This is a genomic window from Streptococcus sp. 9.1(2021) (assembly GCF_030466425.1).
Taxonomy (GTDB): Bacteria; Bacillota; Bacilli; order Lactobacillales; family Streptococcaceae; genus Streptococcus; species Streptococcus wuxiensis.
The window spans coordinates 57672-113715 of the sequence record NZ_JAGQFU010000003.1; the positions used below are offsets into that span (position 1 = coordinate 57672).

At 40.9% G+C, this 56044-nt stretch carries 68 protein-coding genes and 1 pseudogene (1 of these 69 running past the window's edge); 59 read left to right on the forward strand and 10 right to left on the reverse strand.

Annotation, left to right across the window (positions count from 1 at the left end; translation table 11 throughout):
- Window positions 1-1609, reverse strand: the 5' portion of a protein-coding gene (locus KBU52_RS08060; RefSeq protein ID WP_254724782.1) for a GH92 family glycosyl hydrolase. It extends 476 nt beyond the left edge of the window; 1609 of the gene's 2085 nt are visible here — the first part of the coding sequence; its start codon is at window positions 1607-1609; the stop codon falls past the left edge of the window.
- A 172-nt stretch (window positions 1610-1781) separates the two neighbouring features.
- Here KBU52_RS08060 and KBU52_RS08065 point away from each other — a divergent pair, with 172 nt between their 5' ends.
- The 10 genes from KBU52_RS08065 (at window position 1782) to KBU52_RS08110 (ending at window position 15314) form a co-directional block, all read left to right on the forward strand.
- Complete coding sequence (locus tag KBU52_RS08065) at window positions 1782-3062, forward strand: glycoside hydrolase family 125 protein (RefSeq protein ID WP_004251001.1); 1281 nt, start codon at window positions 1782-1784, stop codon at window positions 3060-3062.
- Between the two features lie 250 nt (window positions 3063-3312).
- The gene (locus KBU52_RS08070; protein WP_074324775.1) at window positions 3313-5958 is read left to right on the forward strand and encodes an alpha-mannosidase; all 2646 of its coding nucleotides are present in this window, start codon (window positions 3313-3315) and stop codon (window positions 5956-5958) included.
- A gap of 84 nt (window positions 5959-6042) precedes the next feature.
- Window positions 6043-6912: an ROK family protein gene (locus tag KBU52_RS08075; protein ID WP_254724781.1), complete on the forward strand. Its 870-nt coding sequence runs from the start codon at window positions 6043-6045 to the stop codon at window positions 6910-6912.
- Window positions 6906-8786 (forward strand): beta-N-acetylhexosaminidase, encoded by a 1881-nt coding sequence (locus tag KBU52_RS08080; RefSeq protein ID WP_254724780.1) that lies wholly within the window; start codon window positions 6906-6908, stop codon window positions 8784-8786. Before KBU52_RS08075 ends, KBU52_RS08080 begins: the two co-directional genes overlap by 7 nt.
- Before the next feature lie 203 nt (window positions 8787-8989).
- Window positions 8990-9919 (forward strand): sugar ABC transporter permease, encoded by a 930-nt coding sequence (locus KBU52_RS08085; protein ID WP_254724779.1) that lies wholly within the window; start codon window positions 8990-8992, stop codon window positions 9917-9919.
- Window positions 9920-9932: 13 nt separating this feature from the next.
- A complete protein-coding gene (locus KBU52_RS08090) occupies window positions 9933-10853 on the forward strand; it encodes a carbohydrate ABC transporter permease (protein WP_254724778.1) in 921 nt (306 codons plus the stop codon).
- Between the two features lie 106 nt (window positions 10854-10959).
- Window positions 10960-12444: an ABC transporter substrate-binding protein gene (locus KBU52_RS08095; protein ID WP_254724777.1), complete on the forward strand. Its 1485-nt coding sequence runs from the start codon at window positions 10960-10962 to the stop codon at window positions 12442-12444.
- 158 nt (window positions 12445-12602) lie between these two features.
- Window positions 12603-13217, forward strand: coding sequence for a CPBP family intramembrane glutamic endopeptidase (locus KBU52_RS08100; RefSeq protein WP_254724776.1), 615 nt, complete (start codon window positions 12603-12605; stop codon window positions 13215-13217).
- Window positions 13218-13343: 126 nt separating this feature from the next.
- On the forward strand, window positions 13344-14330 hold the full coding sequence (locus tag KBU52_RS08105; RefSeq protein WP_254724775.1) for a rhodanese-related sulfurtransferase: 987 nt from the start codon (window positions 13344-13346) through the stop codon (window positions 14328-14330).
- 123 nt (window positions 14331-14453) lie between these two features.
- Window positions 14454-15314, forward strand: a complete 861-nt coding sequence (locus KBU52_RS08110; RefSeq protein ID WP_254724774.1) for a DUF4299 family protein — start codon at window positions 14454-14456, stop codon at window positions 15312-15314.
- A gap of 105 nt (window positions 15315-15419) precedes the next feature.
- Here the strand turns inward: KBU52_RS08110 and KBU52_RS08115 are convergent, their stop codons facing one another.
- From KBU52_RS08115 to KBU52_RS08135, 5 genes are all read right to left on the reverse strand, one after another.
- On the reverse strand, window positions 15420-16433 hold the full coding sequence (locus tag KBU52_RS08115; RefSeq protein ID WP_254724773.1) for a DUF6574 domain-containing protein: 1014 nt from the start codon (window positions 16431-16433) through the stop codon (window positions 15420-15422).
- 48 nt (window positions 16434-16481) lie between these two features.
- Complete coding sequence (locus KBU52_RS08120; protein ID WP_254724772.1) at window positions 16482-17435, reverse strand: DUF4097 family beta strand repeat-containing protein; 954 nt, start codon at window positions 17433-17435, stop codon at window positions 16482-16484.
- On the reverse strand, window positions 17428-18021 hold the full coding sequence (locus tag KBU52_RS08125; protein WP_254724771.1) for a DUF1700 domain-containing protein: 594 nt from the start codon (window positions 18019-18021) through the stop codon (window positions 17428-17430). Before KBU52_RS08125 ends, KBU52_RS08120 begins: the two co-directional genes overlap by 8 nt.
- On the reverse strand, window positions 18008-18334 hold the full coding sequence (locus tag KBU52_RS08130) for a PadR family transcriptional regulator (protein ID WP_006149048.1): 327 nt from the start codon (window positions 18332-18334) through the stop codon (window positions 18008-18010). The genes KBU52_RS08125 and KBU52_RS08130 overlap by 14 nt, the downstream gene beginning before the upstream one ends.
- Window positions 18335-18472: 138 nt before the next feature.
- A complete protein-coding gene (locus tag KBU52_RS08135; RefSeq protein ID WP_254724770.1) occupies window positions 18473-19639 on the reverse strand; it encodes an MFS transporter in 1167 nt (388 codons plus the stop codon).
- A 217-nt stretch (window positions 19640-19856) separates the two neighbouring features.
- On the opposite strand from KBU52_RS08135, the gene KBU52_RS08140 reads away from it, so the two are divergent.
- From KBU52_RS08140 to KBU52_RS08160, 5 genes are all read left to right on the forward strand, one after another.
- Window positions 19857-20687, forward strand: a complete 831-nt coding sequence (locus KBU52_RS08140) for a glycosyltransferase (protein ID WP_254724769.1) — start codon at window positions 19857-19859, stop codon at window positions 20685-20687.
- Window positions 20688-20764: 77 nt separating this feature from the next.
- Window positions 20765-22615: a nucleoside-diphosphate sugar epimerase/dehydratase gene (locus tag KBU52_RS08145; RefSeq protein ID WP_254724768.1), complete on the forward strand. Its 1851-nt coding sequence runs from the start codon at window positions 20765-20767 to the stop codon at window positions 22613-22615.
- 155 nt (window positions 22616-22770) lie between these two features.
- Window positions 22771-23124: a DUF805 domain-containing protein gene (locus KBU52_RS08150; RefSeq protein ID WP_024053577.1), complete on the forward strand. Its 354-nt coding sequence runs from the start codon at window positions 22771-22773 to the stop codon at window positions 23122-23124.
- 178 nt (window positions 23125-23302) lie between these two features.
- Window positions 23303-23767, forward strand: coding sequence for a DUF805 domain-containing protein (locus KBU52_RS08155; RefSeq protein ID WP_024053578.1), 465 nt, complete (start codon window positions 23303-23305; stop codon window positions 23765-23767).
- A gap of 74 nt (window positions 23768-23841) precedes the next feature.
- Complete coding sequence (locus KBU52_RS08160; RefSeq protein ID WP_024053579.1) at window positions 23842-24201, forward strand: DUF805 domain-containing protein; 360 nt, start codon at window positions 23842-23844, stop codon at window positions 24199-24201.
- A 76-nt stretch (window positions 24202-24277) separates the two neighbouring features.
- On the opposite strand, the gene KBU52_RS08165 is transcribed toward KBU52_RS08160, so the two are convergent.
- The 3 genes from KBU52_RS08165 to sdaAB are packed head-to-tail and all read right to left on the reverse strand — an operon-like array spanning window position 24278 to window position 26483.
- The gene (locus KBU52_RS08165; RefSeq protein WP_254724767.1) at window positions 24278-24907 is read right to left on the reverse strand and encodes an HAD hydrolase-like protein; all 630 of its coding nucleotides are present in this window, start codon (window positions 24905-24907) and stop codon (window positions 24278-24280) included.
- 23 nt (window positions 24908-24930) lie between these two features.
- Window positions 24931-25803, reverse strand: a complete 873-nt coding sequence (gene sdaAA / locus KBU52_RS08170; RefSeq protein WP_254724766.1) for an L-serine ammonia-lyase, iron-sulfur-dependent, subunit alpha — start codon at window positions 25801-25803, stop codon at window positions 24931-24933.
- 8 nt (window positions 25804-25811) lie between these two features.
- A complete protein-coding gene (gene sdaAB, locus KBU52_RS08175; RefSeq protein ID WP_254724765.1) occupies window positions 25812-26483 on the reverse strand; it encodes an L-serine ammonia-lyase, iron-sulfur-dependent subunit beta in 672 nt (223 codons plus the stop codon).
- A 240-nt stretch (window positions 26484-26723) separates the two neighbouring features.
- On the opposite strand from sdaAB, the gene KBU52_RS08180 reads away from it, so the two are divergent.
- Window positions 26724-27350, forward strand: coding sequence for a LysM peptidoglycan-binding domain-containing protein (locus KBU52_RS08180; RefSeq protein WP_254724764.1), 627 nt, complete (start codon window positions 26724-26726; stop codon window positions 27348-27350).
- Between the two features lie 276 nt (window positions 27351-27626).
- Window positions 27627-27825 (forward strand): annotated as a pseudogene (locus tag KBU52_RS08185) (hypothetical protein).
- Between the two features lie 178 nt (window positions 27826-28003).
- Here the strand turns inward: KBU52_RS08185 and KBU52_RS08190 are convergent.
- Entirely contained in the window at window positions 28004-28807 is an 804-nt protein-coding gene (locus KBU52_RS08190) for a hypothetical protein (protein ID WP_006149033.1), read from the reverse strand.
- 305 nt (window positions 28808-29112) lie between these two features.
- Here KBU52_RS08190 and mnmA point away from each other — a divergent pair, with 305 nt between their 5' ends.
- The 42 genes from mnmA to KBU52_RS08400 all read left to right on the forward strand — a co-directional run bounded on the left by mnmA (window position 29113) and on the right by KBU52_RS08400 (window position 55943).
- Complete coding sequence (mnmA, locus tag KBU52_RS08195) at window positions 29113-30234, forward strand: tRNA 2-thiouridine(34) synthase MnmA (protein WP_254724763.1); 1122 nt, start codon at window positions 29113-29115, stop codon at window positions 30232-30234.
- A gap of 141 nt (window positions 30235-30375) precedes the next feature.
- Window positions 30376-30831, forward strand: coding sequence for an NUDIX hydrolase (locus KBU52_RS08200; protein WP_036756280.1), 456 nt, complete (start codon window positions 30376-30378; stop codon window positions 30829-30831).
- Between the two features lie 8 nt (window positions 30832-30839).
- Window positions 30840-32756, forward strand: a complete 1917-nt coding sequence (mnmG, locus tag KBU52_RS08205) for a tRNA uridine-5-carboxymethylaminomethyl(34) synthesis enzyme MnmG (RefSeq protein WP_254724762.1) — start codon at window positions 30840-30842, stop codon at window positions 32754-32756.
- 87 nt (window positions 32757-32843) lie between these two features.
- Entirely contained in the window at window positions 32844-32978 is a 135-nt protein-coding gene (locus tag KBU52_RS08210) for a hypothetical protein (protein ID WP_301798525.1), read from the forward strand.
- 44 nt (window positions 32979-33022) lie between these two features.
- A complete protein-coding gene (locus KBU52_RS08215; RefSeq protein ID WP_254724761.1) occupies window positions 33023-34576 on the forward strand; it encodes a damage-inducible protein CinA in 1554 nt (517 codons plus the stop codon).
- 125 nt (window positions 34577-34701) lie between these two features.
- Window positions 34702-36909, forward strand: a complete 2208-nt coding sequence (gene nrdD / locus KBU52_RS08220) for an anaerobic ribonucleoside-triphosphate reductase (RefSeq protein ID WP_254724818.1) — start codon at window positions 34702-34704, stop codon at window positions 36907-36909.
- Between the two features lie 11 nt (window positions 36910-36920).
- Window positions 36921-37061, forward strand: a complete 141-nt coding sequence (locus KBU52_RS08225; protein WP_000521611.1) for a hypothetical protein — start codon at window positions 36921-36923, stop codon at window positions 37059-37061.
- Between the two features lie 38 nt (window positions 37062-37099).
- Window positions 37100-37600, forward strand: coding sequence for a GNAT family N-acetyltransferase (locus tag KBU52_RS08230; protein ID WP_254724760.1), 501 nt, complete (start codon window positions 37100-37102; stop codon window positions 37598-37600).
- A 9-nt stretch (window positions 37601-37609) separates the two neighbouring features.
- Window positions 37610-38116: a GNAT family N-acetyltransferase gene (locus KBU52_RS08235; protein ID WP_254724759.1), complete on the forward strand. Its 507-nt coding sequence runs from the start codon at window positions 37610-37612 to the stop codon at window positions 38114-38116.
- A 4-nt stretch (window positions 38117-38120) separates the two neighbouring features.
- Window positions 38121-38717 (forward strand): anaerobic ribonucleoside-triphosphate reductase activating protein, encoded by a 597-nt coding sequence (nrdG, locus tag KBU52_RS08240; protein ID WP_254724758.1) that lies wholly within the window; start codon window positions 38121-38123, stop codon window positions 38715-38717.
- A complete protein-coding gene (locus KBU52_RS08245; RefSeq protein WP_254724757.1) occupies window positions 38714-39337 on the forward strand; it encodes a uridine kinase in 624 nt (207 codons plus the stop codon). The genes nrdG and KBU52_RS08245 overlap by 4 nt, the downstream gene beginning before the upstream one ends.
- Before the next feature lie 265 nt (window positions 39338-39602).
- Entirely contained in the window at window positions 39603-39911 is a 309-nt protein-coding gene (gene rpsJ, locus KBU52_RS08250) for a 30S ribosomal protein S10 (RefSeq protein ID WP_001284511.1), read from the forward strand.
- An 82-nt stretch (window positions 39912-39993) separates the two neighbouring features.
- Window positions 39994-40620, forward strand: a complete 627-nt coding sequence (rplC, locus tag KBU52_RS08255) for a 50S ribosomal protein L3 (RefSeq protein ID WP_004251088.1) — start codon at window positions 39994-39996, stop codon at window positions 40618-40620.
- Window positions 40621-40644: 24 nt separating this feature from the next.
- Window positions 40645-41268: a 50S ribosomal protein L4 gene (rplD, locus tag KBU52_RS08260; RefSeq protein WP_000024549.1), complete on the forward strand. Its 624-nt coding sequence runs from the start codon at window positions 40645-40647 to the stop codon at window positions 41266-41268.
- Window positions 41268-41564, forward strand: a complete 297-nt coding sequence (locus tag KBU52_RS08265) for a 50S ribosomal protein L23 (protein WP_001055347.1) — start codon at window positions 41268-41270, stop codon at window positions 41562-41564. The genes rplD and KBU52_RS08265 overlap by 1 nt, the downstream gene beginning before the upstream one ends.
- A 17-nt stretch (window positions 41565-41581) precedes the next feature.
- A complete protein-coding gene (rplB, locus tag KBU52_RS08270) occupies window positions 41582-42415 on the forward strand; it encodes a 50S ribosomal protein L2 (protein ID WP_000512910.1) in 834 nt (277 codons plus the stop codon).
- Between the two features lie 102 nt (window positions 42416-42517).
- Complete coding sequence (rpsS, locus tag KBU52_RS08275; RefSeq protein ID WP_000533766.1) at window positions 42518-42799, forward strand: 30S ribosomal protein S19; 282 nt, start codon at window positions 42518-42520, stop codon at window positions 42797-42799.
- Between the two features lie 11 nt (window positions 42800-42810).
- On the forward strand, window positions 42811-43155 hold the full coding sequence (gene rplV, locus KBU52_RS08280) for a 50S ribosomal protein L22 (protein ID WP_000818137.1): 345 nt from the start codon (window positions 42811-42813) through the stop codon (window positions 43153-43155).
- A 12-nt stretch (window positions 43156-43167) separates the two neighbouring features.
- The gene (rpsC, locus tag KBU52_RS08285) at window positions 43168-43821 is read left to right on the forward strand and encodes a 30S ribosomal protein S3 (protein WP_000529936.1); all 654 of its coding nucleotides are present in this window, start codon (window positions 43168-43170) and stop codon (window positions 43819-43821) included.
- 3 nt (window positions 43822-43824) lie between these two features.
- Window positions 43825-44238, forward strand: a complete 414-nt coding sequence (gene rplP, locus KBU52_RS08290; protein WP_002928793.1) for a 50S ribosomal protein L16 — start codon at window positions 43825-43827, stop codon at window positions 44236-44238.
- A 9-nt stretch (window positions 44239-44247) separates the two neighbouring features.
- Window positions 44248-44454, forward strand: a complete 207-nt coding sequence (gene rpmC / locus KBU52_RS08295) for a 50S ribosomal protein L29 (protein ID WP_000772918.1) — start codon at window positions 44248-44250, stop codon at window positions 44452-44454.
- 24 nt (window positions 44455-44478) lie between these two features.
- Window positions 44479-44739: a 30S ribosomal protein S17 gene (gene rpsQ / locus KBU52_RS08300; RefSeq protein WP_000440801.1), complete on the forward strand. Its 261-nt coding sequence runs from the start codon at window positions 44479-44481 to the stop codon at window positions 44737-44739.
- A gap of 25 nt (window positions 44740-44764) precedes the next feature.
- A complete protein-coding gene (rplN, locus tag KBU52_RS08305; protein WP_002928796.1) occupies window positions 44765-45133 on the forward strand; it encodes a 50S ribosomal protein L14 in 369 nt (122 codons plus the stop codon).
- 72 nt (window positions 45134-45205) lie between these two features.
- Complete coding sequence (gene rplX / locus KBU52_RS08310; RefSeq protein ID WP_000497691.1) at window positions 45206-45511, forward strand: 50S ribosomal protein L24; 306 nt, start codon at window positions 45206-45208, stop codon at window positions 45509-45511.
- Window positions 45512-45534: 23 nt separating this feature from the next.
- Window positions 45535-46077 carry a 50S ribosomal protein L5 gene (rplE, locus tag KBU52_RS08315; protein WP_000013542.1) on the forward strand — a complete coding sequence of 181 codons (543 nt, stop codon included), beginning with the start codon at window positions 45535-45537 and terminating at the stop codon, window positions 46075-46077.
- A 17-nt stretch (window positions 46078-46094) separates the two neighbouring features.
- On the forward strand, window positions 46095-46280 hold the full coding sequence (locus tag KBU52_RS08320; protein ID WP_001085699.1) for a type Z 30S ribosomal protein S14: 186 nt from the start codon (window positions 46095-46097) through the stop codon (window positions 46278-46280).
- Window positions 46281-46454: 174 nt separating this feature from the next.
- Entirely contained in the window at window positions 46455-46853 is a 399-nt protein-coding gene (gene rpsH, locus KBU52_RS08325; RefSeq protein ID WP_004251095.1) for a 30S ribosomal protein S8, read from the forward strand.
- A 187-nt stretch (window positions 46854-47040) separates the two neighbouring features.
- Complete coding sequence (gene rplF / locus KBU52_RS08330) at window positions 47041-47577, forward strand: 50S ribosomal protein L6 (RefSeq protein WP_016466460.1); 537 nt, start codon at window positions 47041-47043, stop codon at window positions 47575-47577.
- 83 nt (window positions 47578-47660) lie between these two features.
- The gene (rplR, locus tag KBU52_RS08335; RefSeq protein ID WP_004251098.1) at window positions 47661-48017 is read left to right on the forward strand and encodes a 50S ribosomal protein L18; all 357 of its coding nucleotides are present in this window, start codon (window positions 47661-47663) and stop codon (window positions 48015-48017) included.
- Between the two features lie 17 nt (window positions 48018-48034).
- Window positions 48035-48529 carry a 30S ribosomal protein S5 gene (gene rpsE, locus KBU52_RS08340; RefSeq protein ID WP_004251100.1) on the forward strand — a complete coding sequence of 165 codons (495 nt, stop codon included), beginning with the start codon at window positions 48035-48037 and terminating at the stop codon, window positions 48527-48529.
- Between the two features lie 13 nt (window positions 48530-48542).
- On the forward strand, window positions 48543-48725 hold the full coding sequence (rpmD, locus tag KBU52_RS08345; protein ID WP_000057241.1) for a 50S ribosomal protein L30: 183 nt from the start codon (window positions 48543-48545) through the stop codon (window positions 48723-48725).
- Between the two features lie 145 nt (window positions 48726-48870).
- Entirely contained in the window at window positions 48871-49311 is a 441-nt protein-coding gene (rplO, locus tag KBU52_RS08350) for a 50S ribosomal protein L15 (RefSeq protein ID WP_004251104.1), read from the forward strand.
- Window positions 49312-49323: 12 nt separating this feature from the next.
- Entirely contained in the window at window positions 49324-50634 is a 1311-nt protein-coding gene (gene secY / locus KBU52_RS08355; RefSeq protein WP_254724756.1) for a preprotein translocase subunit SecY, read from the forward strand.
- 155 nt (window positions 50635-50789) lie between these two features.
- Complete coding sequence (locus KBU52_RS08360; protein WP_004251114.1) at window positions 50790-51428, forward strand: adenylate kinase; 639 nt, start codon at window positions 50790-50792, stop codon at window positions 51426-51428.
- Window positions 51429-51545: 117 nt separating this feature from the next.
- A complete protein-coding gene (infA, locus tag KBU52_RS08365) occupies window positions 51546-51764 on the forward strand; it encodes a translation initiation factor IF-1 (protein ID WP_001029883.1) in 219 nt (72 codons plus the stop codon).
- A 24-nt stretch (window positions 51765-51788) separates the two neighbouring features.
- Entirely contained in the window at window positions 51789-51905 is a 117-nt protein-coding gene (gene rpmJ, locus KBU52_RS08370) for a 50S ribosomal protein L36 (protein ID WP_001808836.1), read from the forward strand.
- 17 nt (window positions 51906-51922) lie between these two features.
- Window positions 51923-52288 carry a 30S ribosomal protein S13 gene (gene rpsM, locus KBU52_RS08375; protein WP_004251117.1) on the forward strand — a complete coding sequence of 122 codons (366 nt, stop codon included), beginning with the start codon at window positions 51923-51925 and terminating at the stop codon, window positions 52286-52288.
- 17 nt (window positions 52289-52305) lie between these two features.
- Complete coding sequence (gene rpsK, locus KBU52_RS08380; protein ID WP_001118385.1) at window positions 52306-52689, forward strand: 30S ribosomal protein S11; 384 nt, start codon at window positions 52306-52308, stop codon at window positions 52687-52689.
- 43 nt (window positions 52690-52732) lie between these two features.
- The gene (locus KBU52_RS08385; protein WP_254724755.1) at window positions 52733-53668 is read left to right on the forward strand and encodes a DNA-directed RNA polymerase subunit alpha; all 936 of its coding nucleotides are present in this window, start codon (window positions 52733-52735) and stop codon (window positions 53666-53668) included.
- Between the two features lie 11 nt (window positions 53669-53679).
- Window positions 53680-54066, forward strand: a complete 387-nt coding sequence (gene rplQ, locus KBU52_RS08390) for a 50S ribosomal protein L17 (protein ID WP_000331493.1) — start codon at window positions 53680-53682, stop codon at window positions 54064-54066.
- A 263-nt stretch (window positions 54067-54329) separates the two neighbouring features.
- Window positions 54330-54596: an ACT domain-containing protein gene (locus KBU52_RS08395; protein WP_006149010.1), complete on the forward strand. Its 267-nt coding sequence runs from the start codon at window positions 54330-54332 to the stop codon at window positions 54594-54596.
- Between the two features lie 9 nt (window positions 54597-54605).
- Entirely contained in the window at window positions 54606-55943 is a 1338-nt protein-coding gene (locus tag KBU52_RS08400) for a PFL family protein (protein WP_254724754.1), read from the forward strand.
- Window positions 55944-56044 lie beyond the last annotated feature (101 nt).

The following is a 56044-nucleotide window of genomic DNA, read 5'->3' on the forward strand; positions in this document are numbered from 1 at the left end:
ATCCATAGCCCGTCGTTTCAAAAAGTGGGAGACTTTGACAAGCTTTCAAAAGATAGTTGCTAAAGGCTTCTTTTCCACCCATTAGTTGGCTAAGTCCAGAAATGTCATGTAAGACACCCAGACTGGCTTGAATAGCTGAGCACTCAGCGTAGTCACGACCCCAACTATAGGGAGAAAAGTCAGGACGGAAGTTGCCATCTACATCACGCGCCCTCATGTAACCCGTCTCAGAGTCAAATAGATTCTGATAGTTTTTAGAATATTGAGCATAGGTTTGAGCCAGCTTTTCTTGACCTAATTTTTCTGCACAAGTAGAGATACAAAAATCGCTGTAAGCATAATCTAGCGTATGACTGACACTTTCGTGGTAGTCTGTGGATAAATAGCCCAGTTCTTGGTATTGGCTTAGACCGTGCCGCCCGTTGATAGCTTTTGGATCTGCCTTGGTCGCAGTTTCAATCATGGCTTTGAGAAATTCTTCTTCAAACTCAGGTGTCATATCTTTGCAAGCACTATCTGCAAGAAGGCCATCAATCAAAGTCCCAGGCATCATTCCTCTTTCGTCAGGAGCCAGCCACTTAGGGAGATACCCGGTATCTCTATAGCTATTGAGGAAGCCTTCAAGAAACTGACGATAGTGCTCTGGAATAATCAAGGCAAAGAGTGGGAATGAAGTGCGGAAGGTATCCCAAAAACCATTGTTGGTATAGAGTAGACCAGACTTGATCGTTCCTGAAGCAAGGTCTATATGAATAGTCTCGCCTTGCTCATTTACCTCATAGAAGGTTTGTGGGAAAAGCAAGAGTCTATAAAGACAGTGATCAAAAAATGTTCGGTCTACAGAGCCAGTTTCCACGACATCAAAACGGCCTAGAAGGTCTTCCCAACTTGCTTTAGCCTCTGACTTCGTTTCTTCAAAGTCTTTTCTAGGCAGATTAAAGAGGGCCTGTTCTTTAGAAATAAAAGAAGTAGCTAGTTGAACTAGAGCTTCTGCTCCAGCCAAGTCAATACGCCAGTCTTGCCCCACTTGATTGATAGATAGAATATCCGTAGAGAATGCGAGAGCAGTAAACATGACGAGGGGACTTTTGTTGGTTTCGGTTAATCCGCTTTGACCAAGGCTGACAGTACGCTCATTTACTTGCTCTAATGATAAATCATCAGTTGCATGCAGATAGAGTGAGAGCTTCTTGCCTTGTATCTGTCTTAGTTGAATAGAAGCCCCATAGCAAGTAGGTGTGAGTTGGGTTTCAATCTGATAACGCTCAGAAAAAATTCTGAGATAATGGGGATTGAAAATAGCACGATCAAGGTTATAAGAAGACTGACGATGGAAGAGGGTGTCGCCACTGATTTCTCCTGTAACAGGCGTCAGTAGTAACCAAGAATAATCGCCAATCCAAGGACTAGGCTGGTGGGTTAGTCGAACACCCTGAAATATGGGAAGATGGGGATCAAAAAACCAAGACCCTTCCTGGTCACTAGTTTGCGGAACAAAGTAATTCATCCCAAAAGGCACTCCAGCGTAAGGTAGGGTATTTCCTCGAGAAAAGGCATGCTTGCTCGCGGTGCCAAAGCGGGTATCAATGGTTTCAAGTATCGGTTCCATAGCGATTTCCTTCTGTAGTTTTCTACATTATATCAGAAAAAGGATACTTTTAGAAAATGACTTCTAAATATAACAATTTTGTAGAATAATGACTAACATTTGTGTATATATTTTCTGGACTAAAAGCTATATACTGAAAATGAAAATTTGTTTGAAAGAGGTAAAATAGTTTATGGTTTATTCTAAAGAAATCGTCAGAGAGTGGCTAGATGAGGTAGCGGAGAGTGCCAAGGAACATCCTGAATGGGTCGATGTTTTTGAGCGTTGCTATACAGACACTTTAGACAATACAGTTGAAATCTTAGAAGATGGCTCGACCTTTGTACTAACTGGGGATATCCCAGCTATGTGGCTTCGGGATTCAACTGCTCAGCTTAGACCATACCTTCATGTGGCAAAAAGAGACCCTCGTTTGCGCCAGACCATTGCTGGTTTGGTTAAACGCCAGATGACTTTGATTCTCAAGGATCCCTATGCCAACTCTTTCAATATTGAGGAGAACTGGAAGGGCCATCACGAGACAGACCATACAGACCTCAATGGCTGGATTTGGGAACGCAAGTATGAAGTAGATTCGCTTTGCTATCCCTTGCAATTGGCTTACCTTCTTTGGAAGGAAACTGGTGAGACTAGCCAGTTTGATGAGACTTTTGTTACAGCGACCAAGGAGATTCTTCATCTTTGGACGGTGGAGCAAGATCACAAGAACTCACCATACCGTTTCGTCCGTGATACCGATCGTAAGGAAGACACTTTGGTTAATGATGGTTTTGGACCTGATTTTGCCGTGACAGGGATGACCTGGTCAGCCTTCCGTCCAAGCGATGACTGCTGTCAGTATAGCTACTTGATTCCATCCAATATGTTTGCAGTCGTTGTCTTAGGTTATGTCCAAGAAATCTTTGCTACATTGAGTCTAGCTGATAGTGAAAGCATCATTGCTGACGCTAAACGTCTGCAAGCTGAAATCCAAGAAGGGATCGAAAATTACGCCTACACGACTAACAGCAAGGGCGAGAAGATCTATGCCTTTGAAGTAGACGGTTTAGGAAATGCTAGCATCATGGACGACCCTAACGTACCAAGTTTGTTAGCTGCTCCATATCTTGGTTATTGTGATGTCAATGACGAAGTGTATCAAGCAACTCGTCGCACCATTCTCAGCCCTGAAAATCCATACTTCTACCAAGGAGAATACGCTAGCGGTCTCGGAAGCTCTCATACCTTCTATCGTTATATCTGGCCGATTGCCCTATCAATTCAAGGCTTAACAGCTACAGATAAAGCTGAGAAAAAATACTTGCTAGACCAACTAGTTGCCTGCGATGGCGGAACAGGTGTTATGCATGAAAGCTTCCACGTAGATGATCCGACTCTCTACTCTCGTGAATGGTTCTCATGGGCCAACATGATGTTCTGCGAATTGGTCTTGGATTACCTAGATATTCGCTAATACTCTTCGAAAATCAAATTCAAACCACGTCAGCTTCACCTTGCCGTATATATGTTACTGACTTCGTCAGTTCTATCTACAACCTCAAAGCAGTGCTTTGAGCAACCTGCGGCTAGCTTCCTAGTTTGCTCTTTGATTTTCATTGAGTATAAGGAGTACGTTTTCGCTCAACTGATTCTTGGAAAGAATCACAAATTTACATTTAAAACGTTAACAATAAAAATTTAAATTTAGAATGAGGTTTTACTTCATGGAAAATGTTGTTGTACATATCATCTCTCACAGTCACTGGGATCGTGAGTGGTATCTACCTTTTGAAAGTCACCGTATGCAATTGGTGGAACTTTTTGACAATCTTTTTGATCTTTTTGAAAATGATCCTGAGTTCAAGAGCTTCCACCTAGATGGACAAACCATTGTCCTCGATGACTATTTAGAAATTCGCCCTGAAAACCGTGACAAGGTGCAGCGTTATATCGACGAAGGCAAATTGAAGATTGGGCCTTTCTATATCTTGCAGGATGATTACTTGATTTCCAGTGAAGCTAACGTCCGCAATACCTTGATTGGACAAGCGGAATGTGCCAAATGGGGCAAATCTACTCAAATTGGTTATTTCCCAGATACTTTTGGAAATATGGGGCAGGCTCCTCAAATCCTTCAAAAATCAGGTATTCACGTAGCAGCCTTTGGTCGCGGTGTCAAGCCAATCGGATTTGACAATCAAGTCCTTGAAGATGAACAGTTTACCTCTCAATTTTCTGAGATGTACTGGCAAGGGGCTGATGGTAGCCGTGTGCTGGGTATTCTCTTTGCCAACTGGTACAGTAACGGGAACGAAATTCCAGTGGATAAAGATGAAGCTTTGGATTTCTGGAAACAAAAATTGGCAGACGTTCGTGACTATGCATCAACTAACCAATGGTTGATGATGAACGGTTGCGACCACCAACCAGTTCAACGGAACTTGAGCGAAGCCATTCGTGTGGCAAACGAACTCTTCCCTGACGTGACCTTTATTCATAGCTCATTTGACGAATATGTCCAAGCACTGGAAAGTGCCCTTCCTGAACAATTATCAACGGTCACAGGTGAGTTGACTAGCCAGGAAACGGATGGCTGGTACACCCTTGCCAATACCTCTTCTTCACGTGTTTATCTCAAACAAGCCTTCCAAGAAAATAGCAACTTGTTAGAGCAGGTCGTGGAACCATTAACCATTATCACTGGAGGCCACAACCACAAGGATCAATTGACCTATGCTTGGAAAGTACTTCTGCAAAATGCACCGCACGATAGTATCTGTGGTTGTAGTATTGACGAAGTTCACCGTGAAATGGAAACTCGTTTTGCAAAGGTTAATCAAGTCGGGAATTTTGTTAAGAGTAATCTTCTTAACGAGTGGAAACATAAAATAGCAACTCAGGAAGCGCAAAGCGACCACCTCTTTACCGTTGTCAACACAGCCTTACATGACAAGGTTGATACAGTTAGTGTTGTAGTGGATGTTGTGACTTGTGATTTTAAAGAATTGCATCCGACTGAAGGTTACAAGAAGATGGCAGCCGTGACCTTGCCAGATTACCATGTTGAAGATTTGGATGGCCATGTCCTTGAAGCCAAGATTGAAGACTTGGGAGCAAATTTTGGCTATACTTTGCCTAAGGATAAATTCCGCCAACCATATATTGCACGCCAAGTGCGCGTGACAATCCCAGTCCACCTTGCTCCGCTTTCTTGGGCAAGCTTCCAATTGGTCGAAGGTCAAGTAAATCACCGTGATGGTATTTACCAAAATGGAGTAATTGATACACCATTCGTAACAGTCAGTGTGGATGAAGGAATCACAGTCTATGACAAGACTACTAACGAAGCTTACGAAGATTTCATCCAATTCGAGGACCGTGGAGATATTGGTAACGAGTACATTTACTTCCAGCCGAAAGGAACTGAGCCAATTTATGCTCAACTGAAAGGTTATGGAGTCTTAGAAAACAATGCTCGCTATGCTAAAATCTTGCTCAAACATGACTTGACCATTCCAGTCAGTGCAGATGAAAAATTGGATGCTGAACAAAGAGGTATCATCGAGTTCATGAAACGAGATGCAGGTCGTTCAGAAGAGTTGACAACTATTCCTCTTGAAACTGAGATGACCGTCTTTGTGGACAATCCACAGATTCGCTTTAAAACTCGCTTTACCAACACAGCCAAGGATCACCGCATTCGTCTCTTGGTGAAAACTCATAACACTCGTCCAAGCAATGATTCTGAAAGCATCTATGAAGTTGTGACACGGCCAAATAAACCAGCAGCTTCTTGGGAAAATCCTGAAAATCCACAACACCAACAAGCCTTTGTAAGCTTGTATGATGACGTAAAAGGAGTAACCGTATCCAATAAAGGATTGCATGAATACGAAATCCTTGGAGACGACACCATGGCTGTAACCCTTCTTCGTGCTTCAGGCGAACTTGGTGACTGGGGTTACTTCCCAACGCCGGAAGCTCAGTGCTTGCGTGATATCGAAGTTGAATTTGCAGTAGAATGTCACCAAGCAGGGGAACGCTTCTCAGCTTTCCGTCGTGCCAAAGCCTTCCAGGTGTCATTTACAGCTCTTCAAGTTGCAAAACAAGAGGGTAGCGTTGCAGCAACGGGTAGCCTCTTTAACCATCCGGCTCTGAACTTGCCACAAGTATGCCCAACAGCCTTTAAGGTGGCTGAGAATGAAGAAGGTTATGTCCTTCGTTACTACAACATGAGTCAAGAAAATATCCGTGTGTCTGAAAAACAACAAACTATTCTTGACTTGTTGGAACGCCCATACCCAGTCCATTCAGGACTATTGGCACCACAGGAAATTCGTACAGAACTCATTCAAAAAGAAGAAATTTAATTTCAAAAAGTAAACATAAAAAGAAAGGAGGAGCGAAAAAGTAAGAACAAACTGCTGATTCGCTCCTTTTTGCAGGTGAAAGCAATGACCATTGCAACGATTGATATCGGAGGGACTGGCATTAAGTTTGCTAGTCTAACTCCTGATGGAAAGATTTTAGATAAAACCAGCACCCCAACTCCAGAAACTCTGGAAGATTTATTTGCTTGGTTGGACCAACGCTTGTCAGAACAGGACTATCGTGGGATTGCTATGAGTGTTCCAGGAGCGGTCAATCAAGAAACAGGAGTGATCGAGGGAATTAGTGCCATTCCTTACATCCATGGTTTTTCTTGGTATGAGGTGCTAGCTCATCACCAGCTACCTGTCCATCTAGAAAATGATGCCAACTGTGTTGGACTTAGTGAACTGCTAGCTCATCCTGAGATTGAAAATGCAGCCTGTGTCGTTATTGGTACAGGGATCGGTGGGGCCATGATTATCAATGGCAAAATTCACCGTGGTCGCCATGGCTTGGGTGGAGAGTTTGGTTACATGACAACTATCGAACCAGCAGAAAAACTCAATAACTGGTCACAACTAGCTTCTACAGGAAACATGGTTCGTTATGTGATTGAAAAATCAGGTCAGTCAGACTGGGATGGCCGTAAGGTTTATCAAGAGGCTTCAGCAGGCAATGCCCTTTGCCAAGAAGCCATTGAGCGGATGAATCGTAATCTTGCTCAAGGATTACTCAATATCCAGTATCTAATCGACCCAGATGTCATTAGCCTAGGTGGCTCTATCAGTCAAAACCCAGATTTTATCAAAGGTGTGCAAAAAGCAGTAGACGTCTTTGTGGAAAGATATGAAGAATATACAATTGCGCCAGTGATCCAAGCCTGCACCTATCAGGCAGATGCCAATCTCTACGGCGCTCTTGTCAACTGGTTACAGGAGGAAAATCAATGGTAAATTTTACCGGAATTAGCAGTAAACAACAGCAAGCTATAGACTTACTTCAAAATCACATTTCACTACCAGATGTAGAAGTGGCAGTCGCTCAGTCTGACCAAGCTTCTATCTCTATCAAGGGTAAGGGCGGAGAATATCAATTGACTTATCGCAAACCTCACCAACTCTATCGTGCCTTGTCTGTTCTCGCAACAGCTTTGGTAGAAGGTGATAAGGTAGAGATTGAAGAACAAGCGGCTTATGAAGATTTAGCCTACATGGCTGACTGTTCGCGAAATGCAGTTTTAAATGTTGCATCTGCCAAGCAGATGATTGAAGTCTTAGCTCTGATGGGTTATTCAACCTTTGAACTCTACATGGAAGACACCTATCAGATTGAAGGCCAACCCTACTTTGGTTATTTCCGTGGAGCGTATTCAGCTGAAGAGTTACAGGAAATTGAAGCATACGCCCAGCAGTTTGACATGACCTTTGTCCCATGCATCCAGACCTTGGCTCACTTATCAGCCTTTGTTAAATGGGGTGTTAAAGAAGTCCAGCAACTTCGTGATGTAGAGGACATTCTCCTCATCGGCGAAGAAAAAGTTTACGACCTAATCGACGGCATGTTTGCGACTTTGTCTAAACTACAAACACGCAAGGTCAATATCGGCATGGACGAAGCCCACTTGGTTGGTTTGGGACGCTATCTCATCTTAAACGGTGTTGTGGACCGTAGCCTCCTCATGTGCCAACATTTGGAGCGCGTGCTGGATATTGCAGACAAGTATGGTTTCCACTGCCAGATGTGGAGCGATATGTTCTTCAAACTCATGTCAGCAGATGGCCAGTACGACCGTGATGTCGAAATTCCAGAAGAAACTCGTGTTTATCTTGACCGTCTCAAAGACCGTGTGACCTTGGTTTACTGGGATTATTATCAGGATAGCGAAGAAAAATACAATCGTAACTTCAGTAACCACCACAAGATTAGCCAGGATATTGCCTTTGCAGGTGGTGCTTGGAAGTGGATTGGTTTCACACCACACAACCATTTCAGTCGTCTCATCGCTATCGAAGCAAACAAAGCCTGCCGTGCCAATCAGATCAAAGAAGTCATTGTGACTGGTTGGGGGGACAATGGTGGTGAAACAGCTCAGTTCTCTATTCTGCCAAGCTTACAAATCTGGGCAGAACTCAGCTATCGAAATGATTTAGACCGTTTATCTGCTCACTTCAAAACCAATACCAGTTTATCCGTTGAGGACTTTATGCAGCTGGATTTGGCCAATCTTTTACCAGATCTACCAGGAAATCTAAGTGGTATCAATCCCAACCGTTATGTCTTTTATCAAGATGTCCTTTGCCCAATTCTTGATAAGCACATGACTCCTGAACAGGACAAACCTCACTTTGCCCAGGCAGCTGAGACTCTTTCTGACATTACAGAAAAAGCTGGAGTCTATACTTATCTTTTCGAAACTCAGGCCCAGTTGAATGCTATTTTAAGTGGCAAGGTTGATGTGGGACGACGTATCCGTCAAGCCTATCAAGCAGATGATAAAGAGAGCTTGCAACAAATCGCTAGGGAAGAATTACCAAAACTCAGAAGCCAGATTGAAACCTTCCACAAGCTCTTTAGTCAGCAATGGTTGAAAGAAAACAAGGTCTTTGGCTTGGATACAGTAGATATCCGTATGGGTGGGCTCCTGCAACGAATCAAGCGAGCAGAAAGCCGTATCGAGACTTATTTGGCTGGTCGAATTGACCGTATCGAAGAATTAGAAGTCGAAATTCTTCCATTTACTGACTTCTACGCAGATAAGGACTTCGCAGCTACAACGGCTAATCAGTGGCATACTATTGCGACAACTTCGACTATTTATACGACCTAGAAAAACTCTATGCAGGCAGAGTGTTTCCCGTGAAACCTATTCTTATATAAAAAAGTTCTCCACATAAAATAATTTGTGGAGTTTTTTCTATAATTTGTAGTTTAAACTGTCCTAAAAATAAGAGTATACTATTTTTGTAAACGTTATCAAGTCTAAAAAATGTGAGATTATGAAGTTTTAGAAAAATAAAAAGGGAGGAAATTATGAAGAAGTTTTCAAAAACTTTAAGAGATAATTGGATTTTTCTCTTAATGGTTCTACCAGGAACAATTTGGTTGATTTTATTCTTCTACATTCCAGTTTTTGGGAATGTGGTTGCCTTCAAAGACTACCATATGACTGGTGAAGGATTCGTTCACAGTATTATAAACAGTAGATGGGTCGGACTAGATAACTTTAAATTCTTGTTTAGTTCGAAAGATGCCTTTGTCATCACTCGAAACACTGTACTTTACAACCTTGGCTTTATCTTTATTGGTTTGGTTGTGTCAGTAGGTATCGCCATTATCCTTAGTGAACTTCGCTCTAAGCAAATGGTTAAAATCTACCAAACATCTATGTTATTCCCTTACTTCCTATCTTGGGTTATCATCAGTTTCTTTACAGATGCTTTCCTAAATATCGATAAAGGGCTTATCAACCATACCTTAGAAGCTCTTGGGATGAAGGGTATAAACTTCTACGCTGATATCAGTATCTGGCCTTACCTCCTCCTCTTCCTAGGTATCTGGAAAGGCTTTGGATATAGTAGTGTGATGTACTACGCAACTATCATGGGTATTGACCCAACTTACTACGAAGCAGCGACAGTGGACGGTGCTAGCAAATGGCAACGTATCCGTAACGTAACCATCCCTCAGTTGACACCGCTTGTGACAGTATTGACCATCCTTGCAGTCGGAAACATCTTCCGCGCAGACTTCGGTCTCTTCTACCAAATCCCTCACAACGCTGGTCAGCTCTATAGTGTAACAAACGTATTGGACGTATATGTCTTTAATGGATTGACTCAGACAGCAGACATCGGTATGGCGTCAGCAGCCGGCCTCTACCAGTCAGTTGTCGGTTTGATTCTGGTTATCCTATCAAACTTACTTGCAAGACGTGTTGATCCTAACTCGGCACTATTCTAGAAAGGAGGAGCATATGGCAAAAAAAATTCAAAAAGAAAAAATTGATAATGTTGGCATACACTCCTTCAGCAAAAAAGCAGATATTTTCTTTAGTATCATATCTGGTTTGCTAGCCTTCTCTTGTATCTTGCCTTTCATCTTTGTTATCATTATCTCAATTACAGATGAGAAGAGTATCGTCCAAAATGGATACAGTTTCTTCCCTTCTAAGTTTGGATTAGATGGCTTTGAGTTTTTGGCGCAGTTCAAAGATAAGATTTTACAAGCGCTCTTTATCTCAACTTTTGTGACAGTTGTTGGAACTTTGACAAACGTCTTTATCACAACAACATACGCTTATGCTATCTCACGTTCAACATTTAAGTATCGCAAATTCTTTACAATCTTTGCTCTTCTTAGTATGTTGTTCAATGCTGGTTTGGTACCAGGCTATATCGTGGTAACTCAGTTACTTCACTTGGGTGATACCATTTGGGCCTTGATTGTTCCGATGCTTCTATCACCATTCAACATCATGTTGATGCGGTCTTTCTTCAAGAAAACCATTCCAGAAGCAATCCTCGAATCAGCTCGTATCGATGGTGCTAGCGAGGCGCGGATCTTCTTCCAAATCTGTTTACCACTCTCTCTTCCAGGGATTGCGACTATCACACTTTTGACAGCACTTGGATTCTGGAACGACTGGTTCAATGCCCTTCTTTACATCAAGAGTGATAACTTGTATCCATTGCAATATTTGCTCATGCAAATTCAAAACAACATGGATTACATTGCTAAGTCAGTTGGGATGTCAGGACAACTTGCAGTTGCCCTACCAAAAGAAACAGGTCGTATGGCCATGGTCGTAGTTGCGACTGTTCCAATTGCGATTCTCTATCCATTCTTCCAACGCTACTTTGTAAAAGGTTTAACTATCGGTGGTGTTAAAGAATAAGAGACACTGAGAAACAAGCTTTCTCTACCCTATCTAACTTTTCTTTGTTGAAAAGTAGATCACTAAAATTGTTTTAAATTTAAAAATAAAAAAAGGAGTTTTTATCATGAAAAACTGGAAAAAATATGCTTTTGCATCTGCTAGCCTTGTAGCTTTAGCTGCTAGCCTCGCTGCTTGTGGAAACCTTAAAGGTAACAACCAAAAAGCTGCTGACTCAGCTTCAGGTGACAAAACTGTTATCAAAATGTACCAAATCGGTGACAAACCAGATAACTTGGATGAATTGCTAGAAAATGCAAACAAAATCATCGGAGAAAAAGTTGGTGCTAAATTAGATATCCAATACCTTGGATGGGGTGACTACGGTAAGAAAATGTCAGTTATCACTTCATCAGGTGAAAACTATGATATCGCATTTGCAGATAACTACGTAGTAAACGCTCAAAAGGGTGCTTATGCTGACTTGACAGAATTGTACAAGAAAGAAGGAGCTGATCTTTACAAAGCGCTTGACCCAGCTTACATCAAAGGTAACACTATAAACGGTAAAATTTACGCTGTTCCAGTTGCAGCTAACGTTGCATCTTCACAAAACTTTGCCTTCAACGGCCCACTTCTTGAAAAATATGGTATCGATATCTCAGGTGTAACTTCATACGAAACACTTGAACCAGTCTTGAAACAAATTAAAGAAAAAGCTCCAGATGTAGTGCCATTCGCTGTTGGTAAAAACTTTATTCCATCAGAAAACTTTGACTACCCAGTTGCAAATGGTCTTCCATTCGTCATCGACCTTGAAGGCGACACTACTAAGATCGTAAACCGTTACGAAGTTCCTCGTTTCGTAGAACACTTGAAGACTATGCACAAATACTATGAAGCAGGATACATTCCAAAAGACGTAGCAACTAGTGATACTTCATATGACCTTACTCAAGATACTTGGCTTGTTCGTGAAGAAACAGTGGGACCAGCTGACTACGGTAGCAGCTTGCTTTCTCGTGTTGCTAACAGAGACATCCAAATCAAACCATTTACTAACTTCATCAAGAAAAACCAAACAACTCAAGTTGCAAACTTTGTAATCTCAAACAACTCTAAGAACAAAGAAAAAGCAATGGAAGTGTTGAACCTCTTGAACACTAACCCAGAACTCTTGAACGGACTTGTTTATGGACCAGAAGGCAAGAACTGGGAAAAAGTTCCAGGTAAAGAAAACCGTGTTAAAGTTCTCGATGGATACAAAGGAAACACTCACATGTCAGGATGGAACACTGGTAACAACTGGATCCTTTACATCAACGAAAACGTTACAGATGAACAAATTGCACAATCTAAGAAAGATTTGGAAACTGCAAAAGAATCTCCAGCGCTTGGATTCATCTTCAACACTGACAACGTGAAATCTGAAATCTCAGCTATCACTAACACTATGCAACAATTCGATACAGCTATCAACACTGGTACTGTAGACCCAGAAAAAGCTATTCCAGAATTGATGGAAAAACTTAAATCTGAAGGTGCTTACCAAAAAGTATTGGATGAAATGCAAAAACAATACGACGAATTCTTGAAAAACAAAAAATCTTAAGATAGATTGATTTCGTGTATTCATTCCTAAAAGATGCGATCACTGCCTTGTCTGGAGTTTTCCAGACGGGGTGGTGATTCTTTTTTGGGTAAATACATATAATTATCTGTAGTTGTGTCTAGAGATTTGCTCTTACATATAAGGTTGGACACAGACACATGAAAAAACACTATCTTTTTTTTAAAAGTAGTGCAATCTTATCCTACTTATTTTTCTGGATTCGAAATCTTATCAGTCTTGTCTTTATTGGACTGATGGTATGGATATTAGTCAAGACAGGTCATGGATATCTTTTTGTTATTCCAAAGAAAAAATGGCTTTGGTATACAGTTTTGACGATTCTCGTAGCTGTGCTTCATATAACGTTTAATTTCCAAACGGCTAGACATGTTCAGTCTACCTATGAAGGTTGGGCTGTGTTGATCGGTTATAGTGAGAAAAATTTTGCCGAGTTGGGACTCTACCTATCCTTATTTTTTCTAGGGCCTCTGATGGAAGAGTTGATTTATAGAGGATTGCTCCAACATGCCTTTTTTAAAGATTCGAAATTTGGGCTTGACCTGATTCTTCCTTCGGTTTTATTTGCTCTTCCTCACTTTACAAGTTTTCCCAGTGTACTAGATATTCTTGTTTTTGCGACATTTGGAATCTTTTATGCGGGTCTAACTCGCTATACCAAGAGTATCTATCCTGGTTATATCGTTCATGTTATCAATAATATTGTTGCAACCTTACCATTTTTGGTAACTTTTCTTCATCGAATATTCAGCTAAATAAGACCTGTTTCAGATCTTGTTTTCATTTTTCGGTCAAATAAATTGCATTCGCTTTCTTGAGGGAGTATACTGGTATAGTTGAATGAAAAATTCTGATAATTTAATCTTAGAAAAGAGAATCTTATGGCAAAACCTATTCGTGTTTTACTTTACTATAAATATGTTCCCATCGAAAACGCAGAACAATTTGCGGCTGACCACTTGGCTTTCTGTAAGTCTATTGGCCTCAAGGGCCGTATCCTAGTGGCTGACGAAGGAATCAACGGAACTGTTTCTGGTGACTACGAAACAACGCAAAAATACATGGACTACGTTCACAGCCTTCCAGGTATGGAAGACCTCTGGTTCAAGATTGACGAAGAAAGTGAGCAAGCTTTCAAAAAGATGTTTGTTCGCTACAAAAAAGAAATCGTTCACCTTGGGTTAGAGGATGATAACTTTGATAACGACATCAATCCTCTTGAAACAACAGGTGCTTATTTATCTCCAAAAGAGTTCAAAGAAGCTCTTTTAGACGAAGATACAGTTGTCCTTGATACTCGTAACGATTACGAGTACGACCTTGGACACTTCCGTGGGGCTATCCGTCCAGACATTCGCAACTTCCGCGAGTTGCCACAATGGGTTCGTGATAACAAGGAAAAATTCATGGATAAACGTGTCGTAGTTTACTGTACAGGTGGAGTCCGCTGTGAGAAATTCTCAGGCTGGATGGTCCGTGAAGGCTACAAAGATGTTGGCCAATTGCACGGAGGAATCGCGACTTATGGGAAAGATCCAGAAGTTCAAGGGGAACTTTGGGATGGGAAAATGTATGTCTTTGACGAACGTATTGCAGTCGATGTCAACCATGTCAATCCAACCATTGTAGGGAAAGATTGGTTTGATGGCACACCGTGCGAACGCTATGTCAACTGTGGAAATCCATTCTGTAACCGCCGTATCTTGGCATCAGAAGATAACGAAGATAAATATCTCCGTGGTTGCTCACACGAGTGTCGTGTTCACCCACGTAATCGTTATGTTTTAGAACATGAATTGACACAAGATCAAGTCATCGAGCGTCTAGCAGCAATTGGTGAGAGCCTAGACCATTCTGAAGTTGTATAATAAACATTAACAGTCCTAAAGGGCTGTTTTTCTATGCTTTTGACCAAAAAATCTTAAATTTGTTTCTGCATCTTTCAGGAAAATGGTGTATACTATATGTAAACGATTTCAAAGGAGACCATTATGGTGAAGACATTTTTTATTCCAAATAAACAAAGTATTTTAGGACAACAGGAGATTCTTACAGCTAAATCAATTTTAGGCTTAGTAGAAGGCCTAGAGTCCCATAGTTATGATGCTGTCTACCTCCGTCAACCTCTCAATCACCTTGAGTATATCGAGTGTGGAATCGTAGGTAAGTCTCAATTTCTCTTTAAAGTTCGCTACCTTGACTCTCAAAAAGGCTATCAAGTCATCATTCCTGACTTGATTACAAGAGCTGACTGGGAGATTGTAGAAGGGCTCTTGCAGGCTTTGTCTAGTAAGGTTGGTGAAGCAGTTGAGGGCTTGGCAGACTTTGATTTGGAAAACTATTTCCAAGAAACGGTTAAGAACTATCTGGCTGATAAAGCTGCTCGTTTAGGTTTCTGTCAGGGTATTCTATCACCTGTTTACTTTGATAAGAAGGATTTGGAAAGTTTCTTGGAAGAAGATGGCTTGGCACGTTTTGAAGAGCTAGTTAAGAGGGTTCAAGGGTCAGCTGCTTATCCTTCCAGTGCTAAATTTTATCCAGATGGTGAAGGTAAGGTGCATGGGGTTTATCACCTAGCTCAGGGAGTAAAAACCATTTTGCCAAAAGAACCGGTGATTCCAGCTCCTTACGTTGAGCAATTGGTAGGCAAGGAACTTGTTTGGGAGATTGATTTGGTAAAAATCTCTGGGGATGGCTCAAAACCAGAAGACTATGAAGCGATAGCTAGACTGGATTACCAAGCATTTCTAGGAGCTTTGCCAAAAGAACTTTATCAGGACTTAGATGCTAACCAAGTAGAAGTAGGACCTGTTTCAGGTGAAGATTTTGAGAACTTAGTAAAAGCTAACTAGAGGCATAAATGAAAGATATTGGTTTTAAATAATGTGAAAAGGCAGATCGTTTGATCTGCTTTTTGTGGACACAAAAAAATCCTGTCAGAGTGACAGAATTTTATCTTACATAAAAGCAAGAATTCGAAGATAGTCAAAAACAAGAGCCATTTCTGCTAGGAAAAAGATAAATAGGACACCTCCGTTGACCAAGAAAGCCAAGAGAAGGCGATAGAAGGAATCAGTTTGACTACCCTTGCTAGGTCTTGAAATGATATAGAGGTTACCAAGTAGTACCATGCCCATACTAATGAGGCAGAGAAGAGCCGCAAAGCGTAGACCGTTAAAGAAGGCAAAGAAACTAGCAATACCTGTCAAGAGAATTGGGATAGCCAAGAGTCTGCTATGTACTTGAAAGGCTCTTTCCAATGTCCAATCACTGTCCTGATCGACAAAACGTTTGACTACAAATCCACCCATGAGAATTGAAAAGAAGAAGAGACTTGTCGCTACTAGGATGGAGAAGACCGAGAAGAGATTGAGAGATGGGAATTGTTCCATGAAGTGAGCATCGATGCTTGCCATACGACCATAGTAGCCTTGTTTGGCGTGATAAACTATAAAGAGAAAACTTGTAGCAGAAAAGATAGTTAGTAGTGCAAAGGCGTTATAACTATGTTTTTTATCTGAACCAATGCTTGCTGTTGGCTCTTTGAGAGCACCTTGTAACCAGACCCAAAAATCAACCAATTCTTCTTTGAAGATTGCAGTTTTTGTAGGGACAGGGTCTGGGACAAATGGACTTTCCAAAGATTTGCTAGGCTGAGGTGCTTCCTTAACTGGTTTTTCTACTTGGTCTGTCTTTGTTGCCAGTTCTTCTTGTTCTTCAGTCTCTACAGGTTCTTCTGACTTGTCTATCTTTTCTGTATTTTCCGCGATTTCTTCGTGTTCGTTATTCTCTACTTTTTCTAGGTCAGTTTCTTGTTCTTCAGGATTGGCTTGAAGGCTTTCTTCAACCACTGGCAATTCTTCTTTTTCTTTTAACTCTTCTTGGGGAATGACTGGGTCAGATGGGTTATCTTTTTTTTCATTGTTGGCTGTTTTCTCGAAATCAGCACTTTCGAACCATTCTTGAGTCATGATGGGACCTCCTTTTTTATTTCTTGTTTGAGTAGTAATGATTAACTATTATTCATAATTTCTCGAATTGGGTGAGCGATCCGGTTCGTCTGGAATGTTGATATCTTGACCTGCCTTTACGACGAGGAGATCTTGCGTATCTTTTTTCTCTACTTTGTAAGGATTTGAGAATTCTTCGTCCCTATTTACATTATTTCCCTGGGCAGGATTCACTCCTTCTCGAGTTCGATGATAAATAGCTCCGTATTCTGATGAAAGATTGAGATTGATTCGTTCAAGCTCTTTTCTTGATAACATGAGCGATATGTCATTTTCTGCCTCAAATTCTACCTTACCGTGCACTTGGATGTCGTCAGCAGAGATATGTTCATGTTCTGCTTGGATACGGCTATCTGTTAGACTGGTTCCAAATACATTGACGATTCCAGCTGTAGTCAGTTGGCTGTTTTTGATCTCGCTATTAGTGATACGAAGAAGATAGCCATTTGACTGGATCTTGGCATTGCTGACTTTTACATCGGCAATCGAAAGGACACCGTGGTCGACCTGGGCAGTTATGTTTTTTAATTCTCTTCCTTTTGGTAGTGATAGAACGACTTCGTCATTACGTCTAGAGACTCCGCTTGCGATAAATAGGATACCCTCGATACTAGAACCAATAGAGCGACGAGTAGTTGACTTGGTGTCTGAAATCTCAAGAGTTTTTTCATTGATAGAATGTTGAAGATTTTCTTTTTCAGAGAAGGTTGGATGATACTGAAGGTGAATCTTGTCATCGCTAGATTCTCTAATGACTAACGAATGTTCTGTCAGTGACATGTTAAGATTTTCAATATCTTGATCAAAAACGAGCTCTTCCATTCGGCTCTCAAAGACTGGTTTTTGTGACATTGCAAGGAGGCTTCTGACACCATCGGTTTGGATGCCGATGATCATCATGGCAAAACCGATGATACTAGTAACAACACCAAAGATAAGAAATCCTTTTGTTAATTTACGCATGACTTTCACCTCTCTTTCCTCTATTAAGAATCCACTGAATAAGTCGAAGGATTAGTATTCCAAAGAAACGGGTCACATAGGAAGTCGCCAGCAAGACTAGGGATGAAGCTCCAAGAGCTAGCAAACCTCCACCAAAAATCAGCATAAAAGCAGATGTCGATTCAGCCAGAACGTAGAAGCTTTCAAATAGGAGAACGCCTCCTAGGATTAGTCCAGCTGCTGATACAGCAAAGAAGGCTAAAAGTACACTAACCGCAGCGATAAAAATCCCGATGATAGCCATGAGAAGACCAATCCCGACTGGAATCCCAATAGGTGCAGCCAGAAGTGCGAGGATTGCGATTTGTAAAACCTGACGGTTGTTCTTATTGGAATTTTCTTCGTTGATTTTCTTATCAAGAAGTGTAGTCAGGATGTCATGGGCAGCCTCTTTTGGACTTCCCAGACTAGTCATTAGCTCTTCCTCACCTTCTGGACCAGCATCATCAAAGAGTTCTTTGAAGTAGTCCATGGCTTCGATGCGATCAGCTTGAGGAAGCTTCATCAGATAGGCTTCAAGCTGATTCAAATATTCAGTTCTTGTCATGGCGAATGCTCCCTTCTATGATGCCATTGATAGTGTCAGTGTAGAGTGTCCACTCTTCTCTGAGTACAAATAGTTGCTCCTCCCCAATCTCTGTTAAGGAGTAGTATTTCCGCATCCGACCTTGGTATTCGCGAGAGTATGTAGTCAGATAGCGGTTGGTATCCAGTTTTTTCAAGATGGGGTAGAGGGTAGATTCCTTGATTTTGGCAATGAGTTTAATGGTTTGACTAATTTCATAACCATAGGAATCCCCTTGTTCTAGAATGGCCAAGATGAGAAATTCAATCAAAGCCGCTGATGTCGGAAAATACATGGGGCACCTCCTTTTTAGTATATAAAAATTTTATATATAATTATTCTACACATACATCATACAACTAAATGTAAGCCCTGTCAAGAAATATGTATAAAATTTTTACATATAAAAAACCCTCTAGTGAAAGCTAGAAGATTAGAGGATTTTATCCGATTTATCCACCATAAAGAGGGCGACCGTCATGATGATATCAATAACTAGAAGAGCCAGTACAGCTGGAATCCAGGAATGGAACATGTCAAAGCTGTAACCAAAGAGAGTTGGACCGACAGCTGCCAAAATGTAGCCTCCGGTCTGGGCAAGTCCAGACAATTGGGCTGTCTTTTCAGGCGAGCTAGTTTTGATGGAGAAGCAAACCATGAGATAAGGGAAAAGAGCGCTACAGGCAGTACCAATTAAGAGATGGGCCACCAACCAGTAGAGGAAACTGTTGCTCGGGTATAAAAGCATAGCAATTCCAAGCATTCCAGCCAGAGAGATGACTGTTAACATGATTTGACGGTGACGATTAGACAGGCGCGTCGTTAAACTTGGAATGGTCATGGAGAATGGAATGCTAATTAGTGAGAAGATTGAAGCCAGTAGGCCAGCGTCTGTATGAGATAGTCCGGCACTGATGGTCATGGTTGGTAACCAGGTCATGCAGGTATAGAAGAGTAAAGACTGAAGCCCGCCAAATACAATAATAGCCCAAACTTGCTTGTTTTTTAAGATATTCTCTTTCTCTTGTTTTTTCTCATGTCTTTCTAAGAAATGATTGTGACCATGGTTGGGGAACCAGACCAATAAAGTTAGTAGACAGACCAAGGATAAGCAGAGAATCAAGCCTTTCCAAGATGTCGCCTGAGTAATGGGTACAGAGAGATAGGAAGCAAGAGCCGTTGTAATCCCCATAGAGGTCACATAGATGGTTGTCAGAAAGCCAATCTTTTGTGGGTGATTGGCCTGAATGGCGCTAGGAAGGAGCACGTTGAAAATAGCGATACTTGCTCCGATAAGTAAGGTTCCCAGATAGAGCAGGGGAAGATTAAAGATACGAATCACTGAACCTATGGTCAAGACGATAAGACTATAGGTGAAAAGGTGCTCAAGTCCAATTTTTTGAGCCAAACGGGTCGCAAAAGAGGAGAAGAGGGCGAACATCAAGAGAGGGAGACTGGTCAAAACACCAAGTGAGCTAACTTCCACTCCTAAACCTTGGGCAATATCTCCCAAAACAGTTGGCAAAGCTGTGAAAGGAGCTCTTAAGACCGCTCCGATTAAGATAATTCCTAGAATAAAAAAGAGTGATCGTTTTTTCATGTGAACCTCAACAAACTGATTTTGATAACAGCTTATTTTAAGGCTTTTTCCTATAGATGTCAAGATGGCGTGAGGGAATCCATCTTTTAGCTGCGAAAAATCATTGAAAAAAGTTTGATAGATTTACTAGTTTTTTTCTTGTATTCAAATAAAAATAGGAAAGTCTGAAAATTTGTGATAAAATAGTGAAAGAAAATCTATATATTGGAGAAGTACTGTGTCTGAAAATCGTAAATTTAGCGTCTTGATGTCAGTCTATGTTAAAGAAAATCCAGCCTTTCTAGAAGAGGCAGTAGGGAGTATCTTACATCAAACGCTCAAACCTAGCGAAGTGGTCATCGTCGAAGATGGTCCGCTGACACCTGAACTGTATCAAGTTTTGGAAAAATTGGAAGCACAGTCAAGTATTCCAATCAAACGTTGTCCGCTTGTGCAAAATCGTGGTCTAGGTTTGGCGCTTCAGTTTGGTGTCTTACAGTGCCAATATGACGTCATTGCCCGTATGGATACAGATGACATTGCTGTCGAAGACCGTTTCGAACAACAGTTCGAATTGATGGAAAAAGAAAACTTGGACCTGCTAGGTGGTCATATCGCAGAGTTTATCGACCAACCAGATGAGATTGTGTCTTACCGTCGTGTGCCGATTAAGCATGAGGATATCGTTGCCTACCAACGTATGAGAAGTGCCTTTAATCATATGACTGTTATGTTCAAAAGAAAGATGGTTCTAAAGGCTGGCAACTACGAAGACGGTCTCTATATGGAAGATGATCTCCTTTGGCTCAATATGATTAGTGCAGGAGCTCGAACTGGGAATGTGGACCAGATTCTATGTAAGGTGCGAGTGGGAGCAGGGATGTTTGAACGTCGTGGTGGTCTTCGCTATCTCAAACTCTATCGCCAAGCACGAAAGAGAATGCACGAGCGTGGACAGATTTCTTATGGTGAATATCTGAAAAGTGTCTTAATCCAAGTTGTTGTTGCACTTTGCCCAGGCTTTGTACGACAGTTTATTTTTTTAAAACTTCTAAGAAAAAGCAAGTAATTGTAGCCAATTGGATTTTAAAAATTTATCTGAAGATTACTAGAAAATGTGATTTTGTGTAGGAGGATACCATTCACATGAATAAAAAAATAACAGATTACGTAATTGATCTGGTTGAAGTATTAAATAAACAACAGAAACAAATTTTTTGGGGATTTTTTGATATTGCCAGTATGGTCTTATCAATTATTGTTTCCTATATTCTATTTTATGGCTTGATTAATCCAGCCCCGGTAGACTATGTCATTTACACAGGTTTGACCTTCCTTTTCTACCAGCTTATGATTGGATTCTGGGGGCTTAATGCTAGCATTAGTCGCTATAGCAAAATCACAGATTTTATGAAGATTTTCTTCGGAGTGACTATCAGTAGTATCTTGTCTTATGTGATCTGCTATGCTTTCTTGCCGCTCTTTTCTGTCCGCTTTATCGTACTCTTTATCCTATTAACAACTTTCTTGATTCTACTTCCTCGTATCACTTGGCAGTTGATTTACTCAAGACGTAAAAAGGGTAATGGAGAAGGAGAACACCGCCGTACCTTCTTGATTGGTGCCGGAGATGGTGGTGCGCTCTTTATGAACAGCTACCAGCATCCTACCAGTGACCTTGAACTAGTTGGGATTCTGGATAATGATGAAAAGAAAAAAGGACAAAAACTTGGGAAAATCCCAGTTTTGGGTTCTTATGATGATCTACCAGAATTGGCTAAACGCTACAGAGTTGAAAAAGTTATCGTTGCGATTCCGTCTCTAGATCCATCTGAATATGAACGAATCCTGCAAATGTGTAACGGTATCGGTGTAAAATGCTTTAAAATGCCGATGATTGAGTCAGTTGTGCAAGGTATCCAGCCTCAAGTAGGTGGTTTCCAGAAAATTGATATCACGGACCTGTTGGGACGTAAAGAGATTCAGCTTGATGAATCACGCCTGGGTTCTGAAATCACTGGCAAAACAATCTTGGTGACTGGAGCCGGAGGTTCTATTGGTTCAGAAATCTGCCGTCAAGTTAGTCGATTCAATCCTGAACGTGTCGTTTTGCTCGGTCATGGAGAAAACTCTATTTATCTGATTTACCATGAATTGATTCGCAAGTTCCAGGAAATTGATTTTGTTCCTGTCATTGCCGATATTCAAGATTACGATCGTTTGCTTCAAGTTTTTGAACAGTACGAACCAGCGATTGTTTACCATGCTGCAGCCCATAAACATGTTCCGATGATGGAGCGCAATCCAAAAGAAGCCTTCAAAAATAACATCCTTGGAACTTATAATGTTGCTAAGGCAGTTGACGCAGCTCGAGTTCCAAAAATGGTTATGATTTCGACAGATAAGGCTGTTAATCCACCAAACGTAATGGGAGCAACAAAACGTGTTGCTGAGTTGATTGTGACTGGATTTAATCAACGTAGCCAATCAACCTACTGTGCGGTGCGTTTCGGTAATGTTCTCGGTAGTCGTGGTAGTGTGATTCCTGTCTTTGAACGTCAGATTGCTGAAGGTGGTCCTGTAACGGTGACAGACTTCCGCATGACTCGTTACTTCATGACCATTCCAGAAGCTAGTCGTTTGGTAATTCATGCAGGAGCTTATGCAAAGGATGGGGAAGTCTTTATCCTTGATATGGGCAAACCAGTACGCATTTATGATTTGGCTAAGAAAATGGTTCTACTCAGTGGCCATACTGAAAATGAAATTCCAATCGTAGAAGTAGGAATTCGCCCAGGTGAAAAACTTTACGAAGAGTTGCTTGTATCAACTGAATTAGTGGACAATCAAGTAATGGACAAGATCTTTGTTGGTAAAGTAAATGTGATGCCTCTTGAGATGATCAATCAGAAGATTGAAGAGTTTCGTACCTTGCAAGGCTCTGAATTGAAGAGAGCAATCATAGCTTTTGCTAATGAAACAACACATGTTGACTAACTATAGATGAGATATTATCTACGACTTCTTTTAGAGAAGGAGCAGATAGTATCTTTTTTTAACGTCTAAAGCAAGCTCTTGTGAACCATGCACTGACTTGTCAGGTTTCAACACTTATGATAAAATATAGTCATCAAAGTAAATAGGAGTATTTTATGATTAACGCAATTAAAAATTTCTTTAAAGGTTATGTAGATTTCTCTGGACGTTCAACACGCCCAGATTACTGGTGGATTTGGTTGGCAAACATTATCCTTTCTATCCCTTTCTACATGGTATACGCTAGTGCAATGGCAAATCCAGATAGCGAAGCTGCTGTTATGACTTTGGGTCTTTTCGTATTTATTTATTTCATTTTTGCGCTAGCAGTTTTCTTGCCTGGCCTTGCATTGACAGTTCGTCGTCTACGTGACGCAGGTTTCCATTGGGCACTCATTTTCGTTGCCTTTATTCCATTTGTTGGAGGTATCGCCCTTATGGTGCTACTAGCTATGCCATCAAAGGACTAACGATAAGTTCAACTTTCTGAAGAAAGATACAAGAACGAAGAAGTTTCAATCTTGAATCGAACTTCTTGAGTCTTGATGAACCATTTACTAACACTCCCAGGTCTCTTACTAGATTTGGGAGTGTTCTATAACTGTACAGTTTAGTATCTACTGATAAAATAAAAAATGGGAGTATCCTATGATTAACGCGTATAAGAATTTTTTTAAGAATTATGCAGAGTTCACTGGTCGTTCAACGCGTCCAGATTACTGGTGGGTTTGGTTAGGAAACTTTATCCTTTCTATTCCTTTCTGGATTATCTATTTCTACACTGTATTTCTTAGTGCCGTGATGGATTCAGTGAGCGATTCAGCCAGCGAAGCTACTTTTATGGTTTTGGGTTTGGTTGTCATTATTTATGCAATTTTCTACCTAGCAATCTTAGTACCGACTTTAGCTTTATCAGTTCGCCGTTTGCGTGATGCTGGTTTTCACTGGGCCTTTATCTTCCTTCGCTTTGTTCCAATGGGAGGGATAGCTCTTTTGATTCTTTTCGCTATGCCGACAAAAGAAACTGAAGTGGTAAACTATAGTGAATCTCAAGCAGTCAAAAATGAAGAAGGCATCGAAGATACACCGTTCGAAGAATCAGATAAGAACTAAGAGATTCTTGCTTTACGGTTGAATCTTGTCCAGTAGTTCTCATGCCTTGTTTAACATATAATTAGGAGTATCTTATGATTGAAGCCTATAAAAATTTCTTTAGAGGGTTTGCAGACTTTTCAGGACGTTCAACACGTCCGGATTTTTGGTGGGTTTGGATAATGAACACTATTTTGTCCATTCCTCTTTATATTACCTATTTTCAGGCTGTCTTCACTGAAGAAGAAGTAGCAGACCCTGTCGCAAGTATTGGAATTCTGAGTTTTTATATCATTTTTTATCTAGTGATATTCATACCGAGTATCGCTCTAAGAGTTCGTCGTTTACGTGGCGCAGGATTTCACTGGGCCTTCATTTTTCTCGCTTTCGCTCCAATGGGAGGATTTATTCTTTTAGTCCTGCTGGCAATGCCAACTAAGGAAGTAACTAGCTAATAAATGACAGATTAAAGCAAGAACAAATTAAAAAACACTCCAATTTAATTGGAGTGTTTTTTGTTTAGGGTTTCAATTATAGTTGACGTAAAATGTCTGCTGGTTGATGTGCGACCCAGTCAGGTTGATAGGTCATGAGCTCCTTTTCGTCGCCAAATCCCCAAGTAACCGCTAGTTTTTTAATGCCAGTTTCTTGGGCGCCAATCATATCAAATTTAGTATCTCCGATAAGGACCACTTTTTCTGGGTTCAAGTTATGAGTTGCCAAAGCTTGACGAATGACATCTGCCTTATGTACTGCTTGAGGACTTGAACCATAGACGCCGTCAAAGAAGTGATCGATTTCAAAATTAGCTGTCATATGGACTGCTGTCGGAGTATTTTTTGTTGTCGTGATATAGAGAGGATATTGTTGGGCTAGTTCAGTGAGTAGTTCCTTGATTTGTGGAAATAGTTGGGCTTCGTAAACTCCCTTTTCTTTATAATAGGAACGATAAAGCTGGATAGCTAGCTCAATCTGCTCAGTTGGTAAGCAACTAGCGAAACTAGTTTCCAATGGCGGCCCCATAAAACCACGGATGGTTTTTGCGTCTGGACTAGGGACTCCCAGTTGTTCAAAAGTATAGGTGAAGCCATTGTGAATACCGATAGAGCTGTCCACAAGGGTTCCATCTAAGTCGAAAAAGATGGCTGATAGGGATGACATTGATTCTCCTAGTAATCTTGAAATTATTCGCCGAAGATTTCTTTTTGAAGGCGACGACCTGTCGGTGTGGCTGCGAGACCACCTTCGGCGGTTTCACGAAAGGCAGTTGGGAGGCTAGAGCCTACTTGGTACATGGCATCAATGACTTCGTCAACTGGGATTTTTGATTCAATACCGGCTAAAGCCATATCGGCTGCGATGAAGGCGAAGCTTGCTCCCATGGCATTACGCTTAACACATGGAACCTCAACCAAACCTGCAACGGGATCACAGATAAGACCGAGCATATTTTTGATAACGAAGGCAATAGCCTGGCTCGCTTGGTAAGGAGTTCCACCTGCAGCTAGAGTTAGGGCAGCAGCGCTCATGGCAGAGGCAGATCCAACTTCGGCTTGACAGCCTCCTTCAGCTCCCGAGATAGAAGCGTTATTAGCAATGACGAGTCCAAAAGCACCAGCAGCAAAGAGAAAATCTAGTTGTTGTTCATGCGTTAAATCTAACTTTTGAATAGCAGATGTGAGAACTGCAGGAAGACAACCTGCGCTACCTGCGGTTGGTGTCGCACACACAAGGCCCATCTTGGCATTGTGTTCATTAACTGCAATGGCATTACGGGCGGCAGACAAGACAGTGAAGTCTGATAAGGTCTTTCCTTTTTTGATGTAGTGGTCGAGCTTAGCTGCATCACCACCAGTCAAACCGCTACGAGATTTCTTTTCGCTTAGACCAAGCTCGACGGAAGCTTTCATGACTCCGAGGTTACGTTCCATGAGGAGGAGAACTTCCTCACGCTCACGACCAGTTAGCTCATACTCAGTCCTAATCATGAGCTCAGCAACATTTCCTTGGAAATCAAGTTCGGCTTGTTCGACTAATTCTTTGATAGAGTAAAACATATTTTCTCCTATTGAAAGAAATTGACATTGTGCAAATGAGGAATTTTTCGAATTTCTTCGATAGATTCTTCACAGTTACGACTATCAACTTCAATAATCATGATTGCTTTCTCGCCGGCTTTTTCTCGAGTTACATTCATTTGGGCGATGTTGATGCCAAAGCGAGAAAGAGTTTCTGTCACATGAGCAATCATACCTGGAACATCCTGATGGACGATGATGATGGTAGGGGTGTTCATGTTGAGAGATACGGCAAAACCATTTAATTCTGTTACCTGGATATTTCCACCGCCGATTGAAATTCCTGTTACGCTGATAGTCTTACGATCGTTCTTAACAGTGATTTTCGTAGTATTTGGGTGGGGAGCATTACTGTCCTTTTGGATGGTCCACACGATTTTAATGCCACGCTTGTGGGCAATTTCTAAACTATTTGGAATTTCAGGATCATCCGTATCCATTCCCAAAATACCAGCTACAAGGGCAAGGTCTGTCCCGTGTCCACGATAGGTTTTTGCAAAAGAGTTAAAAAGCTGGAATTCAACCTCCGTTGGAGTATCATCAAAGATAGATGAAACGATTTTACCGATACGAACAGCTCCTGCCGTGTGACTACTAGATGGCCCAATCATGACTGGTCCAATGATATCAAAGACAGATTGAAAACGAAGTGATTGCATCTGTTTCCCCTTAAAAAGATTCTTACTTCTATTATAGCAAAGATTAGATGTAAGTGCTTAATTACTTTCTGAAATATATAAAAAGATTAAAAAGCTTTTATAACAAGGGTTTTGTAACAAAAAGTGGCTTTTTTAAGTAAATAAATCACAGTTTTGTAACATTTCTACACAAATTCGTTAACAAATAGTAACATTAGAAAGGTATCATGGTAGTATAAGAAAAAAGGAGAACTTTTTTAAATGAAATTAAACATTAAGACTAAACTTGCAGGATTTGCAGTTGTACTTGCTTTCCTTGCACCATCACTTACTTTTGCACAAGAAACAAAAACTTATACAGTTAAACCTGGAGATACTCTTTCAGAAATTGCTGAGACTTACAACACAACAGTTGAAAAATTAGCTAAATTGAACAACATTAAAAATGTTGACCTTATCTTTATTGACCAAGTATTGGTTATTGATGGGGAAGCTCCAGTTGCCCAAACTACGACAACAGAAGCACCTGTAGCAGAAGTTGAAGAAACTCCAGCAGTTGCTGAAACTGTTGTAGAAGAAACTACATATGAAGAAACTTACGAAGCTCCAGCTTCAGCACCTGCAGCAGCAGAAAGCTACTCAGCTCCAGCTGCAACTGTAAGCGGATCTGAAGCAGAAGCGAAAGAATGGATCGCTCAAAAAGAATCAGGCGGTAGCTACACTGCGACAAACGGACGTTACATCGGACGTTACCAATTGACAGATTCTTACTTGAACGGCGACTACTCAGCTGAAAACCAAGAACGTGTAGCAGACGCTTATGTTGCAGGACGTTACGGTTCATGGACAGCTGCTAAGAACTTCTGGCTTAACAACGGTTGGTATTAAGAAGATATAGAAAAGGAAGTCTCAATGACTTTCTTTTTTGTTTACAAAGATATCAACTTCTCGCTCTAGTTCTGTTAGTAAGTGTTCATCTTCTACTAGCTTAGCTAAGGAGAGTCCATTTTGTATCAACTGAGCATCATTAGTACAAATGCCTATACGAATATAGGAAAACGCAAGTGTGTCATACTGTCTGCTTATTTTTGCTTCCTCCAAGAGAGTGTAGCAAAGCTGTTTGCAAAGTAACTTATCACCATTGTAAAGATAAAGAGTTGAGAGATTCAGCAGCAACATCATTTTTTGTCATTTTTATTATATCTAAGCATGTCTACTAGTCCAATAATTGGACTAGTGATTGGACATACTGAAATAAATCCAATAAATTCTATTATTATAGCTCTTAGTACAATATGGGCATTAATTTTTGATATTATCAAGGGTGTATAGAAAATATTTTTATAGAGACGAAGATGACTAAAGTTTTTATCAATAATTGGCTCCATAATATCTATAGGGAATTTACCAATTACAAATATCATAGAGCCCTAAAAAAGAGCCATTTAAGGCTCTTTTTGTGTGTTTACATTTGATGAGAGACCATTATAAACATTGGTGTTGAGGGCTTACAAGTTTATGGGATTTCGCCATCTAGATTATTAGTTAGACGAACTGGTTGTAACGCTATTAGACTCTGATTGAGAACCTGAAGAATCAGCAGTTTGACCTCCTGTATTAGCGCTATTATCTCCTCCACTACTAGTACTACCAGATGAAGACTGCTCAGCTGCAGGTGCTTGGGAATTAGATATGCTTCCATTTGTTTCTGGATAGCTTTGAATATAGCTACTATCTTCTGAACGGCTGGCTTCTATTCCGGCATCTCTAGTAGTCGTTTCCGTTTGGGTAGTTTTTTCTTCTTCTTTTTTGGTCAAGACTTCAACTTGTTTTTGGAATTTAGAGATTAGTTCTTGAATTGGTTTTATCTTTTCTTCAAGAGCAACTTGGTCGCTGGCAGAATTAATGTTTTTAATGATGTCTATTATTTTTTGCAAGGAAGTGATGGCTGTCTCAAGTGTTTGTTTATCTTGAAACTGGCTATCAGAATCCTTTATATCTAATTTCAAAGCTTTTTCACTATAATGATTTGTGACTTTATCGGCAGTAGAAGCGAGAAAGTCTGCTAATGTCTTTTTGCCTTCATCAGTAGTTGGTTTTAATTCTTGAATTTTTTTCCAATCTTCTATAATGGTTTCAGAATCAATATTGAAGTCTTTAATGGCGTTTTTTACTTGTTCGACATCTTGTTGATTTTTTTGTTGTTTGATGAGAGCAACGTTCCCTCTCTCTGCTTGGATTTTTTCTTGATGGAGGACTAAGCCTGTCAAAAGTCCAATACCTGCAATAAGTGTAATAATAAAAATAGTATTTTTTGATTTTAGAATATCTTTGTAGTTGTTCACATTAGTCCTACGCACATGGATGATGGTGTATATATGGAATCATGTGCGCATTCCTCCTTATTAAAGTATATCATTTTTAGTTGATTTTAAAAATAAGTTTTTAAAGAGAATAGAGATTTAGGAATGAATTGATTTCTTTTGTATCCTGATTTACATGTATTGACAGAAGAGGTTGATAGATTGTCAGCCTCTTCCTTGTCTTCTCTATCTAAGCATGTTATAATGAAAACTGCTCAAACGACCTTCAATCGTGATAGCAAACACGACCTTCAATCGTGAATAAACGAATAGATGGGAGAACTACCATGAGTGATAACTCTAAAACACGTGTTGTCGTGGGGATGAGTGGTGGTGTTGATTCGTCGGTGACGGCTCTCTTGCTCAAGGAGCAGGGCTACGATGTGATCGGTATCTTCATGAAGAACTGGGACGACACAGATGAAAACGGCGTCTGTACGGCGACCGAAGATTACAAGGATGTGGCTGCAGTGGCAGACCAACTTGGCATTCCTTACTACTCTGTCAATTTTGAAAAAGAGTACTGGGACCGCGTTTTTGAGTATTTCCTAGCGGAATACAGAGCAGGACGCACGCCAAATCCAGATGTTATGTGTAACAAGGAAATCAAGTTTAAGGCCTTTTTGGACTATGCTATGACCTTGGGAGCAGACTATGTAGCAACTGGGCACTATGCCCGAGTGGCGCGTGATGAGGATGGTATCGTTCACATGCTTCGTGGCGTGGACAATGGCAAAGACCAGACCTATTTCCTCAGCCAACTTTCACAAGAACAATTACAAAAGACTATGTTCCCATTGGGACATTTGGAAAAGCCTGAAGTTCGCAAACTAGCAGAAGAAGCAGGCCTTGCGACTGCTAAGAAGAAAGATTCAACAGGGATTTGCTTTATTGGAGAAAAGAACTTTAAAGAATTTCTCAGCAACTACTTACCAGCTCAACCTGGGCGTATGATGACTGTGGATGGACGCGATATGGGTGAGCATGCAGGCCTTATGTATTATACGATTGGTCAGCGTGGCGGACTCGGTATCGGTGGACAACACGGCGGTGACAATGCTCCTTGGTTCGTTGTCGGAAAAGACCTAAGCAAAAATATCCTCTATGTAGGTCAAGGCTTCTACCATGATTCGCTTATGTCAACTAGCTTAGAGGCTAGTCAAGTCCACTTTACTCGTGAGATGCCAGAGGAATTTACGCTAGAATGCACGGCTAAATTCCGCTATCGTCAGCCTGACTCTAAAGTGACTGTACATGTCAAAGGGGACAAGGCAGAGGTCATCTTTGCGGAGCCACAGCGCGCCATTACACCAGGACAGGCAGTTGTCTTTTACGACGGTGAAGAGTGTCTCGGTGGCGGTTTGATTGATAATGCCTACCGTGACGGCAAGGTTTGTCAGTACATTTAGATTGACAAATGTTCTCAATTTGCTACAATAATAACAGCAATAGAAATGATGGTCAAAGCTCATGGATGTTGCAGGTCTTTTTGTCCTGCACTTCTTACGAGTTTTGACTGTTTTTGTGTCGTTTAAAGGGAAAGGACAAGAATGACTCAGCAAGACTTTCGGACAAAAGTGGGAAATACGGTTTTTGGCGTTCGAGCGACAGCCTTGATTCTTCAAAATCGCAAACTTCTAGTCACCCAAGACAAGGGCAAGTATTATACTATTGGCGGTGCGATCCAAGTCAATGAAAGTACGGAAGATGCCCTAGTGCGCGAAGTGGGTGAAGAACTGGGTGTCAAAGCTCAAGCTGGGCCACTAGCTTTTGTGGTTGAAAATCGTTTTGAACAGGACGGTGTTTCCTATCACAATATCGAGTTTCATTATCTGGTAGACTTACTTGGGGATGCCCCATTGACCATGCAGGAAGATGAGAAAAGGCAACCCTGTGAGTGGATTGACTTGGACAAGCTTGAGGATTTCCAACTAGTTCCAGCCTTTTTAAAAACAGCCCTGCCAGATTGGGACGGCCAACTAAGACACATTCATCTTGAAGAATAGGAGAGAAAATGACTTATAATTTTACGGAAGAATACGATATTATTGTAATCGGTGCGGGACATGCGGGGGTTGAAGCTTCCCTAGCTGCGAGCCGTATGGGTTGCAAGGTCTTGCTTGCGACTATCAACATTGAAATGTTGGCTTTCATGCCATGTAATCCGTCTATTGGTGGTTCTGCCAAGGGGATTGTTGTGCGTGAGGTAGATGCCCTTGGTGGCGAAATGGCTAAGACCATTGACAAGAGTTACATCCAGATGAAGATGCTCAACACTGGGAAGGGGCCAGCTGTCCGTGCCCTTCGTGCGCAGGCTGATAAGGAACTTTACTCTAAGGAAATGCGCAAGACGGTTGAAAATCAAGAAAATCTAACCCTTCGTCAAACCATGATTGATGAGATTTTGGTGGAAGATGGTAAGGTTGTCGGTGTTCGTACAGCTACCCATCAAGAGTATGCTGCCAAGGCTGTTATCGTGACTACAGGGACAGCCCTTCGTGGGGAAATCATCATCGGAGATCTCAAGTATTCATCAGGTCCAAACCACAGTCTGGCTTCTATTAACCTAGCTGATAATCTCAAGGAACTTGGACTTGAAATCGGTCGTTTCAAGACAGGAACGCCTCCACGTGTCAAGGCTTCCTCTATCAACTATGATGTGACAGAGATTCAGCCAGGAGATGAAACACCAAATCACTTCTCTTACACTTCACGTGATGAAGATTATGTCAAAGACCAAGTGCCATGCTGGTTGACCTATACCAATGGTACCAGCCATGAGATTATCCAAAATAACCTCCACCGTGCGCCTATGTTTACAGGTGTAGTTAAGGGAGTAGGGCCTCGTTACTGTCCGTCAATTGAGGACAAGATTGTGCGCTTTGCAGACAAGGAACGTCACCAACTCTTCCTTGAGCCAGAAGGACGAAACACAGAAGAAGTTTATGTCCAAGGACTTTCAACCAGTCTTCCTGAGGATGTCCAACGTGACTTGGTTCATTCTATCAAAGGTTTGGAAAATGCAGAAATGATGCGTACAGGTTATGCCATTGAGTACGACATGGTCTTGCCTCATCAGTTGCGTGCGACTCTGGAAACCAAGAAAATCTCAGGACTTTTCACAGCTGGTCAGACAAATGGTACCTCTGGTTACGAAGAGGCAGCAGGTCAAGGGATTATCGCGGGTATCAACGCAGCGCTGAAAATCCAAGGTAAGCCAGAGTTAATTCTAAAACGAAGCGACGGTTATATCGGAGTGATGATTGATGACTTGGTAACTAAGGGGACCATTGAACCTTACCGTCTCTTGACCAGTCGTGCTGAATACCGCCTCATTCTTCGTCATGACAATGCCGATATGCGTTTGACTGAGATGGGGCGCGAGATTGGGCTTGTTGACGATGAACGTTGGGTTCGTTTTGAAATCAAGAAAAATCAATTTGAAAATGAAATGAAGCGTTTAGACAGCATCAAATTCAAGCCAGTTAAGGAAACAAATGCTAAGGTTGAGGAGATGGGCTTCAAGCCATTGACAGATGCAGTGACAGCCAAGGAGTTCCTTCGTCGCCCAGAAGTGTCTTACCCAGATGTGGTGGCCTTCATTGGACCTGCTGCTGAAGAGTTAGATGACAAGATTATCGAATTGATTGAAACAGAAATCAAGTACGAAGGCTATATCTCAAAAGCCATGGATCAGGTTGCCAAGATGAAACGCATGGAAGAAAAACGGATTCCAGCGAATATTGACTGGGATGATATTGACTCTATCGCGACAGAAGCTCGCCAGAAGTTTAAGCTCATCAATCCAGAAACCATCGGCCAAGCTAGCCGTATTTCAGGTGTAAACCCAGCAGATATTTCCATTCTTATGGTGTATTTAGAAGGTAAAAATCGAAGCATTTCTAAAAACTTAGAAAAGAAAGCTGACTAAAAATAAAAAGCTGAATTCTCTATTGAGGGATTCAGCTTTTTTAGTTTTTTCTTCATTTTTCGAATTAAGAGAAAAGGAGAAATGACTATGCTGACAGTAGAAGAAAAAAATTTTTTAGACCGCTATAAAAGAGTTTCATATCATCGTTTTTATGAGATTGAACGCTTTGTTACCTTGTCTGAAAAGTTGAGCAAACGTCCGCCAAAGGCTGACAAGAACTAGACTTTTTGATATACTAGAACAAATTAAAATATAGGAGAGAGCGAATGAACGTATATGGCAGATTAGAAGACGAACCAACTCCAACTTGGATGAGAAGTCAGGATGCTCCAGTAGAAAATGAGGAGCAACTCGAGGTTGAAACTCGTCAGCCTGCCCGCTTACCATTTTTGAATATCCTCTTTTTGAGTACTCTAGTGGTCCTTGTGTCCGTAATTTTACCCTTCTTCTTAGGGTTAATAAGTCCGGAGCAGTCTCAGGATTTTTATATTGGATGGGCTATGCATCATAGCGGAGATATTTACACAGATTATTTTGGAACTAGTGGTCTCCTCTATTACTTTTTACAGTATTTAACCAAGGGCAGTATTTTGTTTGCTGTTTTTAATTGGTTGGCCTTAGTAGGCGCGGGATTCTTTCTTTTCCGTTCGGCTTACAATCTAACGGAACAAAACAAGCAATCGCAACAAGTGTTGACGGTCTTTTATGTCCTGGCTAGTGCTCTTAGTTTTGGTGGGGGATATGCAACTATTCTAGCACTCCCATTCTTGTTCTATGCTCTAAGTTTAGTGACTGCTTATTTGGTAGAACCAGACCAAGATAGTGGTTTCTTGCGTATTGGGGCTAGTTTGGCTCTAGCATTTTTCTTTGCGCCTTTGGTTGCAACTTTGTATGCATTCGTCTTGTTTTTTGCTGTAACAGCTTTTAATGTCGGTCGCAATAACTTGAATCATGGTCTCTATCAATTTTTTGCAGCGGGCCTTGGTTTTTCAATCTTCTTTTATCCAATTGGATACTACACAGCTTATAAAGGCAGTTTTGGAAATGCCATTAGTCAAATCCTTTACCCATTAGATAGTTTAAACTTTACGTCTAACTCGGGATTACTCGACAATATCCTCTTTTATGGATTGTTAGCAATTGCTCTTGGAGTATTGACGCTAGCATTTACAGGTCTCTTCCAATCTAAACCATTGAAACAGTCAGTCTTATCAATCTCTGCTTCAATAGCTGTCATTTTGGTATTAATTTTAGAGATTTTTTCTACAGATCTTATCCATGGTAGTCGTATGATTGAGTTCCTTCCTTTCTTATCGCTTCTTTTGCTGACACGAATTCCAACAGAGAAGCCAGAAGGAGCGAATCGTCGTAGAAGATCTAGAGAAGAAAGTTCGGTATGGGGAGCTTTTGTAAAAGGAAATGTCTATCTACCAATTTTAGCTCTTGCTTACCTATTCTTAGCACCTGTAGTATCACGATATTTACTTCATGCAGAACTATATCAAGAACGTACAGCCATCGAAACTAAGGTCAAAGGGGAAACTCAAGCTACAGATCGTATCTATGTTTGGGATAATCTGACAAGTAGTTATAAGGCTAGTGAACGTTTAGCTGCGAGTCAGTTGCTTTCACCTAGATTGCATACAGGGCTTGATGCAAATCGTACCAAACTTGTTAATGATCTGAGAGATAATCAACCAAAGATGATTGTAGTGAATACAAAAACAAGTCTATGGACAGAAGTTGAGCAACTTTTAGCTGAAAATTATCAAGCGGTTCAAAGTGAATTCAAAGATTTTAAACTCTATAAATTAAAATAAAAACTATCAATATCTTGTGTAATTTTAAAAAAATTTTATTTTTTGACACAAGATATTGATTTTTATTTTTTTAGTGATATAATACTTTTTAGAATCAATATTATATTTAAGAAAAGGGTATGGATATGATTGTATTGGAAGAGAAGGCTGTCCCTGATCCGACTTTATTCGTCGAAAAGCGTGACGGCAGACGTGTAATTTTTGATGTAGACAAGATTGACAAAGCGCTTCATAAGGCTGCTGAAAAGGTTATGGATGTAACCCCTTTAGTCGAAAAGCGACTTAGTACCCTAATTGAACGTATCGTTGAAGAAATTCATAGCCGTTTCCCACAAGGTGTAAAAATCTATGAAATCCAAAACATCGTAGAGCACGAATTGTTGGAAGCTAAAGAATACGCCTTGGCCGAGGAGTATATCACCTATCGAACACAAAGGGATTTTGAGCGCTCAAAAGCGACAGATATCAACTTTAGTATTCATAAACTTCTTAACAAAGATCAGGCAGTTGTCAATGAAAATGCCAATAAAGACAGTGATGTCTTTAACACTCAGCGTGATTTGACGGCAGGGATTGTTGGAAAATCAATCGGACTTCAAATGCTTCCTAAACATGTGGCTAATGCCCATCAAAAAGGGGATATCCACTATCATGATTTGGACTACAGTCCCTACACTCCTATGACCAACTGCTGTTTGATTGATTTCAAGGGTATGTTAGAAAATGGGTTTAAGATTGGGAATGCTGAGGTAGAGAGTCCCAAGTCTATCCAGACTGCGACAGCGCAGATTTCACAAATCATCGCAAACGTTGCTTCTAGCCAGTACGGGGGCTGTTCAGCTGACCGTATCGATGAAGTATTGGCTCCTTATGCAGAGAAAAATTACCAAAAGCACCTCAAGGATGCGGAGGAATGGGTTTTGCCTGACAAGCGCCAAGAATATGCCTGGAAGAAAACTCAAAAAGACATCTACGATGCCATGCAATCTTTAGAGTACGAGATCAACACCCTCTTTACATCAAATGGGCAAACGCCATTTACTTCCCTTGGTTTTGGTCTAGGAACTAGTCGTTTTGAACGTGAAATTCAAAAGGCAATCCTGAATATTCGAATCAAGGGGCTGGGTTCAGAACATCGTACAGCCATCTTTCCTAAACTCATCTTTACTCTTAAAAGAGGACTTAACTTGGAGGAAGGTTCGCCTAACTACGATATTAAGCAGTTGGCTCTCGAGTGTGCAACTAAGCGTATGTATCCAGATGTCTTGTCTTATGATAAGATTGTCGAGTTGACTGGTTCTTTCAAAGTTCCGATGGGATGCCGTTCATTCCTTCAAGGATGGAAGGATGAAAATGGAGTAGAAGTCAATTCGGGCCGTATGAACCTAGGAGTTGTGACAGTCAATCTTCCTCGTATCGCTCTTGAGTCCGAAGGAGACATGAACAAGTTCTGGGAAATCTTCAACGAGCGCATGAACATCGCGGAAGATGCCTTGGTTTACCGTGTGGAAAGAACCAAGGAAGCCACTCCAGCTAATGCACCAATTCTTTATCAATATGGAGCCTTCGGACGTCGTCTTGGAAAAGAAGAAAGTGTGGATCAACTCTTTAAGAATCGTCGTGCAACTATTTCTCTGGGCTATATTGGCTTGTACGAGGTAGCGACAGTCTTCTTTGGTAATCATTGGGAAAATAATCCAGAAGCCAAAGAGTTCACCCTTGATATTATTCGCGATATGAAACGTCGGGTAGAAGAATGGTCTGACCAATATGGTTACCATTTCTCTATCTATTCAACGCCGTCTGAAAGTTTGACAGACCGCTTCTGTCGCTTAGATACGGAGAAATTCGGCTCTATTCCAGATATTACAGATAAAGAATACTACACAAATTCCTTCCATTATGATGTCCGCAAAAATCCAACACCTTTTGAAAAATTGGACTTTGAGAAAGTCTACCCAAAAGCGGGTGCATCTGGTGGATTTATCCACTACTGCGAGTACCCAGTTCTCCAACAAAATCCAAAGGCTTTGGAAGCTGTTTGGGATTATGCTTACGACCGTGTAGGATATCTAGGAACCAATACTCCGATCGACCGTTGCTACAAGTGTGATTTTGAAGGAGATTTTGAACCTACTGAGAGAGGATTTGCTTGTCCTAACTGTGGAAATAATGATCCTAAAACAGTAGACGTAGTTAAACGAACTTGTGGTTATCTTGGGAATCCACAAGCACGTCCGATGGTTAATGGACGCCACAAGGAAATTGCTGCGCGTGTCAAACACATGAACGGCTCTACTATTAAAACGGCTGGACATGAACTAACAAATTAGAAAGAGATAGAATGGGAAAGTATCAATTAGACGACAAGGGCAAGGCTTTGGTTCAACGATTCCACGAAAAGCATTCAAAGGGTGGAGTCAATAAAAAAGACCGAGTAGCTAGCCTTAGAGAACAGTTTTTAAACAAAAACAAGAAAAAGTGAGAGTTGCCTCTCGCTTTTCTTATAGCGGGGAGGGGAATATGGAACTACGCAGACCAAGATTGGCAGATAAAGAAACAGTTTTAGAGATGATGGCAGAGTTTGAACAGACTCAATCAGCCCACGATGGCGGGTTTTGGGATGCTGAGAACTTTGTTTACGAAGAGTGGTTGGAAAGTAATCAGAATCATGAAATGGGGATTAATTTGCCTGAAGGGTGGGTGCCTGATATTCAGTTAGTTGCTTTTTCGAGAGATGGACAAGCCGTAGGGTTCCTTAATCTCCGATTGCGTCTTAGTGACTATTTGTTGGAGGTAGGTGGTCATATTGGTTATTCCATCCGCTCGTCTGAAAGAGGCAAGGGCTACGCCAAAGAGTCCCTCCGACAAGGTCTACAAATTGCTAAGAAAAAGAATATCAAACGAGCTTTAGTGACTTGTAGCACAGAAAATCCAGCAAGCCGAGCTGTTATCTTAGCTAATGGTGGGAAGTTAGAGGATGTTCGTAATGGAACGGAGCGCTATTGGATTGATGTCGATTAAGGAGGAAACATGGAGCTAAGACGACCAACTTTGGAAGATAAAGAAGCGATATTAGAGATGATTGCGGAGTTCGATGCAGCAAAATCCTATATGCACGGTGGCATGGGCTCCGCTTGGAAGCGAGTAAAGGATTATGAGGATTGTTTAAAGATTGTAGAGCAGCAGGAGGATGTTGCCAACCTGCCAGTAGGTTGGGTTCCTGCAATCAAATTTTTATCCTTTGATGAGACTGGCTTGCCTTTGGGATTTTTAGCCCTGCGCTTGTCCTTGAATGACAAATTATTTGTGGAAGGCGGTCATATTGGCTATTCTATCCGTCCCAGTCAACGAGGCAAAGGATATGGGAAGGAGCAGTTGAGATTAGGACTAGCAGAGGCTCGAAAACAAGGATTGGAACGAGTGCTGATTACCTGCGATGAAGACAACAAAGCCAGCCGCTGCACGATTCTCTCCGCTGGTGGTGTTTACGAAAATACAATAGATAGAAGTCAGCGCTACTGGATAGATTTGGAGTAGAAGGATGACTTGGAACACACCAAAACCAGGCGAGTGGAAAAGTGAAGAACTCAGTCAGGGGCGCATCATTGACTATAAGGCTTTTAACTTTGTCGATGGAGAGGGAGTGCGCAACTCCCTTTACGTAGCAGGCTGCATGTTTCGCTGTGAGGGCTGTTACAATGTAGCGACCTGGTCATTTAATGCCGGGATTCCGTATACACCAGAGTTAGAAGAACAAATCATGGCAGACCTAGCCCACCCCTATGTTCAAGGCTTGACTTTATTAGGAGGAGAGCCTTTCCTCAATACAGGTATTCTCTTACCTCTCGTGAAACGTATACGGAAAGAATTGCCAGAAAAAGATATCTGGTCTTGGACGGGATACACATGGGAAGAGATGATGTTGGAGACACCTGATAAACTCGAACTTTTATCTATGATTGATATTCTTGTCGATGGGCGATATGATCGGAATAAAAGGAATCTCATGCTCCAGTTTCGAGGTTCGTCCAATCAACGAATAATCGATGTACAAAAATCTCTGCAAAGTGGAAAAGTAGTTATTTGGAACAAGCTTAATGATGGGAAGCAAAGCTATGAACAGGTGAAGAGAGAATGAAGAAAAAAGACTTAATAGAAAGACTAGTATCAGAAATAGAGTCTGGGAAAGTAGAAACGCTGGGCATTTACGGCCATGGAGCTTCAGGAAAATCAACTTTTGCTCAGGAATTATATCAAGCCCTAGATTCTACTACAGTAAATTTGCTAGAAACAGATCCCTATATCACCTCAGAACGTCACCTGGTAGTACCAAAGCAAGCACCTGATCAAAAGGTGACAGCTTGTCTGCCAGTGGCGCATGAACTGGCAAGTTTGCAGAGAGATATTCTCGCCCTGCAGGCGGGTATGGATGTCTTAACAATAGATGAACCTTGGAAGCCTAGTGAGGTCTTATCGGGAGCAAAACCAATACTGATAGTCGAAGGGATGTCTGTGGGTTTTCTACCAAAGGAACTCTTTGACAAAACCATCTGCTTCTACGCGGACGAAGAAACAGAATTAAAGAGGCGTCTAGCTCGAGATACGACTGTGAGAAATCGCGATGCATCCTTTATATTGGCTAGTCAGCAAATGAGACGAGAACAGTATCTGCAATACTATAAAGAAACCGAGTCAAAAGCGGATATCTTGATAAATCAATCAAATGATAAATTTCAGATCAAAACGGACATTATATAGAAGAAAAAATATAAATTTGCTCTTCATTTATGCTTTTTAGAGATAAGGAGCGATAAGAAAACAGTTTCATTCGAAAAATTAAAAAAATCCTGTCAAATCCCTTGCAATCGCAGGGGCTTTGTGTTATTCTATTATGGTGCTGTAAATTACAGCCTTAGCTTTGATGCAAGAGGTTGCGACACGCTCGGTTGCATTGCCACGCAACGCGCGTCGGTTTTCTTGTGGAGCTAGCCTATTATCTTAAATAGACGAAAAGGAGAAAAAGATGGCAAACAAAAAAATCCGTATCCGTTTGAAAGCTTACGAACACCGTACGCTTGACACAGCGGCTGCTAAAATCGTAGAATCAGCTACTCGCACAGGTGCAGAAGTTGCAGGTCCAATCCCACTTCCAACTGAACGTAGCCTCTACACAATTATTCGTGCGACTCACAAATATAAAGATTCTCGCGAACAATTCGAAATGCGTACACACAAACGTTTGATCGACATCATCAACCCAACTCAAAAAACAGTTGACGCTTTGATGAAATTGGATCTTCCAAGTGGTGTAAACGTAGAAATCAAACTTTAATCTAAAGTTTGAAACCTTGAGCATAAAAAACGCTCGTTAAAAACTTTTTGAATAAAAAATATAGAAAAGGAACTATTTTCTCATGACAAAAGGAATCTTAGGGAAAAAAGTGGGAATGACTCAAATCTTCACTGAAGCTGGCGAATTGATCCCTGTAACAGTTATCGAAGCAACTCCAAACGTTGTTCTTCAAGTTAAAACTGTTGAAACAGATGGTTACAACGCTATCCAAGTTGGTTTCGATGACAAACGCGAAGTATTGAGCAACAAACCTGCTAAAGGACATGTAGCAAAAGCTAACACGGCTCCTAAGCGCTTCATTCGTGAATTCAAAAACGTTGAAGGCTTGGAAGTTGGTGCTGAAATCACAGTTGAAACTTTCGCAGCTGGAGACATTGTTGATGTAACTGGTACATCTAAAGGTAAAGGTTTCCAAGGTGTTATCAAACGCCACGGACAATCACGTGGACCTATGGCTCACGGTTCTCGTTACCACCGTCGTCCAGGTTCTATGGGACCTGTTGCACCTAACCGCGTATTCAAAGGTAAAAACCTTGCAGGACGTATGGGTGGCGACCGTGTAACAATTCAAAACCTTGAAGTTGTACAAGTTGTTCCAGAAAAGAACGTTATCCTTATCAAAGGTAACGTACCAGGTGCTAAGAAATCTCTTATCACTATCAAGTCAGCAGTTAAAGCTGGTAAATAATAAGGAAAGGGGAATACAGTCAAAATGGCAAATGTAACATTATTCGACCAAACTGGTAAACAAGCGGGCGAAGTTGTTCTTAACGATGCAATCTTTGGTATCGAACCAAACCAATCTGTTGTGTTTGATGTGATCATCAGCCAACGTGCTAGCCTTCGTCAAGGAACTCACGCAGTTAAAAACCGCTCAGCTGTTTCAGGTGGCGGACGCAAACCATGGCGTCAAAAAGGAACTGGACGTGCTCGTCAAGGTTCTATCCGCTCTCCACAATGGCGTGGTGGTGGAATCGTCTTCGGACCAACTCCACGTAGCTATGCGTACAAACTTCCTCAAAAAGTTCGTCGCCTTGCACTTAAATCTGTTTACTCAGAAAAAGTTGCTGAAAACAAATTTGTAGCCGTTGATTCTCTTGAATTTACAGCTCCAAAAACTGCTGAATTTGCAAAAGTTCTTGCAGCTTTGAGCATCGATTCTAAAGTCCTTGTTATTCTTGAAGAAGGAAACGAATTCGCAGCTCTCTCAGCTCGTAACCTTCCAAATGTGAAAGTTGCGACTGCTACAACTGCAAGTGTTCTTGACATCGCAAATAGTGACAAACTTCTTGTTACTCAAGCAGCTATCTCTAAAATCGAGGAGGTTCTTGCATAATGAATTTGTATGATGTTATCAAAAAACCTGTTATCACTGAAAGCTCAATGGCTCAACTTGAAGCAGGGAAATATGTATTTGAAGTTGACACTCGTGCACACAAACTTTTGATCAAGCAAGCTGTTGAAGCTGCTTTCGAAGGTGTTAAAGTTGCAAATGTTAACACAATCAACGTAAAACCTAAAGCTAAACGTGTTGGACGTTACACTGGTTTTACTAACAAAACTAAAAAAGCTATCATCACTCTTACAGCTGATTCAAAAGCAATCGAGTTGTTTGCAGCTGAAGCTGAATAATCTAAGGAGGAAATATCGTGGGAATTCGTGTTTATAAACCAACAACAAACGGTCGCCGTAATATGACTTCTTTGGATTTCGCTGAAATCACAACAAGCACTCCTGAAAAATCATTGCTTGTTGCATTGAAGAGCAAGGCTGGTCGTAACAACAACGGTCGTATCACAGTTCGTCACCAAGGTGGTGGACACAAACGTTTCTACCGTTTGGTTGACTTTAAACGTAACAAAGACAACGTTGAAGCAGTTGTTAAAACTATCGAGTACGATCCAAACCGTTCTGCAAACATCGCTCTTGTACACTACACTGACGGTGTGAAAGCATACATCATCGCTCCAAAAGGTCTTGAAGTAGGTCAACGTATCGTTTCAGGTCCAGAAGCAGATATCAAAGTCGGAAACGCTCTTCCACTTGCTAACATCCCAGTTGGTACTTTGATCCACAACATCGAATTGAAACCAGGTCGTGGTGGAGAATTGGTACGTGCTGCTGGAGCTTCTGCTCAAGTATTGGGTCAAGAAGGTAAATACGTTCTTGTTCGTCTTCAATCAGGTGAAGTTCGTATGATTCTTGGAACTTGTCGTGCTACAGTTGGTGTTGTCGGAAACGAACAACATGGACTTGTAAACCTTGGTAAAGCAGGACGTAGCCGTTGGAAAGGTATCCGCCCAACAGTTCGTGGTTCTGTAATGAACCCTAACGATCACCCACACGGTGGTGGTGAAGGTAAAGCACCAGTTGGTCGTAAAGCACCATCAACTCCATGGGGCAAACCTGCTCTTGGTCTTAAAACTCGTAACAAGAAAGCGAAATCTGACAAACTTATCGTTCGTCGTCGCAACGAGAAATAATTTAAAACTAGTCGCTTAAGCGCTAGATAATCCGCCAGCTCGGTAGCGCTCGTTGAGAGCGCAAGCCGCTGTGGTACTATATTTAAAGGAGAAAATATAAAAATGGGACGCAGTCTTAAAAAAGGACCTTTCGTCGATGAGCATTTGATGAAAAAAGTTGAAGCTCAAGCTAACGACGAAAAGAAAAAAGTTATCAAAACTTGGTCACGTCGTTCAACGATCTTCCCAAGTTTCATTGGTTACACTATCGCAGTTTATGATGGACGTAAACACGTACCTGTTTACATCCAAGAAGACATGGTAGGTCACAAGCTTGGTGAATTTGCACCAACTCGTACTTACAAAGGTCACGCCGCAGACGACAAGAAAACACGTAGAAAATAAGGAGAACATAAATGGCAGAAATTACTTCAGCTAAAGCAATGGCTCGCACAGTACGTGTTTCACCTCGTAAATCACGTCTTGTTCTTGACAACATCCGTGGTAAAAGCGTAGCCGATGCAATCGCAATTTTGACATTCACTCCAAACAAAGCTGCTGAAATCATCTTGAAAGTTTTGAACTCAGCTGTAGCTAACGCTGAAAACAACTTTGGTTTGGATAAAGCTAACTTGGTAGTATCTGAAGCATTCGCAAACGAAGGACCAACTATGAAACGTTTCCGTCCACGTGCGAAAGGTTCAGCTTCACCAATCAACAAACGTACAGCTCATATCACTGTAGCTGTTGCAGAAAAATAAGGAGGTAAAATCGTGGGTCAAAAAGTACATCCAATTGGTATGCGTGTCGGCATCATCCGTGATTGGGATGCCAAATGGTATGCTGAAAAAGAATACGCGGATTACCTTCATGAAGATCTTGCAATCCGTAAATTCGTTCAAAAAGAACTTGCTGACGCAGCAGTTTCAACTATTGAAATCGAACGCGCAGTAAACAAAGTTAACGTTTCACTTCACACTGCTAAACCAGGTATGGTTATCGGTAAAGGTGGTGCTAACGTTGATGCACTCCGTGCAAAACTTAACAAATTGACTGGAAAACAAGTACACATCAACATCATCGAAATCAAACAACCTGATTTGGATGCTCACCTTGTTGGTGAAGGAATTGCTCGTCAATTGGAGCAACGTGTTGCTTTCCGTCGTGCACAAAAACAAGCAATCCAACGTGCTATGCGTGCTGGAGCTAAAGGAATTAAAACTCAAGTATCAGGTCGTTTGAACGGTGCAGATATTGCCCGTGCTGAAGGATACTCTGAAGGAACAGTTCCGCTTCACACACTTCGTGCAGATATCGATTACGCTTGGGAAGAAGCAGATACTACATACGGTAAACTTGGTGTTAAAGTATGGATCTACCGTGGTGAAGTTCTTCCAGCTCGTAAAAACACTAAAGGAGGTAAATAACCAATGTTAGTACCTAAACGTGTTAAACACCGTCGTGAATTCCGTGGTAAAATGCGCGGTGAAGCTAAAGGTGGGAAAGAAGTAGCATTCGGTGAATACGGTCTTCAAGCTACAACTAGCCACTGGATCACTAACCGCCAAATCGAGGCTGCTCGTATCGCCATGACTCGTTACATGAAACGTGGTGGTAAAGTTTGGATTAAAATCTTCCCACACAAATCTTACACAGCTAAAGCTATCGGGGTTCGTATGGGATCTGGTAAAGGGGCACCTGAAGGTTGGGTAGCACCAGTTAAACGTGGTAAAGTAATGTTTGAAGTTGCTGGTGTATCTGAAGAAGTTGCTCGTGAAGCACTTCGTCTTGCAAGCCACAAATTGCCAGTTAAATGTAAATTCGTAAAACGTGAAGCAGAATAAGGAGAAGGCATGAAACTTAATGAAGTAAAAGAATTTGTTAAAGAACTTCGTGGTCTTTCTCAAGAAGAACTCGCGAAGCGCGAAAACGAATTGAAAAAAGAATTGTTCGAACTTCGTTTCCAAGCTGCTACTGGTCAATTAGAACAAACAGCTCGCTTGAAAGAAGTTAAAAAACAAATCGCTCGTATCAAAACAGTTCAATCTGAAGCGAAATAATAGACTAGGGAAGGAGAAATTTCAATGGAACGCAATAATCGTAAAGTTCTTGTTGGACGTGTTGTATCTGACAAAATGGACAAGACAATCACAGTTGTAGTTGAAACAAAACGTAACCACCCAGTCTATGGTAAACGTATTAACTACTCTAAAAAATACAAAGCACATGATGAAAACAATGTTGCCAAAGAAGGCGATATCGTACGTATCATGGAAACTCGCCCGCTTTCAGCTACAAAACGTTTCCGTCTTGTAGAAGTTGTTGAAGAAGCGGTCATCATCTAATCAAACCTGAAAGGAGAAAACTGAAATGATTCAAACAGAAACTCGTTTGAAAGTCGCAGACAACAGCGGTGCTCGCGAAATCTTGACTATCAAAGTTCTTGGTGGTTCAGGACGTAAATTTGCAAACATCGGTGATGTTATTGTGGCATCTGTAAAACAAGCTACTCCTGGTGGTGCGGTTAAAAAAGGTGACGTTGTTAAAGCAGTTATCGTTCGTACTAAATCAGGTGCTCGTCGTGCTGATGGTTCATACATCAAATTTGACGAAAACGCAGCAGTTATCATCCGTGACGACAAAACTCCTCGCGGAACACGTATCTTTGGCCCAGTTGCACGTGAATTGCGTGAAGGTGGCTTCATGAAGATCGTGTCACTTGCTCCAGAAGTACTTTAATCAATAAAAACAAACACAGTCCCCTGGCCTAGCCAGGGTGCCCATTGGGCGTAAGAATAAAAGGAGAAAAAAATGTTTGTAAAAAAAGGCGACAAAGTTCGCGTAATCGCTGGTAAAGATAAGGGAACAGAAGCTGTTGTCCTTACTGCCCTTCCAAAAGTAAACAAAGTTATCGTTGAAGGTGTTAACATCGTTAAGAAACACCAACGTCCAACTAACGAACTTCCTCAAGGTGGTATCATCGAGAAGGAAGCAGCTATCCACGTATCAAACGTTCAAGTTTTGGACAAAAATGGTGTAGCTGGTCGTGTTGGTTACAAATTTGTAGACGGTAAAAAAGTTCGCTACAACAAAAAATCAGGCGAAGTGCTTGATTAATCACGAAGGAAAGGAGAAGTATAATGGCAAATCGTTTAAAAGAAAAATATCTTAATGAAGTAGTTCCTGCTTTGACAGAACAATTTAACTACTCATCAGTGATGGCTGTTCCTAAAGTGGATAAGATCGTTTTGAACATGGGTGTTGGTGAAGCAGTATCAAACGCTAAAAGCCTTGAAAAAGCTGCTGAAGAATTGGCGCTTATCTCAGGTCAAAAACCACTTATCACTAAAGCTAAAAAATCTATCGCCGGCTTCCGTCTTCGTGAAGGTGTTGCGATCGGTGCAAAAGTTACCCTTCGTGGTGAACGTATGTACGAATTCTTGGATAAATTGGTTTCAGTATCACTGCCACGTGTACGTGACTTCCACGGTGTTCCAACAAAATCATTTGACGGACGCGGAAACTACACACTTGGTGTGAAAGAGCAATTGATTTTCCCAGAAATCAATTTTGATGACGTTGACAAAACTCGCGGTCTTGACATCGTTATCGTAACCACTGCTAACACAGACGAAGAGTCACGTGCATTGCTTACAGGCCTTGGAATGCCTTTTGCAAAATAATATAGGAGGTATAACTAATGGCTAAAAAATCTATGATTGCTAAGAACAAACGCCCAGCGAAGTTCTCTACTCAAGCATACACTCGCTGTGAACGTTGTGGACGTCCACACTCAGTTTACCGCAAGTTTAAACTTTGCCGTGTTTGCTTCCGTGAATTGGCATATAAAGGTCAAATCCCTGGTGTAACAAAAGCATCTTGGTAATATCGTGATACAAAGAGCGCAACAACCCCAGCAAATCTATCTTTTTTTGCCCAGGTTGTAGCTCGTGTTCAAATGAGATTATCTTGTTTGAATGTGTCAATACTATCTGAGCCCAGCTCAATCATTAACTAGCAAGTGCAACTTGCAAACTACTAGTAAGAGGAGAAAAATAAAATGGTTATGACTGACCCAATCGCAGACTTCCTAACTCGTATTCGTAACGCTAACCAAGCAAAACACGAAGTACTTGAAGTACCTGCATCAAACATCAAAAAAGGGATTGCTGAAATCCTTAAACGCGAAGGTTTTGTTAAGAACGTAGAAATCATCGAAGATGACAAACAAGGCATCATCCGTGTATTCCTTAAATACGGAGCAAACGGTGAACGAGTTATCACTAACTTGAAACGCGTTTCTAAACCAGGACTTCGTGTCTACAAAAAACGTGAAGATCTTCCAAAAGTACTTAACGGTCTTGGAATTGCTATCCTTTCAACTTCAGAAGGTTTGCTTACTGACAAAGAAGCTCGCCAAAAGAATGTTGGTGGTGAGGTTATCGCTTACGTTTGGTAATATTTAGCTCCCAATTTCTTTGTGACTCTTCGTTATCGTCTCTAGCCTAACCAAAAGTTATGCCTGCGAGACGATGCCTAGATTCACTTTGAAATTGAAATCTAAATATTCCTTTAAATCGAGAAATCGATTTAACCCCGTGAAAACTGGCCTTTATGGCCTGACAATTTAACAGGAGAATAAAAACATGTCACGTATTGGTAATAAAGTTATCGTGTTGCCTGCTGGTGTTGAACTCACTAACAATGACAACGTTGTAACTGTAAAAGGACCTAAAGGAGAACTTACTCGTGAGTTCTCAAAAGATATTGAAATCCGTGTGGAAGGTACTGAAGTAACTCTTCACCGTCCAAACGATTCAAAAGAAATGAAAACTATCCACGGAACTACTCGTGCACTTTTGAACAACATGGTTATTGGTGTTTCAGAAGGATTCAAGAAAGAACTTGAAATGCGTGGGGTTGGTTACCGTGCACAACTTCAAGGAAACAAACTTGTTTTGGCTGTTGGTAAATCACATCCAGACGAAGTTGAAGCTCCAGAAGGAATTACTTTTGAACTTCCAAACCCAACGACTATCGTTATCAGCGGAATTTCAAAAGAAAAAGTTGGTCAAACAGCTGCTTACGTACGTAGCCTTCGTTCACCAGAACCATACAAAGGTAAAGGTATCCGTTACGTTGGCGAATATGTTCGTCTTAAAGAAGGTAAAACTGGTAAATAATGTTGAGTGGTTGATTTTCAACCACCAACCTCATTACCAACTTTGTGCATAGCACACGATTTAAAATTAAAGAGGTGAAAACTGTGATTTCTAAACCAGATAAAAACAAACTCCGCCAAAAACGCCACCGTCGCGTTCGCGGAAAACTCTCTGGAACTGCTGATCGCCCACGTTTGAACGTATTCCGTTCTAATACAGGCATCTACGCTCAAGTGATTGATGACGTAGCGGGTGTAACGCTCGCAAGTGCTTCAACTCTTGACAAAGAAGTTTCAAAAGGAACTAAAACTGAACAAGCCGTTGCTGTCGGTAAACTCGTTGCAGAACGTGCAAGTGCTAAAGGTATTTCAGAAGTGGTGTTCGACCGCGGTGGATATCTATATCACGGACGTGTGAAAGCTTTGGCTGATGCAGCTCGTGAAAACGGATTGAAATTCTAATAGGAGGACACTAGAAAATGGCATTTAAAGACAATGCAGTAGAACTTGAAGAACGCGTAGTTGCTGTTAACCGTGTTACAAAAGTTGTTAAAGGTGGACGTCGTCTTCGTTTCGCAGCTCTTGTAGTTGTTGGTGACCGCAATGGTCGTGTAGGATTTGGTACTGGTAAAGCTCAAGAAGTTCCAGAAGCAATCCGCAAAGCAGTAGAAGATGCTAAGAAAAACTTGATCGAAGTTCCTATGGTTGGAACAACAATCCCACATGAAGTTCTTTCAGAATTCGGTGGAGCTAAAGTATTGTTGAAACCAGCTGTAGAAGGTTCTGGAGTTGCCGCAGGTGGTGCAGTTCGTGCCGTTGTGGAATTGGCAGGTGTGGCAGATATTACATCTAAATCACTTGGCTCTAACACTCCAATCAACATTGTTCGTGCAACTGTTGAAGGTTTGAAACAATTGAAACGCGCTGAAGAAGTTGCTGCCCTTCGTGGTATTTCAGTTTCTGATTTGGCATAAGAAAGGGGATAAAATGGCTCAAATTAAAATTACTTTGACTAAGTCTCCAATCGGACGCATTCCATCACAACGTAAAACTGTTGTAGCACTTGGACTTGGCAAATTGAACAGCTCTGTTATTAAAGAAGATAACGCTGCTATCCGTGGTATGATCACTGCAGTATCTCACTTGGTAACAGTTGAAGAAGTAAACTAATAAAATTTTAGGGGATGTGCATAAGACCATCCCCTAAAACTAGATATAGTCATCTTAGATGACTCAGTATAGGCGAGTTGATAGGAGAGACAACCTTTTCTCTCTTATCGGCGCTAGCATTTTACAAAAGAGGAGAAAATATATAATGAAACTTCATGAATTGAAACCTGCAGAAGGTTCTCGTAAAACTCGTAACCGTGTTGGTCGTGGTACTTCATCAGGTAACGGTAAAACATCTGGTCGTGGGCAAAAAGGTCAAAAAGCTCGTAGCGGTGGCGGAGTACGCCTTGGTTTTGAAGGTGGACAAACTCCATTGTTCCGTCGTCTTCCAAAACGTGGATTTACTAACATCAACGCTAAAGAGTATGCGATTGTTAACCTTGACCAATTGAACGCCTTTGATGATGGTGCTGAAGTAACTCCAGTGGTACTTGTAGAATCAGGAATTGTTAAATCTGAAAAATCAGGTATCAAGATTCTTGGTAACGGTGAGTTGACTAAGAAGTTGACTGTTAAAGCTGCTAAATTCTCTAAATCAGCTGAAGAAGCTATCACTGCTAAAGGTGGTTCAGTTGAAGTCATCTAAGTGAGGTGACCTATGTTTTTTAAATTATTGAGAGAAGCACTCAAAGTTAAGCAGGTTCGATCAAAAATTTTATTTACAATTTTTATCGTATTTGTTTTTCGTATCGGTACTAGTATTACTGTACCGTGGGTAAATGCAAATAGCTTGAATGCTTTGAGTGGAGTATCCTTCTTGAATATGTTGAGCTTGGTGTCAGGGAATGCCATGAAAAACTTTTCAGTTTTTGCTCTTGGAGTTAGCCCTTACATTACAGCATCAATCGTCGTCCAACTCTTGCAAATGGATTTATTACCAAAGTTTGTGGAGTGGGGCAAACAAGGGGAAGTTGGTCGTAGAAAGTTAAACCAAGCGACTCGATACATTGCACTAGTGCTTGCATTTGTTCAATCAGTCGGTATTACTGCTGGTTTTAACGCTCTGTCTGGAGCTAAACTTTTGACTGTACCACTTACACCACAAGTTTTCCTTGTGATTGGAGGAATCTTAACAGCAGGTAGCATGATTGTAACCTGGTTGGGAGAGCAAATCACAGATAAGGGATATGGTAATGGTGTTTCAATGATTATCTTTGCAGGGATTGTTGCTTCAATTCCTGATATGGTTAAGGGCATCTACGTGGACTACTTTGTCAATGTACCAAGTAGTCGATTGACATCGTCTCTCATTTTCGTTGCCATCTTAATCATTGCTGTTTTGTTAATTGTATACTTTACAACTTACGTTGAACAAGCTAAATACAAGATTCCAATTCAGTATACAAAGGTAGCTCAAGGTGCGCCGTCAAGCTCCTATCTTCCATTGAAGATTAACCCTGCTGGGGTTATCCCAGTTATCTTTGCTAGCTCTATTACAGCAGCACCGGCAGCAATTTTACAATTCGTAAGTGCGTCTGGACTTAATTGGGAATGGGTAAAAACAGCTCAAGAGTTGGTATCTACTTCAACCCCAACAGGTGTTGCGTTGTATGCTCTGTTGATTATTCTCTTTACATTCTTCTATACATTTGTACAGATCAACCCAGAGAAAGCAGCAGAAAATTTACAAAAGAGTGGAGCTTATATCCATGGTGTCCGTCCTGGTAAAGGGACAGAAGAATATATGTCAAAACTTCTTCGTCGTCTCGCAACAGTCGGATCGATCTTCCTAGGTGTGATTTCTATCCTACCTATTGTAGCTAAAGATTTATTTGGTCTTTCAGAAGTTGTCGCTTTTGGGGGAACAAGTTTGCTAATCATTATCTCTACAGGTATCGAAGGAATTAAACAATTGGAAGGTTATCTATTGAAACGTAAGTATGTTGGTTTCTTAGATACAACAGAATAATTGTAATAGAAAATAAAATTCACTATTGCTCAGAGAGTGGAGTGTAAAAATCAAAGACATTGTCAGATTTTTATCTCCTCTCTTCTATTTTGTTTTTAAATAGGAGTTGAAATGAATTTTTGCTTCTATTTAAATACAAAAAAGGAGTTTGAATCATGAATCTTTTGATTATGGGTTTACCTGGTGCAGGTAAAGGGACACAAGCAGCGAAAATTGTTGAACAGTTTCACGTTGCCCACATCTCAACAGGTGACATGTTCCGTGCAGCAATGGCTAACCAAACTGAAATGGGTGTATTAGCTAAGTCTTATATCGATAAAGGCGAATTGGTTCCAGATGAAGTAACAAATGGAATTGTTAAAGAACGTCTTTCTCAAGATGATATTAAAGAAACTGGTTTCTTGTTGGATGGATACCCACGTACAATTGAGCAAGCTCATGCCTTAGATAAAACATTGGCTGAACTTGGAATTAAACTTGAAGGTGTTATCAACATCGAAGTAGATCCATCTTGCCTACTTGAACGTTTGAGTGGTCGTATCATTCACCGTGAAACTGGCGAAACTTTCCATAAAGTATTCAACCCACCAGTTGATTACAAAGAGGAAGATTACTACCAACGTGAAGATGATAAACCTGAGACAGTAAAACGTCGTTTGGATGTTAATATTGCTCAAGGTGAACCAATCATTGCTCACTATCGTGCTAAAGGTCTAGTACATGATATCGAAGGCAACCAAGATATCAATGATGTCTTTAAAGATATCGAAAAGGTATTGACAAATTTGAAATAAAAGCGTTTTTCAGGCTTGCAAAATGTCTTGACAAATGTTATACTGAGTTAGTCTGACTTATAATTGTTGTCTCTGTGTCTAGAGGCATCAAATCGAAATTTAGGGAGGTACTTTTGCGTGGCAAAAGACGATGTGATTGAAGTTGAAGGCAAAGTAGTCGATACGATGCCGAATGCAATGTTTACGGTTGAACTTGAAAATGGACATCAGATTTTAGCAACAGTTTCTGGTAAAATTCGTAAAAACTATATTCGTATTTTAGCGGGAGATCGTGTTACTGTTGAAATGAGTCCATATGACTTGACACGTGGACGTATCACTTACCGCTTTAAATAATCGAAAAACTTGGAGGGATAAGAAATGAAAGTAAGACCATCGGTCAAACCAATTTGCGAATACTGTAAAGTAATTCGTCGTAATGGTCGTGTTATGGTAATTTGCCCAGCAAATCCAAAACACAAACAACGTCAAGGATAAGATAGAAAGGAGAAAACATGGCTCGTATTGCTGGAGTTGATATTCCAAATGACAAACGCGTAGTTATCTCATTGACTTATGTCTATGGTATCGGACTTGCAACATCTCAAAAGATTTTGGCAGCTGCTGGAGTTTCAGAAGATATTCGTGTTCGTGACCTTACATCAGATCAAGAAGATGCTATCCGTCGTGAAGTGGATGCAATTAAAGTTGAAGGTGACCTTCGTCGTGAAGTGAACTTGAACATCAAACGTTTGATGGAAATCGGTTCATACCGTGGTATCCGTCACCGTCGTGGACTTCCTGTCCGTGGACAAAACACTAAAAACAACGCTCGCACTCGTAAAGGTAAAGCTGTTGCGATTGCTGGTAAGAAAAAATAATATAGGAGGTAAAAGTCTTGGCTAAACCAACACGTAAACGTCGTGTGAAAAAGAATATCGAATCTGGTATTGCTCATATTCACGCTACATTTAATAACACTATTGTTATGATTACTGATGTGCATGGTAATGCAATCGCTTGGTCATCAGCTGGTGCTCTTGGTTTCAAAGGTTCTCGTAAATCTACACCATTTGCTGCTCAAATGGCTTCAGAAGCTGCTGCTAAATCTGCACAAGAACACGGTCTTAAATCAGTTGAAGTTACTGTAAAAGGTCCAGGTTCTGGTCGTGAGTCAGCTATTCGTGCTCTTGCTGCCGCTGGTCTTGAAGTAACAGCAATTCGTGATGTGACTCCAGTGCCACACAATGGTGCTCGTCCTCCAAAACGTCGCCGTGTATAATCATTACCTTTACACTGCTTTTCGTTTAAGAGGGAGTAACTAAATGATCGAGTTTGAAAAACCAAATATAACAAAAATTGATGAAAATAAAGATTATGGCAAGTTTGTAATCGAACCACTAGAACGTGGATACGGTACAACACTTGGTAACTCTCTTCGTCGTGTACTTCTTGCTTCTCTTCCAGGAGCAGCTGTTACATCTATCGATATCGATGGAGTATTACATGAATTTGATACAATTCCTGGTGTTCGCGAAGACGTGATGCAAATCATTCTGAACATTAAAGGTATTGCAGTTAAATCATATGTAAAAGACGAAAAGACTATTGAACTTGATGTTGAAGGTCCTGCTGAAGTGACAGCCGGAGATATTTTAACTGACAGTGATATTGAAATCGTAAATCCAGATCATTATCTTTTCACAATCGGAGAAGGTGCTTCATTTAAAGCAACTATGACTGTAAACACTGGTCGTGGTTATGTACCTGCAGATGAAAATAAAAAAGATAATGCCCCAGTTGGAACACTTGCTGTAGATTCTATTTATACACCAGTTACAAAAGTTAACTATCAAGTTGAACCTGCTCGTGTAGGAAGCAATGATGGTTTCGACAAATTAACCCTTGAAATCTTGACAAATGGAACTATTATTCCAGAAGATGCTTTAGGGCTTTCAGCACGTATTTTGACAGAACATCTTGATTTGTTTATAAATCTTACAGAGATTGCTAAATCTGCAGAAGTGATGAAAGAAGCTGATACTGAATCGGACGACCGTATTTTGGAACGTACGATTGAGGAACTTGACTTGTCTGTACGCTCATATAACTGTTTGAAACGTGCTGGTATCAATACTGTGCATGATTTGACAGAAAAATCTGAAGCAGAGATGATGAAAGTAAGAAATCTTGGACGCAAGAGTTTGGAAGAAGTGAAACTCAAACTCATTGATTTGGGTCTTGGATTAAAAGATAAATAAAGGAGGAATACATGGCTTACCGTAAACTAGGACGCACTAGCTCACAACGTAAAGCAATGCTTCGCGATTTGACAACTGACCTTTTGATCAATGAATCAATCGTGACAACTGAAGCTCGTGCTAAAGAAATCCGTAAAACTGTTGAAAAAATGATTACTCTAGGTAAACGTGGTGATTTACATGCACGTCGTCAAGCTGCTGCTTTCGTACGTAATGAAATCGCATCTGAAAACTATGATGAAGCAACTGATAAGTACACTTCTACTACAGCACTTCAAAAATTGTTCTCAGAAATCGCACCTCGTTACGCAGAACGTAACGGTGGATACACTCGTATCCTTAAAACTGAACCACGTCGTGGTGATGCAGCGCCAATGGCGATCATCGAATTAGTATAAAATCATCAATTTTGTTGAGTGTTATGATGATGGAGCCCTGTGCTCTTAGTCTAGCTCTGGTCTACCGCTAGGACTTTTGTCCTAGCGGGAACACTCATCATAAGATGGTAGGGTAGACGCTTGTTTACGAAATTGTTTTTCTTTTAAGAACAATTTCGTAAGCAGGCGTTTTTTAGTTTTTTTGAAGTAAATATGCTATACTGAGAAAAAAGAAAAATATAGATATGGTTATTTTTCTATGATTTCAAAGATGGAGGACCAATATGAAAGCTATTATAACTGTTGTTGGAAAAGATAAGGGTGGTATTGTTGCAGGTGTTGCGACTAAGATTGCTGAATTAGGATTAAATATTGATGATATTTCACAAACTGTCTTGGATGAGTTCTTCACCATGATGGCTGTAGTATCCAGTGATGAAAAACATGATTTTACTCAACTAAGAAATGAGTTTGAAGCCTTTGGACAAACATTGAATGTCAAAATCAATATTCAGAGCGCGGCTATTTTCGATGCTATGTACAATATCTAGGAGGTGCTTATGGATATTAGACAAGTTACCGAAACTATTGCAATGATTGAAGAGCAGAATTTTGATATTCGTACCATTACCATGGGAATTTCTCTTCTTGATTGTATTGATCCAGATATTGATAAGGCTGCAGATAAAATATATGAAAAAGTTACGACTAAGGCAGCGAATTTAGTGGCTGTCGGTGATGAAATAGCCGCTGAGTTAGGTATACCTATTGTCAATAAACGTGTATCAGTAACACCGATTTCTCTAATTGGTGCTGCTACAGATGCAAGGGACTATGTACCATTAGCCAAAGCTTTAGATAGAGCAGCAAAAGAAATTGGTGTTGATTTTATTGGTGGCTTTTCTGCTTTAGTTCAAAAAGGCTACCAAAAAGGGGATGAAATACTCATCAACTCGATTCCACGTGCTTTGGCCGAGACAGACAAAGTGTGCTCGTCTGTCAATATTGGTTCAACCAAGTCAGGAATTAACATGACTGCTGTAGCTGATATGGGTCGAATTATCAAGGAGACAGCTGAGCTTTCAGATATGGGGGCTGCAAAACTTGTCGTTTTTGCCAATGCAGTTGAGGACAATCCTTTTATGGCAGGAGCCTTTCATGGTGTTGGTGAAGCTGATGTTATTATCAATGTAGGTGTTTCAGGGCCTGGTGTTGTCAAACGTGCTTTAGAAAAAGTTCGCGGCCAAAGCTTTGATGTAGTTGCTGAAACTGTTAAAAAGACAGCCTTCAAGATTACTCGGATTGGTCAATTAGTTGGCCAGATGGCTAGTGAAAGACTGGGTGTTGATTTTGGGATTGTTGATTTGAGTTTAGCACCTACTCCTGCAGTGGGGGATTCTGTAGCTCGGGTCCTGGAAGAAATGGGACTGGAAACAGTTGGGACTCATGGGACGACTGCCGCTTTAGCTCTTTTAAATGACCAAGTAAAAAAAGGCGGAGTAATGGCTTGCAACCAAGTCGGTGGTCTGTCAGGTGCTTTCATCCCAGTTTCAGAAGATGAGGGTATGATAGTAGCAGTGCAAAATGGTTCCCTAAATCTTGAGAAATTGGAAGCCATGACTGCTATCTGTTCAGTTGGATTGGATATGATTGCTATTCCAGAAGATACCCCGGCAGAAACGATTGCGGCTATGATAGCTGACGAGGCAGCAATTGGTGTCATTAACATGAAAACAACGGCCGTTCGTATCATTCCAAAGGGTAAAGAAGGCGATATGATTGAGTTTGGAGGCTTGCTGGGAACAGCCCCAGTTATGAAAGTCAATGGGGCATCATCAGTCGACTTCATTGCTCGTGGAGGTCAAATTCCAGCTCCAATTCATAGTTTTAAAAATTAATAAAAAAATGGAATGGTTTAAGGTCAATTTAAGGATAAGTGTGTATACTAGAATCATTAAATAAAGACCTCCTAACTTTATTTAATAGAAATCCTAAACTT

Bases quoted from the DNA above. Each gene is read 5' to 3' on its own strand.
- KBU52_RS08065 (WP_004251001.1), top strand. From the start codon at position 1,782: ATGGTTTATTCTAAAGAAATCGTCAGAGAGTGGCTAGATGAGGTAGCG.
- KBU52_RS08070 (WP_074324775.1), top strand. From the start codon at position 3,313: ATGGAAAATGTTGTTGTACATATCATCTCTCACAGTCACTGGGATCGT.
- KBU52_RS08075 (WP_254724781.1), top strand. From the start codon at position 6,043: ATGACCATTGCAACGATTGATATCGGAGGGACTGGCATTAAGTTTGCT.
- KBU52_RS08080 (WP_254724780.1), top strand. From the start codon at position 6,906: ATGGTAAATTTTACCGGAATTAGCAGTAAACAACAGCAAGCTATAGAC.
- KBU52_RS08085 (WP_254724779.1), top strand. From the start codon at position 8,990: ATGAAGAAGTTTTCAAAAACTTTAAGAGATAATTGGATTTTTCTCTTA.
- KBU52_RS08090 (WP_254724778.1), top strand. From the start codon at position 9,933: ATGGCAAAAAAAATTCAAAAAGAAAAAATTGATAATGTTGGCATACAC.
- KBU52_RS08095 (WP_254724777.1), top strand. From the start codon at position 10,960: ATGAAAAACTGGAAAAAATATGCTTTTGCATCTGCTAGCCTTGTAGCT.
- KBU52_RS08100 (WP_254724776.1), top strand. From the start codon at position 12,603: ATGAAAAAACACTATCTTTTTTTTAAAAGTAGTGCAATCTTATCCTAC.
- KBU52_RS08105 (WP_254724775.1), top strand. From the start codon at position 13,344: ATGGCAAAACCTATTCGTGTTTTACTTTACTATAAATATGTTCCCATC.
- KBU52_RS08110 (WP_254724774.1), top strand. From the start codon at position 14,454: ATGGTGAAGACATTTTTTATTCCAAATAAACAAAGTATTTTAGGACAA.
- KBU52_RS08115 (WP_254724773.1), bottom strand. From the start codon at position 16,433: ATGACTCAAGAATGGTTCGAAAGTGCTGATTTCGAGAAAACAGCCAAC.
- KBU52_RS08120 (WP_254724772.1), bottom strand. From the start codon at position 17,435: ATGCGTAAATTAACAAAAGGATTTCTTATCTTTGGTGTTGTTACTAGT.
- KBU52_RS08125 (WP_254724771.1), bottom strand. From the start codon at position 18,021: ATGACAAGAACTGAATATTTGAATCAGCTTGAAGCCTATCTGATGAAG.
- KBU52_RS08130 (WP_006149048.1), bottom strand. From the start codon at position 18,334: ATGTATTTTCCGACATCAGCGGCTTTGATTGAATTTCTCATCTTGGCC.
- KBU52_RS08135 (WP_254724770.1), bottom strand. From the start codon at position 19,639: ATGAAAAAACGATCACTCTTTTTTATTCTAGGAATTATCTTAATCGGA.
- KBU52_RS08145 (WP_254724768.1), top strand. From the start codon at position 20,765: ATGAATAAAAAAATAACAGATTACGTAATTGATCTGGTTGAAGTATTA.
- KBU52_RS08150 (WP_024053577.1), top strand. From the start codon at position 22,771: ATGATTAACGCAATTAAAAATTTCTTTAAAGGTTATGTAGATTTCTCT.
- KBU52_RS08155 (WP_024053578.1), top strand. From the start codon at position 23,303: ATGATTAACGCGTATAAGAATTTTTTTAAGAATTATGCAGAGTTCACT.
- KBU52_RS08160 (WP_024053579.1), top strand. From the start codon at position 23,842: ATGATTGAAGCCTATAAAAATTTCTTTAGAGGGTTTGCAGACTTTTCA.
- KBU52_RS08165 (WP_254724767.1), bottom strand. From the start codon at position 24,907: ATGTCATCCCTATCAGCCATCTTTTTCGACTTAGATGGAACCCTTGTG.
- sdaAA (WP_254724766.1), bottom strand. From the start codon at position 25,803: ATGTTTTACTCTATCAAAGAATTAGTCGAACAAGCCGAACTTGATTTC.
- sdaAB (WP_254724765.1), bottom strand. From the start codon at position 26,483: ATGCAATCACTTCGTTTTCAATCTGTCTTTGATATCATTGGACCAGTC.
- KBU52_RS08180 (WP_254724764.1), top strand. From the start codon at position 26,724: ATGAAATTAAACATTAAGACTAAACTTGCAGGATTTGCAGTTGTACTT.
- mnmA (WP_254724763.1), top strand. From the start codon at position 29,113: ATGAGTGATAACTCTAAAACACGTGTTGTCGTGGGGATGAGTGGTGGT.
- KBU52_RS08200 (WP_036756280.1), top strand. From the start codon at position 30,376: ATGACTCAGCAAGACTTTCGGACAAAAGTGGGAAATACGGTTTTTGGC.
- mnmG (WP_254724762.1), top strand. From the start codon at position 30,840: ATGACTTATAATTTTACGGAAGAATACGATATTATTGTAATCGGTGCG.
- KBU52_RS08210 (WP_301798525.1), top strand. From the start codon at position 32,844: ATGCTGACAGTAGAAGAAAAAAATTTTTTAGACCGCTATAAAAGAGTT.
- KBU52_RS08215 (WP_254724761.1), top strand. From the start codon at position 33,023: ATGAACGTATATGGCAGATTAGAAGACGAACCAACTCCAACTTGGATG.
- nrdD (WP_254724818.1), top strand. From the start codon at position 34,702: ATGATTGTATTGGAAGAGAAGGCTGTCCCTGATCCGACTTTATTCGTC.
- KBU52_RS08225 (WP_000521611.1), top strand. From the start codon at position 36,921: ATGGGAAAGTATCAATTAGACGACAAGGGCAAGGCTTTGGTTCAACGA.
- KBU52_RS08230 (WP_254724760.1), top strand. From the start codon at position 37,100: ATGGAACTACGCAGACCAAGATTGGCAGATAAAGAAACAGTTTTAGAG.
- KBU52_RS08235 (WP_254724759.1), top strand. From the start codon at position 37,610: ATGGAGCTAAGACGACCAACTTTGGAAGATAAAGAAGCGATATTAGAG.
- nrdG (WP_254724758.1), top strand. From the start codon at position 38,121: ATGACTTGGAACACACCAAAACCAGGCGAGTGGAAAAGTGAAGAACTC.
- KBU52_RS08245 (WP_254724757.1), top strand. From the start codon at position 38,714: ATGAAGAAAAAAGACTTAATAGAAAGACTAGTATCAGAAATAGAGTCT.
- rpsJ (WP_001284511.1), top strand. From the start codon at position 39,603: ATGGCAAACAAAAAAATCCGTATCCGTTTGAAAGCTTACGAACACCGT.
- rplC (WP_004251088.1), top strand. From the start codon at position 39,994: ATGACAAAAGGAATCTTAGGGAAAAAAGTGGGAATGACTCAAATCTTC.
- rplD (WP_000024549.1), top strand. From the start codon at position 40,645: ATGGCAAATGTAACATTATTCGACCAAACTGGTAAACAAGCGGGCGAA.
- KBU52_RS08265 (WP_001055347.1), top strand. From the start codon at position 41,268: ATGAATTTGTATGATGTTATCAAAAAACCTGTTATCACTGAAAGCTCA.
- rpsS (WP_000533766.1), top strand. From the start codon at position 42,518: ATGGGACGCAGTCTTAAAAAAGGACCTTTCGTCGATGAGCATTTGATG.
- rplV (WP_000818137.1), top strand. From the start codon at position 42,811: ATGGCAGAAATTACTTCAGCTAAAGCAATGGCTCGCACAGTACGTGTT.
- rplP (WP_002928793.1), top strand. From the start codon at position 43,825: ATGTTAGTACCTAAACGTGTTAAACACCGTCGTGAATTCCGTGGTAAA.
- rpmC (WP_000772918.1), top strand. From the start codon at position 44,248: ATGAAACTTAATGAAGTAAAAGAATTTGTTAAAGAACTTCGTGGTCTT.
- rpsQ (WP_000440801.1), top strand. From the start codon at position 44,479: ATGGAACGCAATAATCGTAAAGTTCTTGTTGGACGTGTTGTATCTGAC.
- rplN (WP_002928796.1), top strand. From the start codon at position 44,765: ATGATTCAAACAGAAACTCGTTTGAAAGTCGCAGACAACAGCGGTGCT.
- rplX (WP_000497691.1), top strand. From the start codon at position 45,206: ATGTTTGTAAAAAAAGGCGACAAAGTTCGCGTAATCGCTGGTAAAGAT.
- rplE (WP_000013542.1), top strand. From the start codon at position 45,535: ATGGCAAATCGTTTAAAAGAAAAATATCTTAATGAAGTAGTTCCTGCT.
- KBU52_RS08320 (WP_001085699.1), top strand. From the start codon at position 46,095: ATGGCTAAAAAATCTATGATTGCTAAGAACAAACGCCCAGCGAAGTTC.
- rpsH (WP_004251095.1), top strand. From the start codon at position 46,455: ATGGTTATGACTGACCCAATCGCAGACTTCCTAACTCGTATTCGTAAC.
- rplF (WP_016466460.1), top strand. From the start codon at position 47,041: ATGTCACGTATTGGTAATAAAGTTATCGTGTTGCCTGCTGGTGTTGAA.
- rpsE (WP_004251100.1), top strand. From the start codon at position 48,035: ATGGCATTTAAAGACAATGCAGTAGAACTTGAAGAACGCGTAGTTGCT.
- rpmD (WP_000057241.1), top strand. From the start codon at position 48,543: ATGGCTCAAATTAAAATTACTTTGACTAAGTCTCCAATCGGACGCATT.
- rplO (WP_004251104.1), top strand. From the start codon at position 48,871: ATGAAACTTCATGAATTGAAACCTGCAGAAGGTTCTCGTAAAACTCGT.
- secY (WP_254724756.1), top strand. From the start codon at position 49,324: ATGTTTTTTAAATTATTGAGAGAAGCACTCAAAGTTAAGCAGGTTCGA.
- KBU52_RS08360 (WP_004251114.1), top strand. From the start codon at position 50,790: ATGAATCTTTTGATTATGGGTTTACCTGGTGCAGGTAAAGGGACACAA.
- rpmJ (WP_001808836.1), top strand. From the start codon at position 51,789: ATGAAAGTAAGACCATCGGTCAAACCAATTTGCGAATACTGTAAAGTA.
- rpsM (WP_004251117.1), top strand. From the start codon at position 51,923: ATGGCTCGTATTGCTGGAGTTGATATTCCAAATGACAAACGCGTAGTT.
- KBU52_RS08385 (WP_254724755.1), top strand. From the start codon at position 52,733: ATGATCGAGTTTGAAAAACCAAATATAACAAAAATTGATGAAAATAAA.
- rplQ (WP_000331493.1), top strand. From the start codon at position 53,680: ATGGCTTACCGTAAACTAGGACGCACTAGCTCACAACGTAAAGCAATG.
- KBU52_RS08395 (WP_006149010.1), top strand. From the start codon at position 54,330: ATGAAAGCTATTATAACTGTTGTTGGAAAAGATAAGGGTGGTATTGTT.
- KBU52_RS08400 (WP_254724754.1), top strand. From the start codon at position 54,606: ATGGATATTAGACAAGTTACCGAAACTATTGCAATGATTGAAGAGCAG.